The 55,477-nt window shown below is 68.9% G+C and carries 57 protein-coding genes and 1 tRNA gene (2 of these 58 only partly in view); 35 read left to right on the plus strand and 23 right to left on the minus strand.

What is annotated here, in order from left to right; genetic code table 11:
• The 6 genes from HPY32_RS00555 to HPY32_RS00580 all read left to right on the plus strand — a co-directional run.
• A protein-coding gene (locus tag HPY32_RS00555) for a DEAD/DEAH box helicase (protein WP_171982680.1) crosses the window boundary here: on the plus strand, positions 1–2,413 show its 3' portion. The gene continues 560 nt to the left of window position 1, outside the view; 2,413 of the gene's 2,973 nt are visible here — the last part of the coding sequence; its start codon lies beyond the left edge, outside the window; the stop codon is at positions 2,411–2,413.
• Entirely contained in the window at positions 2,410–3,174 is a 765-nt protein-coding gene (locus tag HPY32_RS00560; RefSeq protein ID WP_067581951.1) for an SWIM zinc finger family protein, read from the plus strand. The genes HPY32_RS00555 and HPY32_RS00560 overlap by 4 nt, the downstream gene beginning before the upstream one ends.
• Before the next feature lie 21 nt (positions 3,175–3,195).
• Positions 3,196–4,005, plus strand: a complete 810-nt coding sequence (locus HPY32_RS00565; RefSeq protein ID WP_067581954.1) for a helical backbone metal receptor — start codon at positions 3,196–3,198, stop codon at positions 4,003–4,005.
• Between the two features lie 23 nt (positions 4,006–4,028).
• Positions 4,029–4,256, plus strand: coding sequence for a type II toxin-antitoxin system VapB family antitoxin (locus HPY32_RS00570; RefSeq protein ID WP_067581955.1), 228 nt, complete (start codon positions 4,029–4,031; stop codon positions 4,254–4,256).
• Between the two features lie 146 nt (positions 4,257–4,402).
• The gene (locus HPY32_RS00575; protein ID WP_197696388.1) at positions 4,403–4,657 is read left to right on the plus strand and encodes a PIN domain-containing protein; all 255 of its coding nucleotides are present in this window, start codon (positions 4,403–4,405) and stop codon (positions 4,655–4,657) included.
• Positions 4,658–4,780: 123 nt separating this feature from the next.
• On the plus strand, positions 4,781–5,182 hold the full coding sequence (locus tag HPY32_RS00580) for a hypothetical protein (protein ID WP_067581957.1): 402 nt from the start codon (positions 4,781–4,783) through the stop codon (positions 5,180–5,182).
• A 139-nt stretch (positions 5,183–5,321) separates the two neighbouring features.
• Here the strand turns inward: HPY32_RS00580 and HPY32_RS00585 are convergent, their stop codons facing one another.
• Together HPY32_RS00585 and icmF are read right to left on the minus strand one after the other, a co-directional pair.
• Positions 5,322–6,407, minus strand: a complete 1,086-nt coding sequence (locus HPY32_RS00585) for an amidohydrolase family protein (RefSeq protein WP_067581960.1) — start codon at positions 6,405–6,407, stop codon at positions 5,322–5,324.
• Between the two features lie 65 nt (positions 6,408–6,472).
• On the minus strand, positions 6,473–9,682 hold the full coding sequence (icmF, locus tag HPY32_RS00590) for a fused isobutyryl-CoA mutase/GTPase IcmF (RefSeq protein ID WP_067581963.1): 3,210 nt from the start codon (positions 9,680–9,682) through the stop codon (positions 6,473–6,475).
• 202 nt (positions 9,683–9,884) lie between these two features.
• Here icmF and HPY32_RS00595 point away from each other — a divergent pair, with 202 nt between their 5' ends.
• The 11 genes from HPY32_RS00595 (at position 9,885) to HPY32_RS00645 (ending at position 20,584) form a co-directional block, all read left to right on the plus strand.
• Entirely contained in the window at positions 9,885–10,931 is a 1,047-nt protein-coding gene (locus tag HPY32_RS00595) for a hypothetical protein (protein WP_067581966.1), read from the plus strand.
• Positions 10,931–11,944, plus strand: a complete 1,014-nt coding sequence (locus tag HPY32_RS00600) for a hypothetical protein (RefSeq protein WP_082870880.1) — start codon at positions 10,931–10,933, stop codon at positions 11,942–11,944. Before HPY32_RS00595 ends, HPY32_RS00600 begins: the two co-directional genes overlap by 1 nt.
• Positions 11,941–12,777 (plus strand): hypothetical protein, encoded by an 837-nt coding sequence (locus tag HPY32_RS00605; protein WP_228785974.1) that lies wholly within the window; start codon positions 11,941–11,943, stop codon positions 12,775–12,777. The genes HPY32_RS00600 and HPY32_RS00605 overlap by 4 nt, the downstream gene beginning before the upstream one ends.
• 24 nt (positions 12,778–12,801) lie before the next feature.
• Positions 12,802–13,818: a hypothetical protein gene (locus HPY32_RS00610; RefSeq protein WP_067581968.1), complete on the plus strand. Its 1,017-nt coding sequence runs from the start codon at positions 12,802–12,804 to the stop codon at positions 13,816–13,818.
• Positions 13,819–13,956: 138 nt separating this feature from the next.
• Positions 13,957–15,456: a CoA-acylating methylmalonate-semialdehyde dehydrogenase gene (locus HPY32_RS00615; protein ID WP_067585464.1), complete on the plus strand. Its 1,500-nt coding sequence runs from the start codon at positions 13,957–13,959 to the stop codon at positions 15,454–15,456.
• A gap of 2 nt (positions 15,457–15,458) precedes the next feature.
• A complete protein-coding gene (locus HPY32_RS00620; RefSeq protein ID WP_067581971.1) occupies positions 15,459–16,598 on the plus strand; it encodes an acyl-CoA dehydrogenase family protein in 1,140 nt (379 codons plus the stop codon).
• A complete protein-coding gene (locus HPY32_RS00625; RefSeq protein WP_067581974.1) occupies positions 16,595–17,677 on the plus strand; it encodes an enoyl-CoA hydratase/isomerase family protein in 1,083 nt (360 codons plus the stop codon). Before HPY32_RS00620 ends, HPY32_RS00625 begins: the two co-directional genes overlap by 4 nt.
• Positions 17,677–18,573 carry a 3-hydroxyisobutyrate dehydrogenase gene (gene mmsB, locus HPY32_RS00630; RefSeq protein WP_067581977.1) on the plus strand — a complete coding sequence of 299 codons (897 nt, stop codon included), beginning with the start codon at positions 17,677–17,679 and terminating at the stop codon, positions 18,571–18,573. Before HPY32_RS00625 ends, mmsB begins: the two co-directional genes overlap by 1 nt.
• On the plus strand, positions 18,570–19,349 hold the full coding sequence (locus HPY32_RS00635) for an enoyl-CoA hydratase (RefSeq protein ID WP_067581980.1): 780 nt from the start codon (positions 18,570–18,572) through the stop codon (positions 19,347–19,349). The genes mmsB and HPY32_RS00635 overlap by 4 nt, the downstream gene beginning before the upstream one ends.
• A gap of 204 nt (positions 19,350–19,553) precedes the next feature.
• Positions 19,554–20,063, plus strand: coding sequence for a DUF3558 family protein (locus HPY32_RS00640; RefSeq protein WP_067581984.1), 510 nt, complete (start codon positions 19,554–19,556; stop codon positions 20,061–20,063).
• 2 nt (positions 20,064–20,065) lie between these two features.
• A complete protein-coding gene (locus HPY32_RS00645; RefSeq protein WP_082870882.1) occupies positions 20,066–20,584 on the plus strand; it encodes a DUF3558 family protein in 519 nt (172 codons plus the stop codon).
• Positions 20,585–20,586: 2 nt separating this feature from the next.
• On the opposite strand, the gene HPY32_RS00650 is transcribed toward HPY32_RS00645, so the two are convergent.
• Positions 20,587–21,657 carry an Hsp70 family protein gene (locus HPY32_RS00650; protein ID WP_067581988.1) on the minus strand — a complete coding sequence of 357 codons (1,071 nt, stop codon included), beginning with the start codon at positions 21,655–21,657 and terminating at the stop codon, positions 20,587–20,589.
• An 82-nt stretch (positions 21,658–21,739) separates the two neighbouring features.
• Positions 21,740–22,276, minus strand: a complete 537-nt coding sequence (locus HPY32_RS00655) for a MarR family winged helix-turn-helix transcriptional regulator (protein ID WP_067581991.1) — start codon at positions 22,274–22,276, stop codon at positions 21,740–21,742.
• A 131-nt stretch (positions 22,277–22,407) separates the two neighbouring features.
• On the opposite strand from HPY32_RS00655, the gene HPY32_RS00660 reads away from it, so the two are divergent.
• Positions 22,408–22,478, plus strand: a tRNA-Cys gene (locus HPY32_RS00660).
• A 6-nt stretch (positions 22,479–22,484) separates the two neighbouring features.
• Here HPY32_RS00660 and HPY32_RS00665 read toward each other — a convergent pair.
• Positions 22,485–23,906 carry a metallophosphoesterase gene (locus HPY32_RS00665; RefSeq protein WP_067581994.1) on the minus strand — a complete coding sequence of 474 codons (1,422 nt, stop codon included), beginning with the start codon at positions 23,904–23,906 and terminating at the stop codon, positions 22,485–22,487.
• Positions 23,907–24,041: 135 nt separating this feature from the next.
• Between HPY32_RS00665 and HPY32_RS00670 the strand changes: the two genes are divergently transcribed.
• The 4 genes from HPY32_RS00670 to HPY32_RS00685 all read left to right on the plus strand — a co-directional run bounded on the left by HPY32_RS00670 (position 24,042) and on the right by HPY32_RS00685 (position 28,957).
• Positions 24,042–25,064 (plus strand): iron ABC transporter substrate-binding protein, encoded by a 1,023-nt coding sequence (locus tag HPY32_RS00670; protein WP_067581999.1) that lies wholly within the window; start codon positions 24,042–24,044, stop codon positions 25,062–25,064.
• An 8-nt stretch (positions 25,065–25,072) separates the two neighbouring features.
• Entirely contained in the window at positions 25,073–26,617 is a 1,545-nt protein-coding gene (locus tag HPY32_RS00675; protein WP_231951557.1) for an ABC transporter permease, read from the plus strand.
• A complete protein-coding gene (locus HPY32_RS00680) occupies positions 26,614–27,696 on the plus strand; it encodes an ABC transporter ATP-binding protein (RefSeq protein ID WP_067582005.1) in 1,083 nt (360 codons plus the stop codon). The genes HPY32_RS00675 and HPY32_RS00680 overlap by 4 nt, the downstream gene beginning before the upstream one ends.
• A 124-nt stretch (positions 27,697–27,820) precedes the next feature.
• The gene (locus HPY32_RS00685; RefSeq protein ID WP_082870883.1) at positions 27,821–28,957 is read left to right on the plus strand and encodes an FAD-dependent oxidoreductase; all 1,137 of its coding nucleotides are present in this window, start codon (positions 27,821–27,823) and stop codon (positions 28,955–28,957) included.
• Between the two features lie 52 nt (positions 28,958–29,009).
• Here HPY32_RS00685 and HPY32_RS00690 read toward each other — a convergent pair whose 3' ends face one another.
• Positions 29,010–30,005, minus strand: coding sequence for an AraC family transcriptional regulator (locus tag HPY32_RS00690; protein WP_067582009.1), 996 nt, complete (start codon positions 30,003–30,005; stop codon positions 29,010–29,012).
• Between the two features lie 139 nt (positions 30,006–30,144).
• Between HPY32_RS00690 and HPY32_RS00695 the strand changes: the two genes are divergently transcribed.
• The 5 genes from HPY32_RS00695 to HPY32_RS00715 all read left to right on the plus strand — a co-directional run bounded on the left by HPY32_RS00695 (position 30,145) and on the right by HPY32_RS00715 (position 33,665).
• Positions 30,145–30,894, plus strand: a complete 750-nt coding sequence (locus tag HPY32_RS00695; protein ID WP_197696389.1) for a TetR/AcrR family transcriptional regulator — start codon at positions 30,145–30,147, stop codon at positions 30,892–30,894.
• 97 nt (positions 30,895–30,991) lie between these two features.
• The gene (locus HPY32_RS00700) at positions 30,992–31,564 is read left to right on the plus strand and encodes a TetR/AcrR family transcriptional regulator (RefSeq protein WP_067582013.1); all 573 of its coding nucleotides are present in this window, start codon (positions 30,992–30,994) and stop codon (positions 31,562–31,564) included.
• A gap of 156 nt (positions 31,565–31,720) precedes the next feature.
• Complete coding sequence (locus HPY32_RS00705; RefSeq protein ID WP_067582018.1) at positions 31,721–32,365, plus strand: DUF5819 family protein; 645 nt, start codon at positions 31,721–31,723, stop codon at positions 32,363–32,365.
• Entirely contained in the window at positions 32,362–33,327 is a 966-nt protein-coding gene (locus HPY32_RS00710) for an HTTM domain-containing protein (RefSeq protein ID WP_067582021.1), read from the plus strand. The genes HPY32_RS00705 and HPY32_RS00710 overlap by 4 nt, the downstream gene beginning before the upstream one ends.
• 62 nt (positions 33,328–33,389) lie before the next feature.
• The gene (locus HPY32_RS00715) at positions 33,390–33,665 is read left to right on the plus strand and encodes a hypothetical protein (protein ID WP_156674139.1); all 276 of its coding nucleotides are present in this window, start codon (positions 33,390–33,392) and stop codon (positions 33,663–33,665) included.
• Positions 33,666–34,110: 445 nt separating this feature from the next.
• Here HPY32_RS00715 and HPY32_RS00720 read toward each other — a convergent pair whose 3' ends face one another.
• Together HPY32_RS00720 and HPY32_RS00725 are read right to left on the minus strand one after the other, a co-directional pair.
• Entirely contained in the window at positions 34,111–34,383 is a 273-nt protein-coding gene (locus tag HPY32_RS00720; protein ID WP_197696453.1) for an amidase family protein, read from the minus strand.
• 191 nt (positions 34,384–34,574) lie between these two features.
• Positions 34,575–34,760 carry a hypothetical protein gene (locus HPY32_RS00725; protein ID WP_067582027.1) on the minus strand — a complete coding sequence of 62 codons (186 nt, stop codon included), beginning with the start codon at positions 34,758–34,760 and terminating at the stop codon, positions 34,575–34,577.
• A 206-nt stretch (positions 34,761–34,966) separates the two neighbouring features.
• Between HPY32_RS00725 and HPY32_RS00730 the strand changes: the two genes are divergently transcribed.
• Both HPY32_RS00730 and HPY32_RS00735 read left to right on the plus strand, forming a co-directional pair.
• Complete coding sequence (locus HPY32_RS00730; protein ID WP_067582030.1) at positions 34,967–35,584, plus strand: maleylpyruvate isomerase family mycothiol-dependent enzyme; 618 nt, start codon at positions 34,967–34,969, stop codon at positions 35,582–35,584.
• A 112-nt stretch (positions 35,585–35,696) separates the two neighbouring features.
• A complete protein-coding gene (locus HPY32_RS00735) occupies positions 35,697–36,164 on the plus strand; it encodes a nuclear transport factor 2 family protein (protein ID WP_082871164.1) in 468 nt (155 codons plus the stop codon).
• Here the strand turns inward: HPY32_RS00735 and HPY32_RS00740 are convergent.
• Positions 36,116–36,745, minus strand: coding sequence for a TetR/AcrR family transcriptional regulator (locus HPY32_RS00740; RefSeq protein ID WP_082870885.1), 630 nt, complete (start codon positions 36,743–36,745; stop codon positions 36,116–36,118). The genes HPY32_RS00735 and HPY32_RS00740 overlap by 49 nt on opposite strands.
• A 113-nt stretch (positions 36,746–36,858) precedes the next feature.
• Here HPY32_RS00740 and HPY32_RS00745 point away from each other — a divergent pair, with 113 nt between their 5' ends.
• A complete protein-coding gene (locus HPY32_RS00745) occupies positions 36,859–38,292 on the plus strand; it encodes an ABC1 kinase family protein (RefSeq protein ID WP_067582032.1) in 1,434 nt (477 codons plus the stop codon).
• Here the strand turns inward: HPY32_RS00745 and HPY32_RS00750 are convergent.
• From HPY32_RS00750 to HPY32_RS00790, 9 genes are read right to left on the minus strand one after another with little or no spacing between them, the layout of a single operon-like run.
• The gene (locus HPY32_RS00750; RefSeq protein ID WP_067582035.1) at positions 38,214–38,792 is read right to left on the minus strand and encodes a hypothetical protein; all 579 of its coding nucleotides are present in this window, start codon (positions 38,790–38,792) and stop codon (positions 38,214–38,216) included. The genes HPY32_RS00745 and HPY32_RS00750 overlap by 79 nt on opposite strands.
• Before the next feature lie 22 nt (positions 38,793–38,814).
• Positions 38,815–39,756 (minus strand): MlaD family protein, encoded by a 942-nt coding sequence (locus HPY32_RS00755; protein WP_171982681.1) that lies wholly within the window; start codon positions 39,754–39,756, stop codon positions 38,815–38,817.
• A gap of 11 nt (positions 39,757–39,767) precedes the next feature.
• Complete coding sequence (locus HPY32_RS00760; RefSeq protein ID WP_067582040.1) at positions 39,768–40,808, minus strand: MlaD family protein; 1,041 nt, start codon at positions 40,806–40,808, stop codon at positions 39,768–39,770.
• Complete coding sequence (locus tag HPY32_RS00765) at positions 40,805–41,887, minus strand: MlaD family protein (protein ID WP_067585473.1); 1,083 nt, start codon at positions 41,885–41,887, stop codon at positions 40,805–40,807. The genes HPY32_RS00760 and HPY32_RS00765 overlap by 4 nt, the downstream gene beginning before the upstream one ends.
• Positions 41,888–41,889: 2 nt before the next feature.
• Complete coding sequence (locus tag HPY32_RS00770; RefSeq protein ID WP_067582041.1) at positions 41,890–42,825, minus strand: MlaD family protein; 936 nt, start codon at positions 42,823–42,825, stop codon at positions 41,890–41,892.
• Positions 42,819–43,826, minus strand: a complete 1,008-nt coding sequence (locus HPY32_RS00775; RefSeq protein ID WP_067582042.1) for an MlaD family protein — start codon at positions 43,824–43,826, stop codon at positions 42,819–42,821. The genes HPY32_RS00770 and HPY32_RS00775 overlap by 7 nt, the downstream gene beginning before the upstream one ends.
• Entirely contained in the window at positions 43,823–44,851 is a 1,029-nt protein-coding gene (locus HPY32_RS00780; RefSeq protein WP_067582043.1) for an MlaD family protein, read from the minus strand. Before HPY32_RS00780 ends, HPY32_RS00775 begins: the two co-directional genes overlap by 4 nt.
• A 2-nt stretch (positions 44,852–44,853) precedes the next feature.
• A complete protein-coding gene (locus HPY32_RS00785; protein WP_067582046.1) occupies positions 44,854–45,708 on the minus strand; it encodes an ABC transporter permease in 855 nt (284 codons plus the stop codon).
• On the minus strand, positions 45,705–46,544 hold the full coding sequence (locus HPY32_RS00790; RefSeq protein ID WP_067582049.1) for an MlaE family ABC transporter permease: 840 nt from the start codon (positions 46,542–46,544) through the stop codon (positions 45,705–45,707). Before HPY32_RS00790 ends, HPY32_RS00785 begins: the two co-directional genes overlap by 4 nt.
• A 235-nt stretch (positions 46,545–46,779) precedes the next feature.
• Here HPY32_RS00790 and HPY32_RS00795 point away from each other — a divergent pair, with 235 nt between their 5' ends.
• Genes HPY32_RS00795 through HPY32_RS00810 form a run of 4 tightly spaced genes read left to right on the plus strand, consistent with a single transcriptional unit; the run spans position 46,780 to position 50,016 of the window.
• Positions 46,780–47,505, plus strand: coding sequence for a nuclear transport factor 2 family protein (locus HPY32_RS00795; protein WP_067582051.1), 726 nt, complete (start codon positions 46,780–46,782; stop codon positions 47,503–47,505).
• Positions 47,502–48,935 (plus strand): cytochrome P450, encoded by a 1,434-nt coding sequence (locus tag HPY32_RS00800; RefSeq protein ID WP_231951455.1) that lies wholly within the window; start codon positions 47,502–47,504, stop codon positions 48,933–48,935. The genes HPY32_RS00795 and HPY32_RS00800 overlap by 4 nt, the downstream gene beginning before the upstream one ends.
• Positions 48,932–49,153, plus strand: coding sequence for a ferredoxin (locus tag HPY32_RS00805; protein WP_067582054.1), 222 nt, complete (start codon positions 48,932–48,934; stop codon positions 49,151–49,153). Before HPY32_RS00800 ends, HPY32_RS00805 begins: the two co-directional genes overlap by 4 nt.
• A 26-nt stretch (positions 49,154–49,179) precedes the next feature.
• Positions 49,180–50,016: a hypothetical protein gene (locus HPY32_RS00810; protein ID WP_067582057.1), complete on the plus strand. Its 837-nt coding sequence runs from the start codon at positions 49,180–49,182 to the stop codon at positions 50,014–50,016.
• 224 nt (positions 50,017–50,240) lie between these two features.
• On the opposite strand, the gene HPY32_RS00815 is transcribed toward HPY32_RS00810, so the two are convergent.
• Genes HPY32_RS00815 through HPY32_RS00825 form a run of 3 tightly spaced genes read right to left on the minus strand, consistent with a single transcriptional unit; the run spans position 50,241 to position 52,848 of the window.
• Positions 50,241–51,308, minus strand: a complete 1,068-nt coding sequence (locus HPY32_RS00815) for a hypothetical protein (protein ID WP_156674141.1) — start codon at positions 51,306–51,308, stop codon at positions 50,241–50,243.
• Entirely contained in the window at positions 51,305–51,955 is a 651-nt protein-coding gene (locus HPY32_RS00820; RefSeq protein ID WP_231951456.1) for a CPBP family intramembrane glutamic endopeptidase, read from the minus strand. Before HPY32_RS00820 ends, HPY32_RS00815 begins: the two co-directional genes overlap by 4 nt.
• The gene (locus HPY32_RS00825) at positions 51,952–52,848 is read right to left on the minus strand and encodes an NAD-dependent epimerase/dehydratase family protein (protein ID WP_067582061.1); all 897 of its coding nucleotides are present in this window, start codon (positions 52,846–52,848) and stop codon (positions 51,952–51,954) included. The genes HPY32_RS00820 and HPY32_RS00825 overlap by 4 nt, the downstream gene beginning before the upstream one ends.
• Before the next feature lie 143 nt (positions 52,849–52,991).
• Here HPY32_RS00825 and HPY32_RS43710 point away from each other — a divergent pair, with 143 nt between their 5' ends.
• Positions 52,992–53,336, plus strand: coding sequence for a transposase (locus HPY32_RS43710; RefSeq protein ID WP_197696390.1), 345 nt, complete (start codon positions 52,992–52,994; stop codon positions 53,334–53,336).
• On the opposite strand, the gene HPY32_RS00835 is transcribed toward HPY32_RS43710, so the two are convergent.
• Both HPY32_RS00835 and HPY32_RS00840 read right to left on the minus strand, forming a co-directional pair.
• Positions 53,282–54,019 carry an SAM-dependent methyltransferase gene (locus HPY32_RS00835; protein WP_067582065.1) on the minus strand — a complete coding sequence of 246 codons (738 nt, stop codon included), beginning with the start codon at positions 54,017–54,019 and terminating at the stop codon, positions 53,282–53,284. The genes HPY32_RS43710 and HPY32_RS00835 overlap by 55 nt on opposite strands.
• A gap of 552 nt (positions 54,020–54,571) precedes the next feature.
• On the minus strand, positions 54,572–55,477 hold the 3' portion of the coding sequence (locus HPY32_RS00840) for an MMPL/RND family transporter (RefSeq protein ID WP_082870888.1). Its footprint extends 2,004 nt past the window's final position; the window shows 906 of its 2,910 coding nt (coding positions 2,005–2,910); its start codon lies off the right edge, out of view; the stop codon is at positions 54,572–54,574.

Here is a 55,477-nt window from a genome sequence, read left to right on the forward strand (position 1 = left end):
CGCGGGGCGGCCGACCGCGGTGCTCGAGAATCTGGTGGCGGAACTGGCGGATCCCATCGTGCGGCGCCACGTCGTGGCCGAGGCCGCGCGGGCGGCGGACCGCCGCGAGCCGGTGCACCCCCTGGTGACCGCGCTCGTCACCGAGGAACCGCTGGAGACGGGCTCGCATCGGGTGGCCGGTGCGCTCGACGAATGGCGCACCAGCCTCACCGTCGGCGAGCCGGAACTCGTGCTGCGCCTGGCCGAACCCGACGACGAGGACCCGGCGCGGGAATCGGCCGCGGTCGACGCGCTGTGGCCGCTCGAGGTCTGCCTGCGCATGGAAGGCGAAGCGCCGCAACCGGTTCCGATCCACGGCGATCCGGCCCTGGTGCGCCTGGCGGGGGAGAAGGTCACCGCGGCGGTGCAGGCGTATCCGCGGCTGCGCGACCTGCCGCGCGACCCCCGCGGCATGGATTTCCTGCTGCCCACCCAGGTCGTGCAGGACCTGGTCGCGCACGGCGCGCAGGCGCTGCGGTCGGCGGGCGTGCACCTGCTGCTGCCGCGGTCGTGGCGCATCGTCGCCCCGACCATGCGGGTGCAGGTCGCCAGCCCCGCCGCGACCGAGACCGCGGTGGGCCTCAGCGGCCTGGTGTCCTACCGCTGGGAGCTGGCGCTGGGCGACACGGTGCTCACCCCCGCCGAGATGTCGCGGCTGGTGCAGGCGAAATCGGATCTGGTGCGGCTGCGCGGCCAGTGGGTGCAGGCCGACCACCGCATGCTGGCCGCGGCCGCCGCCTATCTACAGGGCCGCACCGACGAGACCGTCGGCACCATGGGCCAGCTGCTCACCGAGATCGCGGCCTCCGGCGTGCAGCGGGTGCCGCTGGAGGAGGTGACCGCGACCGGTTGGGCGGCAGAGCTTTTCGCCGCCACCCGCACCCCCGACCGGGTCGACCCGCCCGCGGCGCTGAAGGCCGAGCTGCGCCCGTACCAGCTGCGCGGCCTGGCCTGGCTGGCCACGATGAACCGGCTCGGCTGCGGCGGAATCCTCGCCGACGACATGGGTCTCGGCAAGACCGTGCAGGTGCTGGCCCTGCTGCTGCACGAACGCGAAACCGCCGCAAGCGTTTCCGGGCCCGGCCCGACACTGCTGGTGTGCCCGATGTCGGTGGTCGGCAACTGGCAGCGCGAGGCCGAGCGGTTCGCGCCCGATCTGCGGGTGCTGGTCCATCACGGTCCCGCCCGCCGCACCGGCGCGGAATTCGATGCGGCCGTGGCGGATTCGGATCTGGTCATCACCACCTACGCGCTGCTCGCCCGCGACGCCGAGGAGCACCGGCGCCAGGACTGGCAGCGGATCGTGCTCGACGAGGCCCAGCACATCAAGAACGCCGGAACCCGCCAGGCTCGGGCCGCGCGGCTGCTCCCGGCGCGACATCGGCTGGCGCTCACCGGAACTCCGGTGGAGAACCGGCTCGAGGAGCTGCGCTCGATCCTGGACTTCGCCGCGCGCGGCATCCTCGGCAAGCCCGCGGACTTCCACTCCCGCTTCGCCGTCCCCATCGAACGCGAGCGCGACGAGAACGCCGTCACCCGCCTGCGCGCCATCACCGCGCCGTTCGTGCTGCGCCGGGTCAAGACCGATCCGGCGGTGATCTCGGATCTGCCCGACAAGATCGAGATGACCGTGCGCGCCAACCTCACCGTCGAACAGGCCGCGCTGTATCAGGCGGTGGTCGACGACATGCTTTCCAATCTGAAGAACTCCGAGGGCATCGCCCGCAAGGGCGCGGTGCTGGCCGCGCTGACCCGCCTCAAGCAGGTGTGCAACCATCCCGCGCACTTCCTCGGCGACGGCTCGTCCGTGCTGCGCCGCGGCCGCCATCGCTCCGGCAAGCTGGCGCTGGTGGAGGACGTGCTGGAGTCGGTGCTCGCCGACGGCGAGAAGGCGTTGCTGTTCACCCAATTTCGTGAGTTCGGCGAGCTGATCGCGCCGTATCTGAGCGAGCGCTTCGGCCACCGGATCCCGTTCCTGCACGGCGGGGTGTCCAAGACCGGCCGCGACGCCATGGTGACCGCGTTCCAGGACGATCCCGGCGGCCCGCCGCTGATGCTGTTGTCGCTCAAGGCCGGTGGCACCGGCCTGAACCTCACGGCCGCCAATCACGTGGTGCACCTGGACCGCTGGTGGAATCCGGCGGTGGAGAACCAGGCCACCGACCGCGCCTTCCGCATCGGTCAGCGCCGCGACGTGCAGGTGCGCAAGCTGGTCTGCGTCGACACCATCGAGGAGCGCATCGACGACATGATCGGCGGCAAGCAGGAATTGGCGAATCTGACGGTCGGCGCGGGCGAGAACTGGATCACCGAGCTGAGCACCGACGAGCTGCGCGACCTGTTCGCGCTGGGCGCCGAGGCGGTGGGTGAATGAGCCCGTCCGAGGATTACCGCAAGTACGGCAGGCGCATCCCGGTCCGCGGCGGCGTCGAACCCCGCAGCCGCCGTGGCTCTTTCGCGCGCACCTGGTGGGGCCGCTCGTTCCTGGAGGCGGTCGAGCGGGTCGCCGACGCCGGGAGGTTGGCGCGCGGGCGCACCTACGCCCGCTCCGGGCAGGTGGTCAGCTATCACATCGAATCCGGCGCGGTGACCGCCGAGGTGCAGGGCAGCCAGCCCCGCCCGTTCACCGCGGTGCTCACCCTGCGCACGCTGCGCGACGAACGGCTGGACGAGCTGATCGAACTGGTCCGCGACACCCCGGGCATGCTCGCCCAGCTCGCCTCCGGCACCCTGGCCCGCGACCTGGGCCCGCTGCTGCTGCCGACCACCGCCGCCGAGCTCGATTTCGGCTGCACCTGCCCCGATTCCGGCTGGCCCTGCAAGCACGTGGCCGCGGTCTGCTACATCGTCGGCGAACGCCTGGACGAGGAGCCCACGGTCATGCTCACGCTGCGCGGGCTGGACCTGGACACCCTCATCGGCGGCGTGCAGAGCGGCGGCCCCACGGTCGCCGACGACCTCTACGGCGAGACGATCACGCTGCCCGCCCTGCCCGCCCCCGACTTCCGGGCCGCACTCGACGATCTGGACCCGATCCCGCTGCGACAGGCCCTGCGCATGACCGCCGAGGACGAGCCCACCGCCGAGGCCGGGCTGCGCGCCCTGCGCCGCCTCTACCGGAGCCTGGACCGCTAGGCGGCGATTACAGTGGGGGCCATGGCCGGATCGGAACCGATGGTGGACGATCTCGGGGCCGAGGTCCCGGTGGTGCGTCCGGTGCGGCGCGTGGTGTCGCTGGTTCCCTCGCTGACCGAGGCCATCGCGGCCACCCACCCGGAACTGTTGATCGCGGCCACGGACTGGTGCACCCATCCGCCCGGGCTGGCGGTGCCGCGGGTGCGCGGGACGAAGAATCCGGACCTGCGGCGGATCGCGGAGCTGGCGCCGGATCTGGTGGTGTGCAATCAGGAGGAGAATCGCCGCATCGATGTCGAGCGGCTGCGCGCGGCACGAATCCCGGTGTGGGTCACCAGGATTCGCACCCTGGACGAGGCGTTCGCGGCGCTGACGCGGCTGTTCGTGGTGGCGCTCGGCACCGAGCGGCCATCGTGGTTGCCTGCGGCCGAACAGGTCTGGGCCGCCCCGCCCCCGGAACCGCTGCGGGGCGCGGTGATTCCGGTGTGGCGCAACCCCTGGATGGTGGTAGGTCGCGACACCTTCACCGGAGACCTGGCCCGCCGCTTGGGTTTACGCCTGGTACACGCCGATCGCCCCAACCGCTACCCGAAGGTATCCGAACGAGAACTCGTCGAGGGCGTCGAGATAGCCGTCCTCCCGGACGAGCCGTACGTATTCACCGAATTCGACGGCCCCGCAGCCTTCCCCGGCATCCCGGTGGCACTGGTGTCGGGCCGCGACCTCACCTGGTACGGCCCGTCGCTACTCACCGCCCGCACCACCCTGACCGATCAGCTGACCCGCGCCCGCCACCAACCAGCGGCTCGACCGGGTGAAATTCCGCGGTGATCGATGGAAATGAGGGGTGCGTTATGACTGTCACGCAGATCGACCTCGACGACGAGGCACTGAGGCAGACGATGGCGTTGTCCGGCGTGCGCACCAAGAAGGATGCCGTCAACCTCGCCCTGCGGTACTACGCCGATCAGCAGGAGCGCGCCGCTCGAGTGGCGCGCCACTTCGATCGCGCGCAGAAGTGGGGCGCGGTCGACGATGCCGACAAGCTGCATCGCGTGGAAAAGGCGGCGCGGGAGCGGTGATCTACTGCTCGATACGTCAGGGCTGGTACGTCTGCTGATTCCGCGCGGGTGGAACATTGGCGCGATGCGATCGATGCGAACACCGTGGCGTCCTACCCCACGGGCGGAGTTCCTCTACTGCGCGCGAATTCGACGAGATATCCGAGATGTTCGCCGACCTCTATCCGGAGGTCGGCGTCCCGAAACACGCGGGTCGATGGATTGCCGCGGTGCAGCACCGGATGTCGAGGTCGGGTGAGCACCGTAGTGCCTCGGCGGTGGATCTGATCATCGCCGCGACAGCCGCTCATCACGGCTTGACCGTGTTGCACGACGATGCGGATTTCAGGACCCTGGCTCGGCATGCGACCGACCTAGCGCAGCACAATGTCAAGGATATTCACCCTGGTGCAGCGGAGTAGCCCTCCTCGGGTCGTCTACCACGGCCACGTGCCGGTGGCCATGACCTCCCGGGTTATTGAGAGCGCGATCGCGGGCTGGCAGCGTCGGTAGCGACGTTCCACGCTCGACGAGAGGAGACGGATATGGCCACGGTCACCGCGATCGCCCCCGGCCTCAGCCTGCGCACCGTGCTGCGCACCGACGGAGGGAGCACCGCCGCCTTCGGTGTGGTGCTGCTGGCCGCGGGCCGGATCCTGCGCGACCCGCTCGGCCTGCCCCTCGCCTGGTCGATTCCGTTCGGGATCGCCATGCTCGGCGGCGCCGCCGCCCTACTGCTGATCGCGGGCTACCCCGACATCCCCACCCGCCTGGCCCGCACGGTAGTGGCAGTCAACCTCCTGTCCGCCCTGGCCCTACTGGTCCTCGCATTCACCGGGCTCATCCCCCTGACCGGCTGGGGCATAGCCTTCCTACTCATCGGCGCCCTCGTGGTCACAATCTTCGCCGACCTCGAGTACCTCGCCCTACGCCGCAAGCAACGCTGAAATCCCCTGCCCCACACCGCCAACAACCATCCGTCCTGCCCCCGCACCCGTCCGGTGCCCTCGGCTGCCGCCGTCCCGGCCTGTCGCTCTCATCATCCGGCCTGCCACCCTCGTCATCCCGGCATGCTTTTGGCCGGGATCAGGCGAACAGGGCGGCGTCGAGGGCGTATACGCGCTGGGCGTTGGTGCGGAAGATCTGTTCCAGTTCGGTTGGGCTGCCGTCTCGGTCGGCGAGTACCTCAACGACGGCCTGTGCGCTGTGCTCGATGCTCGTAATCGGTTTGTCCACGGGGAAATTCGAGCCCCAGATCAGGCGTTGCGCGCCGAAGACGTCGAAGGCGTGGTGCAGCAGCGGGGCCATGCGGTCGAGCAGCACCGCCACGGGGGTGGGGTTGCCGCGGGGCGGGACGGGGTGGCCGAGCACCGGCATGGCCAGCCCGCTCGCCTTGGCGACCACATTGGGATGCGTTGCGAGAGTGGCGATGTCGTCGCGCCACTGCACGAACAGCTCGCGGCGGCGGCCAGGGTTCGCGCCGGTGTGCCGACCCACCGGCCCGGCGATGCCCGCGGGCATGCCGAGGTGGTTCAGCACGATGGTCACCTCGGGGTAGCGGCGGGCCAGCGCGGTGACCTCGGGCAGTTGCTGCGAATACACCCACGCCTCGAACGACAGACCGCGCTCGGCCAGCACCGCGAACCCGTCCAGGAACGCCTTGCGGGCGAGCGCCCCCTCGGCCGGGAAGAACGAACGCACCCCCGGATCCGGGTGATGCGCGACCGCGGTGCGAATGCCCCGGAACAGCGGCGAGGCCGCCTGATGGGCGTCGATCAGGTCCGCGAAATTCTCCTCCGCCGGATCGCCGCGGCCGATGATCGCACCGAGCGCGGGCGTGTCGACACCGAGCGGAAGGCTCGCCACCCATCGTGTCTCGTCCGCCGCGCCGGTCGGTCGGCGGCTCGCCCACTCGACCTCCATGTGCACCAGCGCCTCCACCGGAACGCCCGCCGCGTCGTCGCGGTAGTCGGCGGGCAGGTACGGCCGCAGGTAGGCGTCCGGAAGCCCGACGAAGAACCGGTCCCGGCGCGGCATCAGCCGCGTCAGCAGATCCGCCGATATCGGTAGGTACCGCAGCAATCGCGCCTCCCGGCTGAACACCCGTGGCGTCCCGATCGGGTCCCACTGATGCACATGCGCATCCACCACACTGATTCCCGCGAGGTCCATGCTGCCCCTTCCGCGACGATCGCTCGGTGCCGAGGCCGATTGTCACACGGAACGGGGCGCGACCATCAGACGTTGCGGCGGTACTGGCCACCGACGGCGAAGAAGGTGTCGGTGATCTGCTGCAGGGTGCAGACGCGCGCGGCGTCCATGAGCACCTCGAAGACATTGTCGTCGGAGCGGGCGGCGGCCTCCAGGCGGGCCAGGGCGGCGTGCGCCTCGTCGCGATGGCGATGCCGGAAGGCGCGGGTGCGGTCGAGCTGGGACTGCTTCTCGTTCTCGGTGGCGCGGGCCAGCTCCAGCACGTGGTGTGGTTCGCCGTGCGGGTTGCGGAAGGTGTTCACGCCGACGATCGGGAGCGAGCCGTCGTGCTTGCGCCCCTCGTACAGCATCGACTCGTCCTGGATGCGGCCGCGCTGGTAGCCGGTCTCCATGGCGCCGAGCACGCCGCCGCGCTCGGAGATCCGGTCGAACTCGGCGAGCACCGCCTCCTCGACCAGATCGGTGAGCTCGTCGATGATGAAGCTGCCCTGCAGCGGATTCTCGTTCATCGCCAGCCCCCACTCCTTGTTGATGATCAACTGGATGGCCAGGGCGCGGCGCACCGATTCCTCGGTGGGCGTGGTGACCGCCTCGTCGTAGGCGTTGGTGTGCAGGCTGTTGCAGTTGTCGTAGATCGCGATCAGCGCCTGCAGCGTGGTGCGAATGTCGTTGAAGCTCATCTCCTGTGCGTGCAGGGAGCGCCCGGAGGTCTGGATGTGGTACTTGAGCTTCTGCGCGCGCTCGCCTGCGCCGTACTTGTCGCGCAACGTGATCGCCCAGATGCGCCGGGCCACCCGCCCGATCACCGAATACTCCGGATCCATGCCGTTGGAGAAGAAGAACGACAGGTTCGGCGCGAAGTCGTCGATGCGCATTCCGCGCGCGAGATACGCCTCCACATAGGTGAATCCGTTGGCGAGGGTGAACGCCAGCTGGCTGATCGGGTTCGCCCCCGCCTCCGCGATGTGGTAGCCGGAGATGGACACCGAATAGAAGTTGCGAACCCCGTTGCGCACGAACCATTCCTGGATGTCGGACATCATGCGCAGGCTGAATTCGGTGGAGAAGATGCAGGTGTTCTGGCCCTGGTCCTCCTTGAGGATGTCGGCCTGCACGGTGCCGCGCACGGTCGCCAGCGTCGTCGCCCGGATCTCGGCGGCCTCCGCCGGGCTCGGCTCGCGCCCCTCGGCCGCCGAGAAGCGGTGCAGCGCTTGGTCGATCGCGGTGTTGAGGAAGAACGCGAGAATGGTCGGCGCGGGGCCGTTGATGGTCATCGACACCGAGGTGGTGGGCGCGGTGAGGTCGAAACCGTCGTACAGCGCGGTCATATCGTCCAGCGTCGCGATGGACACCCCGGAGGTGCCGACCTTGCCGTAGATGTCGGGCCGCTCGGCCGGGTCGTGGCCGTAGAGCGTCACCGAATCGAAGGCCGTGGACAGGCGTTTCGCGTCGGCGTGCTCGGAGAGCACCTTGAACCGGCGATTGGTGCGGAACGGGTCGCCCTCCCCGGCGAACATGCGCGCCGGATCCTCGTTGTCGCGCTTGAACGCGAAAACCCCGGCCGTGAACGGGAATCGGCCCGGCAGATTCTCCGCACGCAGAAACCGCAGCAGCTCACCGTGATCGGTGTACCGCGGCAGCGCCACGCGCGAAATAGAGCTGCCCGACAACGAGACTCGCCGCAGCGCGGTGCGCAACTCCCGATCGCGCACCCGCACCACCTGCTCCTCGCCCCGATAGGACTCCGCGACGGCGGGCCAATCCGCCAGCAGGGCAGCGCTTTGCGGGCTCAGCTCCTTGCGCGCCCGCGCCAGCAGATCGGCCACCTCGCCGTTTCCGGGCAATTCGTCGAGCACCTGCTCGAAGCGTTGAACGCGTTGCGCGGCAACGATTTCCCGGGCGGTCTCGGCATGGTAGGCGCGGACCGTCTCCGCGATCTCGGCGAGGTAGCGGACCCGGGCGGGCGGAATGACCTGTGCGAACCGGGTCGACGCCCGGGTCTCGACTCGGGGCAGCACGCCGGGTTCCAGCACCAGGCCCCGCTCGCCGAGCCGGGCGGTCAGGTGCTGATACAGCGCGGTCACGCCGTCGTCGTTGAAGGTGGCCGCGCTGGTGCCGAAGACCGGCATGTCCTCGGGCGCGGCCCCGAATGCCTCCCGGTTGCGCACCAGCTGCCGGGACACGTCGCGCAGCGCGTCGGCGGCCCCGCGCCGCTCGAACTTGTTGATCGCCACCACATCCGCGTAATCCAGCATATCGATCTTCTCGAGCTGGGAGGCGGCGCCGAACTCGGGCGTCATCACGTACAGCGACACGTCGACGTGGTCCACGATCGCCGCGTCGCCCTGGCCGATGCCGGGCGTCTCCAGGATGACCAGGTCGTAACCCGCTGCCTTGCAGGCGAGAATCATCGCGTCGATATTGGTCGGCAGCTCGCGGGCGCCCCGGGTGGCCAGAGACCGGAAGTAGATGTGGTCGCCGTCCAGCGAATTCATCCGGATGCGGTCGCCGAGCAGCGCGCCGCCGCCGCGCCGCCGGGTCGGATCCGCCGCGAGGATCGCCACCCGCAGCTTGTCCTGCTGGTCCGAACGCAACCGGCGCACGAGTTCGTCGGTGAGCGAGGACTTTCCGGAACCGCCGGTGCCCGTGATGCCCAGCACCGGCGCGACCCGCCCGGCCGCGGCGGCCGCCAGCGCATCCCGGTCGGCCTGCGGTAGCGTGTCCTGCTGCAGGCAGGTGATGGTGCGCGCCAATGCCTTTCGCTCCCCGGCCAGCACGGCCTCCACCGGCGCGGGTGCGGTCGACAGGTCGACATCGCAGTCGCGGATCAGCTCGTTGATCATGCCCGGCAGCCCGAGCCGCTGGCCGTCCTCGGGGGAGAAGATCCGCACGCCGGATTCGGCCAGCCGCGCGATCTCCTCGGCCACGATCACGCCGCCGCCGCCCCCGAAGATCCGCACGTGCCCGGCTCCCGCCTCGCGCAGCGCCGCCGCCAGATATTCGAAGTACTCGACGTGCCCGCCCTGATACGAGCTCACCGCCACGCCCTGCACGTCCTCGGTGAGCACCGCGTCGACGACCTCGTGCACGGCCCGGTTGTGACCGAGATGGATCACCTCCGCGCCCTGCGACTGCAGAATCCGCCGCATGATATTGATCGCCGCGTCGTGCCCGTCGAACAGCGCGGCCGAGGTCACGAAACGCACCGGATGAACCGGAACATGCAGGTCGGGCATGACAGCCTCCACAACCGAGCAGCTCTTGGCGTCCCGATAGTAGGACGTCAAAGCAACTGTACTGTGATGTCGGCCACCGTGCCATGGCCCCCGGGGTTCGACTCAGGGTGACCGCAACTCGCGACATCGGGGCGGACTCGAGTTGCGATCGATTCGCTGCCGCAAACACCCAAGTCAGCGGCGTGAATCCGGAGGACGAACCATGGGCCCGACTTTTTTCCGGCACAGTGGCGTGGCCGCCGCGCTCGGTGTCGCGCTGCTGGCGGCGCCGGTCGCGCAGGCGGAGCCGACGCCGCTGAACGGCCTGTTCGCGCTGGCGCCCGGCGTGTGCGCCAACGGCGCGGTGACCGGCAGCTTCTTCCGCATGATCCTGCCGACCGGCGATGCCGGTGGACCGTACCTGCAGAACAGCGATTCGCACTGCAGCGACCAGACGGTGACGCCGCTGTCGGCGGGTACCGACGGCGGGTTGGTGAGCGGCAGCTATCAGCCGCAGCCGGACGCCGCCTTCGATGCCGCGGGCAATGCCCGCTCGGGCCGGGTCACCACGCCGGTCCGCTTCTACGGCGTCGACTTCGCCACCGCCACCAATCCGACCGATCCGCAGACCGGCTCGGGGACCGGGCGACCGGAGATCTCCAATTCCGGCGGGCAGTTGTCCGGCGACCTGAGCAGCCTCGGTGTCACCTGGAACAACCAGGTGTTCAACCAGGGCTCGCCGAAGCCCGGCGGCGGACTGCCGGGCAAGACCAGCCCGGTGCACGGAAGTATCGACGGCGCGGGCAATTTCGTCATCGAGTGGACGAGCCAAATTGTCGGGGGCCCGTTCAACAACTTCACCGGGCTGTGGCATCTGGCGGGTCGGTACCGCGGTGGGCCGGTGGCTCCGGCGGCCGCGCCCATCGCCCCGGCCCCGCCCGCCCCGGCGGCCGCCGCACCCGCGCCGCCCGTACCTGCCGCCGCGCAACCCGGTGTTGCTCCGGCGGCTCCCGGCCAGCCCGGCGCTGCCTCGGCCGCCGCCACACAGTCCGGTGGCGCTCCTGCGGCCTCCACTCGGCCCGGTAGCGCTTCCGTGGCCTCCGCCCAGCAGATCGCCCACGGCGACCCCGTTTTGGCGACCCGAACCGTCGATCTGCCCGCGCGCCAGCATGTTCCGGTCTGGGTGATCCCCGCTCTGGTGCTGGTGGCGATCGTGGCGGCGGGCGTTTTCGTGAAGGCCGATGCCATCGCGGGCCGGAAGCGGTCCTGATGGCGACCGGCCAATTGTCCGGTCTCCCGGCGTATTCGGAGTTCGTCTCGACTATCGAGACCGCGCCGCCGCCGAAACCGCGGTGGCCCTTCGTGATCGTGACGGTGCTCGGCCTGGCGCTGATCGTGGCGCCGCTGATCACCGGCATGTTCCCGCGAGCGGCCAAGGGGCAGGCCATGATCGCGGCCTTCGGGCCGTACGTGACCGGTTCGAGCATCGATGCCTACCGTGGCGATCTGCGGGTGCTCGACGACGCGCGCACGAATCTGCTCACCCTGCGGGCGCAGGGCCTCGAGCCGGGCCGATACGAGCGCATCGACCGATTCGTGCACGACTATCCGGACATTCGCTCCGACATCTCCGGCATGGTCGACGCGATCGATGCGAATCGCGGCAACTACCGGCGCCTGGCCGATCTGCCGCCGCTCGGTGCGTTGCCCTGGTTGCTGGCGCTGCCGGGGCTCGTCCTCGTCGCCGCCGGGGTCTTCGGGTACCGGCGGGCGGCATCGGGCCGCGGCGCGGTGGCGTGGGCCTCGGTGGCGGGCCTGGCCGGGGCCGCGCTGATCGCGATTCCCCTTGCGGGCGGCCTGTTCTCGGCGGCGTCGGCCGGGCAGCCGCTGATCGACGGCTTCCGGCCCATCCTCACCCACGACGAGGTCCGCAGGGTGCAGGGCTATTTCGTGACGCTGGTGGCCGCGGACGGCGAGCTGAACAGCCGGTACACCGCCGAGGTCCGCGCGGCCCATCCGCAGGCCGACCTGACCGGCATCACCGCCCTCGAATCTCGCTGGCAGCCGATGACTTCCCGCTTCGCGGCCCTCATCGGGGCGATGAACGACGAGGTTCGCGACTTCGACGCGGTCGTCGCGCTGAACGACATCACCCGGCCGCTCGGCTTCGGAGCCTTCCGGGCACTGGGCTGGTTCTACCTCGTGCCCGGGGCGATCGTGCTGGTTGTAGCGGCGGCCGGTGTGCGTCCTCGTTCGTCCGAGTCGGGAGGCGAAAGGCCATGATCGGCAACAGAATACGGGTGCGCGCGCTCGCGACCGGCATGGTCGTGCTCGCGACGATGGCATCGGCGCTCGCCGGATGCTCTAGTTCCGGATCCGGCTCGCCGTCGGCCGTCGGCCCCGAGCCGCTGATCGGATTGCTCAGGTTCACACCGGGTTCCGTGCGGGGCGACACCGTGTCGGGCACCTGGTTCCGCATGGTGCAACCCGGTGGCACGCCCGATCGCGGGCCGTACATGCCCAATGGCGACTCCCCGGCGCAGGCCGGGGCGACCACCCTGCTGGAGCCGGGCACCGCCGGTGGGCTGCGTACCGGCGGCTTCCAGAGCGAGCCGAATCCCGGCTTCGCCCAGGGGAATTCGCTCGCGGCCTCGATTACCAAGCCGACCAGGTTCTTCGCTGTGGAGTTCGGGATCTCCACGAATCCGGTGGATCCGCAGACCCGGCGCACCGTGCCGCCGCCGACCGTGGTGAACAAGGGCGGCGCCCTGACCGCCGACCTGTCCTCGTGGGCGGCCTCGTGGAACGACCAGGAGTTCAACCAGGGCGCGCCCAAACCGCCGGAGCGGCAGGACGCCCGGGTGGCCGGGGTCGAGCAGGTGCAGAAGGTCTGGGACTGGGTGGCGCAGAAGTGGTTCGACCAACCGAAAGCCGATGCCGCCCAGGGCCCCTCGGCCACCGGGCACTACGACCCGAAGACCCGGAAGTTCACTTTGCAGTGGACCAGCCTGATCGTCGGCGGCCCGTTCAACGGCTTCACCGGCGTCTGGCACCTGGAGGGCGTATTCGAGCCCGCCGACGCCGCCCCGAAAACCCCTGCGGCTCCGGCCAAATAGCGAAAATCGAAGGAGAACCATCCGATGTCCCCTCGCTCGATCAGGCCCGGATTGGCCGGTGCCATCCGCGTGGTGGCCGCGGTCACCGTCGTGGGCAGTGCGGTGGCGATCACCGCCCTCTCCGTACGGGAGCGCGACCAGGTCACCTCCGTGGTGGTAACCCAGGACCAGCCCACCGCCGCGGTGACACCAACCTCCGAAACCCCTTCGGAGACAGGAGCACCCGCCTCCACCGATGCTGCCCCGGCTGATGCTGGACCGGCCCCCGCTGCGGTCGGTTCTGCCTCGGCTGGTGCTGCACCGGCCTCCGCTGCGGTCGGTTCTGCCCCAGCTGGCGCTGCACCCGCCCCGGCTGCCGCCGGTACTGCCCCCGCTGCCGTACCGCTCGGCACCGGACCGGCGGCCTCGGTCCCTCTGAACACCGCACCGGGCGCGAATTCCGGTGCGGTGCCGGGCACGGCCCCCGGCGCAACCGATTCGGTTCCCCTCGCCACGGGCGCGACAGGGGACGCCCCGGCGGCCTCGGTTCCCTTGGCCGACAGCCCCTTTGCCACCGCCCCCGTGAACACCCAACCGGCCTGCCCGCTGGGCTGGCCCGCGCCGAAGCAGCAGGGCGGACTGGCCTCGCTCATCGGGCTGGCGCCGCTGGCGGGTCCCTTCTCCTCGGAGGCGTTCGCGCTCGGCTCGGTGTACCAGCCGATCCTGCGGCTGGCCGGTCCGGTGCTGGCCGAGATCGCCCCGGTGATCGCGCACTATCAGCCGCAGATCGACCCGGTGATCACCCGGGTACAAGGCGTGGAAGCCGTTGTGCTACAGGCGATCCTGCCCTACTACGGCCCCTACCGCAGCCAGCTCATCGCGGCCGAGGGTAAGGTCGCCCGGCAGCTCGCTCCCATCCTGGACCGCGCCTACAACTCCGAGATCGCCTCCTGCTTCGTGGCCTGGCAGGGCCAGCTCATCGATCAGGCCGAGGGCGGCCCGATCCGCGTCCCCTCGCTGGCTCACCCGGGCGCCGTCGTCGAACTCGGCCCGCGGCCCTGACCTGGCGTTACGTCCGGAAGTGAGGAATGCCACACTTCCGGATGGCTCTGGATTTACTTGGACATCCAACTATAGGATGACCGTAAATCGAGCGTGGTCACCACGCCGCCGCAGTCGAGCATCGAGGTCAGCAGCGACATGGTTCGAGAACTCACACACTTCATCGGCGGGCAGCGCGTCGCGGGGGCTTCGGGCGTCTTCGGCGACGTCTACGATCCCAACTCCGGGCGGGTGCAGGCGCGGGTGCCGCTGGCCAGCGGCGCCGAGGTTGCCGAGGTCGTCGCGAATGCCGCTGCGGCGCAGCGGGAGTGGGCCGCGCTCAACCCGCAGAAGCGGGCCCGGGTGCTGATGCGGTTCCTGGCCCTGGTTCAGGACGAGATGGATTCGCTGGCGGCGCTGCTGTCGGCCGAGCACGGCAAGACGATTCCCGATGCCAAGGGCGATATCCAGCGCGGCCTCGAAGTGGTCGAATTCGCCACGGGCATACCGCATCTGCTCAAGGGCGAGTACACCGAGGCGGCCGGTACCGGCATCGACGTGTACTCCATGCGGCAGCCACTGGGCGTGGTCGCGGCCATCACCCCGTTCAACTTCCCGGCCATGATCCCGCTGTGGCAGGCCGGTCCGGCGCTGGCGTGCGGAAACGCGGTGGTGCTCAAGCCGTCCGAGCGCGATCCCTCGGTGCCGCTGCGGCTGGCCGAGTTGTTCCTGGAGGCGGGTCTCCCCCCGGGTGTGTTCAACGTGGTCAACGGCGACAAGGTGGCGGTGGACGCGCTGCTCACCGATCCGCGCGTCCAGGCGGTCGGCTTCGTCGGTTCGACCCCGATCGCCCAGTACATCTACGAGACGGCGACCGCGCACGGCAAGCGCGCCCAGTGCTTCGGCGGCGCCAAGAACCACGCGATCGTCATGCCCGACGCCGACCTCGACGATGTGGCCGACCAATTGGTCGGCGCCGGTTACGGTTCCGCGGGCGAACGCTGCATGGCCATCTCGGTGGCGGTGCCGGTCGGCGAGGAGACCGCGGATCGCCTGGTGGCCAAGCTGACCGAGCGCGTGCACAAGCTCAATGTCGGCCGTTCCGACGCTCCCGGCGTGGATTTCGGCCCGCTGGTCGGCCGCGACGGCGTGGACCGGGTGAACTCCTACATCCAGGTCGGCGTCGACGAGGGCGCTGAGTTGGTGGTCGACGGCCGCGGCCTGCGGGTCGAGGGCGCCGAGGACGGATTCTTCGTCGGCGCAACGCTGTTCGACAGGGTGACCCCCGAGATGCGGATCTACCGGGAGGAGATCTTCGGCCCGGTGCTGACCGTGGTGCGCGCCAAGGACTACGACGAGGCGCTGCGCCTGCCGAACGACCACGAGTACGGCAACGGCGTCGCCATCTTCACCCGCGACGGCGACACCGCCCGCGACTTCGCGGCCCGGGTGCAGGTCGGCATGGTCGGCATCAACGTGCCCATCCCGGTGCCGATCGCGTACCACACCTTCGGCGGCTGGAAGCGGTCCGGCTTCGGCGATCTCAACCAGCACGGCCCGGACTCGATCCGCTTCTACACCAAGACCAAGACGGTGACCCAGCGGTGGCCCTCCGGCGTCAAGGAGAGCAACCACTTCGTCATCCCGACCATGGACTGACCATGTTCGTACTCGACGAGGACGAGAAGGCGATCACCGCCACCGCCCGCTCCTTTGCCGACGAGATGCTCGCCCCGCACGCGCTGGAATGGGATGAGCGCAAGCACTTTCCGATCGACGTGGTGCGCAAGGCGGGCTCGCTCGGCATGGGTGGCATCTACGTGGCCGAGGACGTGGGCGGTTCGGGCCTGCGCCGCCTGGACGCGGTGCGCGTCTTCGAACAGCTCGCCACCGGCTGCCCGGCCATCGCCGCCTACCTGTCCATCCACAACATGGTGGCGTGGATGATCGACCATTACGGCGATGCGGCGCAACGGAATCGGTGGTTGCCCGGGCTCGCCGGAATGGACCTGCTCGGCAGCTACGCGCTGACCGAGCCGGGCGCCGGCTCGGATGCGGCGGCGTTGCGCACCAAGGCCGTTCGCGACGGCGACGACTATCTGCTCACCGGCGTCAAGCAGTTCATCTCCGGCGCGGGCAGCACCGACGTATACGTGGTGATGGCCCGCACCGGCGCGGAGGGGCCGCGCGGCGTCTCGGCGTTCATCGTGCCCGCCGACACCCCGGGAATCTCCTTCGGCGCCAACGAGAAGAAGATGGGCTGGAACGCGCAGCCCACCCGCCAGGTGGTGCTCGACGGGGTCCGGGTGCCCGCCGCCAACCTGCTCGGCAAGGAGGGCAACGGTTTTCGCATCGCCATGAACGGGCTCAACGGCGGGCGGCTCAATATCGCCGCCTGCTCGCTGGGGGGTGCGCAGGCGGCACTGGACAAGACGGTCGCCTACCTGGCGCAGCGCACGGCATTCGGGGCGCGGCTGCTGGACAATCCGGCGCTGCAATTCGAGCTGGCCGACATGCGGACCTCGCTGGAGGCCGCCCGAACCCTGCTGTGGCGGGCGGCCGCGGCGCTGGACGCCGACGCCGCGGACAAGGTCGAGCTGTGCGCGATGGCCAAGCGATTCACCACCGACGCCGGTTTCGAGGTCGCCAACAAGGCGCTGCAATTGCACGGCGGCTACGGCTATCTCGCCGAATACGGCGTGGAGAAGATCGTCCGGGATCTGCGCGTGCATCAGATCCTGGAGGGCGCCAACGAGATCATGCGGGTCGTCGTCGCCCGCTCGATGGTAGGAGCAGCATGACCGATCCGGAAGTCATCGTCTCGGAGCGCGACGGGCTGGGCCTGATCACGCTCAACCGGCCCAGGGCCATCAACGCGCTGAATCATCCGATGGCCCTGGCGATTCTGGACGCGCTGCGCCGGTGGGCCACCGACGACGCGGTGCGCGCGGTCGTGCTCACCGGGGCGGGCGAGCGCGGGCTGTGCGCGGGCGGTGATATCGTCGCCATCCACAACGACGCCAAAGCCCTTGCCGCCGACGCGGATTCGGCAGCCGCCGCGGCGTCGCCGTCCGGCCGGTTCTGGCGTGACGAATACACCCTCAACGCCTACATCGCGCGCTACCCGAAGCCGTACGTGGTGGTCATGGACGGCATCGTGATGGGCGGCGGGGTCGGCCTGTCCGGGCACGGCAGCCACCGCATCGTCACCGAGCGGTCCAAGATCGGCATGCCCGAGACGGGTATCGGCTTCGTCCCGGATGTCGGTGGGACACATCTGCTGTCGCGGGCGCCGGGGGAGATCGGCACCCACGTCGCGCTGACCACGGCCCGCATGACCGCCGGGGACGCCATCGCCGCCGGATTCGCCGACTACTTCGTGCCCGCCGACGAGATTCCGGCGCTGCTGGACGCCCTGCGCACGGCCGAGCCGGAGGTGGCGATCGCCAAATTCGCCCGGCCCGCACCGGTTTCCGGGCTGCTCGGGCAGCGCGACTGGATCGACGCCTGCTACGGCGCCGACACCGTCGAGGAGATCGTCGCCCGGCTGCGGGCGCACGAGTCGCCGGAGGCGAACAAGGCGGCGGCCGATATCGCGGCGAAATCGCCGGTGGCCCTGAAGGTCGCGCTGCGCTCGCTGCGCAACGCCCGCGGCCTCGGGAGCCTCGAGGCGGCGCTGAACGCGGAGTACCGGGTCTCGATCGCCTGCCTGACCAGCCACGATCTGGTCGAGGGCATTCGCGCGCAGGTGGTCGACAAGGACCGCGATCCGCGGTGGCGGCCCGCCACCCTCGACGCGGTCACCGCCGCGCAGGTCGATTCCTACTTCACCGCACTGAGCGACGCCGAGCTGAATCTCGTTGCCCCGGAAGGACACTGATGAGCACAACCGTCGGATTCCTCGGCCTCGGCCACATGGGCGGGCCGATGGCCGCGAACCTGGTGCGGGCGGGCTACCGGGTGCTCGCCTTCGACCCGGTCCCGGCCGCGCGGGAACAGGCCCGCGCCGACGGCGCGGAGGTGGTCGACACCGCGGTCGCCGCTGTCGCCGAGTCGGAGATCGTCCTCACCATGCTGCCCAACGGCCGCGTCGTGCTGGACGTCTACCGTGACATTCTCGACGCCGCCAAGCTCGGCACCCTGTTCGTCGACTGCTCCACCATCGATGTGGCCGACGCGCAGCAGGCCGCGGAACTGGCCGTGGCGGCGGGACATCGGGCCCTGGACGCCCCGGTGTCCGGCGGCGTCGCGGGCGCGGCGGCGGGCACCCTGACCTTCATGGTGGGCGGCGCGGAGACCGATTTCGCCGCCGCGCTGCCGCTGTTCGAGGTGATGGGCGGCAAGGTCGTGCACTGCGGCGGCGCGGGCGTCGGGCAGGCCGCCAAGATCTGCAACAACATGATGCTCGGCATCTCCATGATCGGGCTGTCGGAGGCCATCGTGCTGGGCGAGAAGCTGGGCCTGAGCCACGACAAGTTCTACGACGTGGTCTCCACCGCCTCCGGGCAGTGCTGGTCGCTGACCTCCTACTGTCCGGTGCCCGGCCCGGTCCCGGCCAGCCCCGCCAACAACGACTACCGGCCCGGCTTCGCCACCGCGCTCATGACCAAGGACCTGGGCCTGGCCGCGAACGCCTTGCGCGCCAACGGCGTCGACGGGCGCATCGGGGCCCTCGCCGCAGAGATCTACGACCGCTTCAACCGGACCGATGGCGAAAGGGACTTTTCGGCTATCGTGACCGACGTCCGTAGACGATCGGGAGAGGAACGGCCGTGACAGACTTCGAGACCATTCTTTTGGAGCGCAAGGGCCGCGTCGCGCTGATCACGCTGAACCGCCCGAAGGCGCTCAATGCGCTGAACTTTCAGGTGCTGGCCGATATGACCGCCGCCCTCGACGAGCTCGGGGCCGACGAGAATATCGGGGCGGTCGTGATCACCGGGTCGGAGAGGGCGTTCGCGGCCGGGGCCGACATCAAGGAGATGCAGACCCGGTCCTATATGGACGTCTTCCTCAGCGACCACTTCGCGGGCTGGGATCGGCTGTTCACCGGGTTCCGCAAGCCGACCATCGCCGCGGTCGCCGGGTACGCCCTGGGCGGCGGCTGCGAGCTGGCCATGATGTGCGACATCCTGATCGCCGCCGACACCGCGAAGTTCGGCCAGCCGGAGATCAAGCTGGGCGTCATTCCCGGCATGGGCGGCTCGCAGCGGCTCACCCGCGCCGTCGGCAAGGCCAAGGCGATGGACCTGATCCTCACCGGCCGCAATATGGACGCCGCCGAGGCCGAGCGCGCCGGGCTGGTGGCCCGCGTGGTGCCCGCCGCCGAGCTGGTATCGACCGCCGTCGAGGCCGCCGAGACCATCGCCTCACTCTCGCTGCCCGCGGTAATGATCGCCAAGGAGGCGGTCAACCGCTCCTTCGAGACCACCCTCGCCGAGGGAGTCCGCTTCGAACGCCGCGTCTTCCACTCCCTGTTCGCCACCGAAGACCAGAAGGAAGGCATGACCGCCTTCGTCGACAAGCGCCCGGCCAACTTCCACCACCGCTGATTCCACAGACTCCCATCGGACTCACCATGATCCGGGCGTGCGGCCATCATGATCCCGGCGTGCGGCCATCATGATCCCGGCGTGCTTTTGGCCGGGATCTCGCGGTGGATTCCGGCCAAAAGCACGCCGGAATCATGTGCCGTATTGCAGGAACGGCGGGGCGGTCCCCGGTCCAGTAGCCTGGGCTGCGTGTTCAGGCGGGTGATGACTGCGGTGACTATGGTCGGCGCGGTGCTGGTGGTGGCCGGGTGCGGCCACTCCGGTGGGTCGCCCACGGCCGCCGCGCCGGCGAGTACCGCGCCCGTGCAGGCCGAGCCCGGTGCGAGCGTCGGGCGGTGCGGCTCGGAGAGCGACGCCGATCTGTCCGCGGTGACGGGGCTGGCCGGGCTGCGGCTGGTCGCGCAGAATCCGTTGCGTTGCAGCTGGGAAGCCGACGGCGCGGGCGACTACTCCGTGGTCTTCGAATGGTTCCGCGGCAGCCCGCTGGACCAGCGCCGCACCGAGGTGACCCTCGGCCCGCCCACCGCCGTCCAGGTGGCGGGCCATCCGGGCATCGTCTGGACGGGCGCCCGGGCGTGCGAGATCGCGGTCGGCTCCGGCGGCGCGGACTTCATCGACTGGAAGATCACCGCGAGCTCCGCGAACGACCAACGGCCCCAGCCCTGTTCGGCCCTGGAACAACTGGCCGCCACCACCCTCGCCAAGGCCGAATAGTCATGCGACGGTCGAGCACGACTCCGGTGCAGGCAGTCTGCGCGCTCGTGCTGGCGGTCGCGGCGGCGGGATGTTCGGGCACGCCCGCGCCCGCTCCGAGGCCCGCGGTAGACGATCCGAATGTGCTGGCCGGGTGCGGGCCGCTGGCGGATGCGGCCATCGCGGCCCAGCTGCAGGCGTCGGCGGCGCGGCAGCAGACCTCGCCGACCATCTGCACCTGGAAGGTCGACCACCCCGGCGGCACAGCCGATCTCACCTACGCCTGGCTCGCGAACGACACGCTGATGCGCGACAGCGAGCTCGCCGCCCGACAGGGGTATCGGACCGAGAAGACGGTGATCAAGCGCTTCGGCGCGATGTACTGGCGCGATCCGCGCGACCCCGGCAGCTGCGCGGTGACCGCCTTCGACGGCGGCACCGTCACCTGGTGGGTGCAGAACCGCGACCACGCCGCGCAGCCGGACCCGTGCGCGGCCGCCATGACCCTCATGCAGTCCACCCTGGCCGTGGACGGTATCTGAAACTACTTGGGCGTCAACGGATTCGGCGGCGTCCGCGCGATCTCCATCGGCGTCGGCACGGTATTGCCGTGGGTGGCGGGGCGGGTGGGTTCGTGATCGGCGGCCAGCAGCCCGACCACCGTCGCCCCGAGGGTGGCCGTCACCGCCAGGGCCGCGACCAGCTTGCGCCGCGATACCGGCGTCGCCTTCGGGGGCCGCAGCGCGGGCATCGCCGAGAACCGCACGCCCCGCACCCGGCGCGCCGAGGGCAGCTGCGTCGCCATCAGGACCGCGCCGCGCGCCGAGACGAATTCCGGTTCGGGGTCGTAGATCACCGGCAGATCCAGCAGCTGCGCCAGCGCGTCTCGAATGCCGGGATTGCGGGTGCAGCCGCCCAGCAGCGCCAGCCCCTGCGGAGCGACGCCCGTCTCCTCCAGCAGCTGCCGCACATACGACACCGAGTGATGGATTCCGGCGGCCACCAACTCGCCGAAGTCGCTGCGGGTCACCACCATTCGCGTACCGGTCGCCGGATCGCCCACGGCCAGCACCGGGGTGGCCGACAGCGCCTCCTTGTAGGTGCGGCTGGTGGTCTTGTCGATGGTCACCCCGCCGTGCGCCAGGTGCCAGCGCAGCAGGGTGTCGTGGGCGTCGCCGCCCAGGACGGTGCTGTACCGGGCGGCCAGGATGGCGTCGGTGCGGCAGTCGGCCTCGGTGAGGGTCAGCCCCGCCGCACCCAGGTCGTAGAGCAGCACCGCGCCCTCGTCCGGCAGCTGACCGCTGAAGCGCAGGTAGCGCAGCTGCGCGAGCGGCTCGTCGACGATGGTCAGGCGGCTGCGCCCGGCCTCGGCGCGAATGGCATCGGCGTGCAGGGCGCAGCGGCAGGTGACCGCGATGCCGGTGATGAACTCGTCGCGCCGATCCGCCGACCGGCGCATGAGATCGATGGCCTCGAAGACCGCCTCCTCGACGCCCGCGCCGACCCGGCGCGCGACGGTGCAGCGGTCGATGGGGGGGAGGTGGGGCTGGTCGGAGTGCGTGAGCATGGCGCGTGCGCCTCCGGCGCCCGCCGATACCCCCAGTACCAGCACCATGGGCTCAATGGTGAACCTTTTGTGTCCCGATGCCAAGCGGCTCGGCGGTAAGTCGCTGGCCGGATGCTGAAAGGTTATCGTGTCATGACCAGCGTGTCGGCGTGTCGCCCGTGTCGAAGTCGCCCGCGCCGCGGCGGAATTCGGACAGAAGTTGCAGCAGCAACTCCAACCGTTCGGGTGGTAGCCCCGGCCGCGCGAATACCCGCGCATTCAGCTCCGTTGTTGCCCTAGCGACCAGTTCGCGGCCCGCGTCGGTAATCTCGATCAGCGTTGCTCGGCGATCGCTGGGATGCGGTACTCGCCTGACCAGTTCGGCCGCCTCCAGACGATCGACGGTATTGGTGACACTGGTCGGATGCACCTGCAGGCGGGCGCTGGCCATCGTCATCGGCAGCGCGCCGGTCTTGCTGAACCCGAGCAGCATCAGCAACTCGTAGCGGGAGAAGGTGAGCCCGGTCGGCCGCAGCGCCTCGTCCACCCGCGCCATCACGATCTGCTGCGCCCGCACCAGCGAGGTCACCGTCGCCATCCCGTCCGCGACCTCCTCCCACCCGTGGGCGATCCACTGCCGGTGGGCCTCCTCGATGGGATCCAGCGGAAGCGGTCGGGGTGTGGCCATGTGTCGATTCTATGGGTGGGCGAACATACCGGTCGTCGGCTCGCCCCATTCGGCGGTTCGCCGCGGCAATGCGATCACGCTGACTGCAACTGTTCGCCCCGCGCCGGCCACCGGCCATGATTGATTCCGTTGCGGGCGTGACTGAGTGGCTAGGTACCGGTCTGCAAAACCGTTTACGCGGGTTCGAATCCCGCCGCTCGCTCCGGATTCAGGTCAGGCCCGAAAGGTCGCGCGGGACAACGTGATTGCGGTCGGCGGTGGTGCCGAGGGTGTATTCGGGGAACAGGCCCAGGTATTCGGCGCGGGAGCGGGTGCTCCAGCGGCGGGCGTAGGGGGTGCGGGTCTTGTAGAAATTGGCGGTGTAGCCGCCCTCGTAGAGGCGGAGCAGCGTGTAGCCGCCCGGATATTCCTTGACCGCCGCGACTTCCAGGAATTCCACGTCGAGCGGGAGGTCGGGGCGGGTGCGGCGGTTGCGGTGGGTATGGCCGCTGTGATGCAGGAAGACGCCGGGGGCAGACCGGTACAGCGTCTGCAGTTCGGTGGCATCGGCGCGGTCGAGGACGAAATCGGGTCCGGCGAGGTTGGAGACGCCGGACTCGAAGGTCACCGGGTGATGTCCGAAAACCAGTGTGGGACGGTCGGGATCGGCGCGCAGGATCTCCCGGAGGCGATCCAGTTGGGGCCGGTCGATCATGCCGCCCGCGCCGTCGAGCTCGGTGGTGTCCAGGCCGAGTAGCCGCAGCCCGCCGAGTTCGTGCTCGGTCAATTCGCCTCGGGGCAGGAAGGATTCGCCCCAGCAGTCGTGATGGTCGGCATCGGCCACCGGCGGGCAGGCGGCGTAGTCCGCGCCCACGTGCGGGCGGTCGTGATTGCCGCGCGCCGCGAACCAGTCCCGGTTCATCGCACCCCAGGTATCCAAATGCGCTCGGACGCCGCGGGATTGGCCGGGCGTGGCCTCCGCGGTGAGGTCGCCCGCCACGATCAGGTGGTCCGCGCCGCGGTCCGGCCTGCGCAGGTCGTCGAGCAGGGCCGCCAGCATCACCTCCGGATACGGCGGCAGGCCCGGCTCCTGGCTCACCCCGGGCGGCTGCCCGGCCGCGATGAGCCCGGCCACCTCCTCCCCGAAGTGCACGTCGTTGCTCAGCGCCAGCGTGCGCAGCAGCCGGCCCGGCGGCGGGGTGGCGGTGGTGAACCGCCCGGTGCATTCGGGCGTGCCCGGCATCCGGGTCACGAGATTGGCCGCGGGCGTGGCGCGCACACCGTCGGACCACGCCTCGAAGCGGTAGGCCCGCCCCGGCTCGAGGCCGGTGACCTCGGCGTAGTGGTACGGCGTGCGCTCCGGATCGGCGGCGAAGACCGGATTCGCCGGGAGCGGCGCGTCGGCCGGACCCAGCCGGACCTCGGTGCCCGCGTCCACGGGAACCGGCGCGCCGGAGGCGTCCGGCGCCAGCGTCGTCCAGGTCAGCACGACCGAGGTATCGGTGATCGTGACCACCTCGAGGTCCGTCGCGATCAGCGAATTCGCTTGGGCGCGAGCGGAACCCGGGCGGACGGCGGGCAGTAGCGGTAGGGCGGCGGCCAGGCTCAGGGCGCCCAGCACCCGGCGGCGGTTCGGTCCACAGCAGCTCATGAGGTCCCCTGGTGGCAGGTCGTAGGCCCGTCAGCACCATACCGATTCGGGGCCGCGGCGGCAGCGCGACGTACCACCGGGTACGTTGGTTAGCCAACCCTCATGCTGAGGTATCCGGTTCGGAAAGGAACGGCTATGGCGGCGACCCGTTGGAAATTGGTCACCGGGGCATTCGCCGTGTTCGCCGTGCTCGCGGCGACCACGGCGTGCTCGAACTCGTCGAAGGACGAGAACGAGATCCTGGTCTACAACGCGCAGCACGAATCGCTGACCAAGGAGTGGGCCGACGCGTTCACCAAGGAGACCGGCATCAAGGTCACCCTGCGCAACGGCGGCGACACCGATCTGGCCAATCAGCTGGTGGCCGAGGGCAGCAACTCGCCCGCCGACGTCTTCCTGACCGAGAACTCCCCGGCCATGAGCCTGGTCGAGAACGCGGGCCTGTTCGCCGATCTGGACCCCGACACGCTGGCGCAGGTGCCCGAGCAGTACCGCCCGTCGACGGGCAAGTGGACCGGCATCGCCGCCCGCTCGACGGTGTTCGTCTACAACAAGGCCAAGCTCCCCGCCGACCGGCTGCCCGCCTCGCTGCTGGATCTGGCGCAGCCGCAATGGAAGGGCCGCTGGACCGCGGGCACCTCCGGCGCGGACTTCCAGGCCATCGTGGCCGCGCTGCTGGAGCTGAAGGGCGAGGACGCCACCCGCGCCTGGCTGAAGGGCATGAAGGACAACGCCCCCGCCTCGCAGAACAACACCACCGCCATGAAGGCGGTGAACACCGGCCAGTTCGACGGCGCGGTGATCTATCACTACTACTGGTACCGCGACCAGGCCGCGACCAAGGAGAACAGCGCCAACACCGCGCTGCACTACTTCAAGAACAACGACCCCGGCGCCTTCGTCTCCACTTCCGGTGGCGGCGTGCTGAAGTCGAGCAAGAAGTCGGCCGCGGCACAGAAATTCGTCAAGTTCATCACCGGTAGGGCGGGTCAGCAGGTGCTGCACGACGGCACCTCCATGGAGTATCCGGTCGCGGCCGGTGTGCCCGCGAATCCGGCGCTGCCGCCGCTGGACAGCCTGCAGGCGCCGAAGCTGGATCCGAGCAAGCTGGACGCGAAGAAGGTGCACCAATTGATGACCGAGGCGGGTCTGCTGTAGCCGTGGCCGTGCGCACCGCCGTGGTGGCCCGGGTCGGTCGGCCCGGACCGTTCGTCATCGGCGTCGCCCTGGTGCTGGTGGCGGCGACGTTCGTGCCGCTCGGGTACATCGTCTCCACCCTGTTCGACACCGGGCTGCCCGAGGCCGCGCGGCTGGTGTTCCGGCCCCGGGTCGGCGAATTGCTGCGCAACACCGCGAGTCTGGTGGCGATCACCGTGCCGGTCTGCGTGGTGCTCGGCGTCGGGCTGGCCTGGGTGGTGGAGCGCACGACCCTGCCGGGCGCGAGCTGGTGGGGCCCGGCGCTGGCCGCCCCGCTGGCGGTCCCGGCCTTCGTGAACAGTTACGGCTGGGTGAGCGTGTTCCCCGCGCTGCACGGGTTGTGGGCCGGGGTGCTGATCACCACCATGTCGTATTTCCCGCTGGTGTACCTGCCCGCCGCGGCCACGCTGCGGCGGCTGGATCCGGCGGTGGAGGAGTCCGCCCGCGCGCTGGGTTCGGGGCCGGTCGCGGTGTTCGCGCGAATCGTGCTGCCGCAGTTGCGGTTGGCGATCCTGGGCGGCGGGCTGCTCATCGCGCTGCATCTGCTCGCCGAGTACGGCGCGTTCGTGATGGTGCGCTTCGACACCTTCACCACCGCCATCTTCGAGCAGTATCAATCCAGTTTCGCCGGGGCCGCGGGCAGCATGCTGGCCGGTGTGCTGGTGCTGTGCTGCCTGGTGCTGCTGGCCGTGGAGGCGGGGGTGCGGGGCCGGGCGCGCTACGCCCGGGTGGGCGCGGGCGCGCCGCGGGCCGCGACCCGGGTTCGGCTGGGCTGGTTCGCGATTCCCGTGCTCGCGGTCCCGGCCGCGGTGATCGTGGCCGCGCTCGGGGTGCCGCTGTGGACGATCGTGCGCTGGCTGCGGATCGGCGGCGCGAAGGTGTGGGACGTCGGCGAGGTCGGCCGGTCGCTGGCGCAGACCCTGGGCCTGGCGGCCGCCGCGGCCGTGGTCACCACGCTGTGCGCGTTCCCGGTGGCCTGGATCGCGGTGCGGTCGCGCTCGGCGTTCGCGCGAATCGTGGAGGGCTGCAACTACATCACCAGCTCGCTGCCGGGCATCGTGATCGCGCTGGCCATGGTCACGGTGACCATCCGCTACCTGCCGGGCGTCTATCAGACCGCGGGCATGGTGCTGGCCGCCTACACGCTGATGTTCCTGCCGCGGGCGCTGGTGAGCGTGCGGGCCGGGCTGGCGCAGGTGCCGGTCGGGCTGGAGGAGATGTCGCGGGCGCTGGGGAAATCCGGTGCGGTGACATTCTTCCGGGTGACCGCGCGGCTCACCGCACCGGCCGCGGCCGCCGCGGCGGCGCTGGTGTTCGTCGCGGTGGCCACCGAGCTGACCGCCACACTGTTGCTGGCGCCCAACGGCACGCACACGCTGGCGATGCAATTCTGGTCGCTGTCGGGCGAATTGGACTACGCGGGCGCCGCGCCGTACGCGCTGATCATGATCGTGACCTCGATTCCCGTGACGTATCTGCTGTTCACTCGATCCAGGAAGGCGGCGGGTGTATGAGTCGTCTTGTCGTCAGCGATGTTTCCAAGTCGTTCGGGCCCACCCGCGTGCTGGGCGGCCTCAGCCTGGAGGTGGCCGACGGCGGCACGACGGCGGTGGTCGGCTCCTCCGGATGCGGCAAGACGACGCTGCTGCGGGTGATCGCCGGATTCGAGGCGCCGGACGCGGGATCGGTGGCGATCGGCGGGGAAACCGTTGCCCGCGACCGCTTCTGCAAGCCGCCGCACCGCCGCAATGTCGGCTATGTCGCCCAGGACGGGGCGCTGTTCCCGCACCTGACCGTCGGCCGGAACATCGCCTACGGACTGCCCGGCGTGGGGCGCGGGCGGCACCGGCAGCGGGTGGCCGAACTGCTGGAGATGGTCTCGCTGGACGCCTCCTACGCGGCGCGGCGGCCGCACGAGTTGTCCGGCGGTCAGCAGCAGCGGGTCGCGCTGGCCCGGGCGCTGGCCCGCCGCCCCGACGTGATGCTGCTGGACGAGCCGTTCAGCGCCTTGGACACCGGGCTGCGGGCCGCGACCCGGCAGGCGGTGGCCGCGACCCTGCGCGCGGCCGGGATGACCAGCATCCTGGTCACTCACGACCAGGAGGAGGCGCTGTCGTTCGCCGACCAGGTCGCCGTCATGCGCGACGGCACGTTCACCCAGGTCGGCGCGCCCGACCGGGTCTACGCCGCCCCGGCCGACCTGTTCACCGCCCGCTTCCTCGGCGACTGCGTCCTGCTGGACGGCGTCGTCGAACGGGGCGTCGCCACCAGCGCGCTCGGGCCCGTTCCGGTGCGCCCGGGCGCGCCCGGCGGCCTGGTCACCATGATGCTGCGCCCGGAACAGCTTGTCGCCCACGCCGTTTCCGAGGTCGGCACCGGCACCGGGATCGTGCGCGGGACCGAATTCCGCGGGGCCGACGTCCTGCTCACCATCCACCTCGACAACCAGGCCGCCGACCCGATCCGGGTGCGCCGGGTCAGCGTCGGCGCGCCCGCCGTCGGCGACCGGGTGCGGCTGGAAGTCCTCGGCGCCGCGGTCGCTTTCGCCCCCGAGTCCGGCCCGGACGCGGGCGACGCGGTCCGCGCCGCCTGACGCGTTCACTCGTCGCGTTCTGTCCTCACACCTGTCCGGTGATCCTTGTCACCATGGTGGAGTCCGTTGCGCCGCATCGGACTCCACGGGGACCACCAGTCGAATCGGCTAGCGGAGCGACAGTATGAACGCAGGTTCGACCGTGTGGAAGGAGGGGAGCTCGGCGATGGTGATCGGAGGGGGAGTCGCCGGGACGGTGGCGGCGTTGGCGTTGACTCGGGCGGGAATCCGGGCGCATATCTACGAGGCGCATCCCGCGGTGGCCCATGGGGCGGGGGGCTATCTGAGTCTGGCGCCCAACGGATTCGACGCGCTGAAGGCAATCGGCGCGGACGAGGTCGTGGGGGCATGGGGGTTGCCCGTGCCCACCACGATCATGGTCGACGGCGCGGGCACGATGTTGTCGACCGTCGCCGGGGTCGACGGTGTGCCGCCGACCCTGGTGCTCACCCGGGCGCAATTGCTCGGCAGCCTTGTCGAGCACGTGATGTCGCGCGGCATTCCGTACAGCCTCGGCAAGCGGCTGATCGGCGTCACGGAGACCGAGTCGGGGGTGGTGGCGCACTTCGCCGATGGCACCGTGGCGCACGGCGACGTGCTGATCGGGGCCGACGGCATCCGGTCCACGGTCCGCACGGTGATCGACGCCGCCGCGCCGGGGCCGGTGTACGCGGGTGCGCTGGGTTTCGCGGGGATCGCGGCCAACAGCGGCGCCCATGCCGAACCGGGGGCGATGCACGTCACGCGGGGGAGTGTGGCGCTGGGCTACTGGGGGTTCCCGGACGGGTGCGTCGGCTGGCTCGCGACGCTACCGAGCCCGTCCCCGATGAGTGCGGAGGAGGTGGCCGAAACATCGCCCGCGCGTTGGCTTTCCCGGCTGCGGGCGCACTACGCGGACCACTGTCCGGGCGCGGACCTGATCGCCCGGACCGACCCGGCCGGCCTGATGATGGTCGGCGCCCTGGAACGGCTGCCCGCCGTGCCCCGGTGGTATCGGGGACGGATGGTGCTCCTCGGCGATGCCGCGCACGCGCCGTCGCCGGATTCCGGGCAGGGCGCCGCGCTGGCGATCGAGAGCGCCGTCGAACTCGCCCGCTGCCTTCGAGACCTACCGCCCGCCGCTGCCTTCCCTGCCTATGAGGCATGCCGGCGGGAACGGGTCGAGTCCGTCGCGGACCTCGTGGACGTGACGGATCGCGCCGCTGTGGGACACCACATCGATTGGGAGGCGCCGGTCGCCGCGGTTCAGCGGACCGGGTGATCGTCGACGAAGGGTGCGTTGCGGTGGGGGCCGGCGGTGGTGGACGCCGGACTCACCGCACCGCGTTCCAGCGGTGCCGGGCGCGGCGCAGGGCGCGGGCCTCGGAGTAGCCCAGGCGCTGGGCGACCTCGTCGGAAGTGCCGTGCAGCCGGCGCATTTCGCGGCGCCGGGCGGCGTCCAGTTCGCCGCGCCAGGTGGTGCCGTGCCGGGTCAGCAGGCGCTGGAGGGTCCGCGGACTGATCGCGAAGTGCCGGGCCAGGGTGTCCAGCCGGGTAGCGGCGCCCCGGGCCAGGTGCGTATCGAGCACGATCCGGAACTCGGCGAGCCAGCTGGTTCCGGCAGGGTCTGGTGGGGGTGGGTGATCGGATGGGAGTAGTTGTGTCGCAAAGCGTTTCAAAATCTTCGCCAGGACCGGATCCGAGCCCGGCAGCGGCACCGTGAGGTCGGACTTGCGGACGGTCACGGAATTGGTGTGCGCGTCGAAGTCGACGCTCATGGTGCCGAAGATGTCGTTGAACGCCTCGTGCGAGCGCGGCGGCCGCTGGGTGAGGCCGACATGAACCGGCGCGACCCGCTTGCCCGTGCCCTGCACGATGCGATGGGTGAACACGCCGAGCGCGTACTGGGTCGCCAGGTCCCGGGTGTGCCCGCCGCCCTCGCCCATCGAGAATTCCAGGTCGACGGTGTCGTCGCGCTCGACCACCGTGGCCGTGCACGCGGTGGTGGCGGTGAACAGGTATTCGGCGGTGGCGCTCAGGCCGTCGCCGAGGGTGTCCGAGGTGACGAACAGGTAGTCGTACAGATCCAGCACGCCCATCCGGTACCGGGAGGCGATGGCCAGTGCCGAGTAGGGGTCGTCCAGCGCCCACTCGCACACCTCCCACACCCGCACCGCGAGGGTGGTCGGGATCTGTTGCGCGTCCTCGAGCATGCTGGGGGTCAGGCGGGTCTCGTGCAGCAGCTGGGTGCGGTCCGCGCCCAGCTCCGTCGCCGCCGTGAGCACGAATCGCGGCAACACGACGGTGGTCCGCGGCGCTGGGCTCAGCATCGCCGGAGGGGGTGGGTCGAGCTCTCGAACATCTCGATGCCTCGGTCCGATATGGGGTATCCGGTAGAAACTATCTGCCGGATAGCGTTGACAGTCAAGGGCTGTCGGTGGGGAGTTGGGGTGCGACGAAGGAGGCCCGATGGTCGATGACGACTGTGTGCCCTCGGATCTGGCGCGACTGTGGCGCCTGCCGACCACGCGCCGCAAGGGAAGACCGGCCGGTCTCGATGTCGATCTGGTGGTGAGCACCGCGGTCGACCTGGCCGATCGCGACGGTTTCGCCGCGGTGAGCTTGCAGAAGGTCGCTGCCACGCTGGGTTTCACCAAGATGGCGATGTATCGGCACGTCGGTTCGTGGGACGAGTTGATCGAGCTGATGGCCGACGCGGCGATCGGCCCGGCGCCGGATCTCGGCGACGCCGCGCTCGACGAGTGGCGAGTGGGCTTGACCCGCTGGGCCTCCGAGCTGCGCGCGGTGCTGGCGCTGCATCCGTGGCTGGCGCCGACGCCGGACATCGGCCCGGCCCGCGGCCCCAACACCATCGCCTGGATGGATGTGCTGTTGCGGGTGCTGCGCGACACCGGCCTGGACTGGAGCGAGAAGCTGTCGGTGCTGCTGGCGCTGACCACCCATGTCCGGCAGGCCGGGACGACCACGCCGCGGCTGATCGACATGCTGCTGCCGCACCCCGGCCGCGACGACTCGCCGCGGCGGCGCAAGCCGGTCCCGGCCGCCCTGGTCGGCCCGGACCGCTTCCCCGAGGCGTCGAAGCTGTTCGCCGCCACCGCCTGCACGGCCGATATCCACGATCCGCAGCGCGCGTTCGAGGTGGGCCTGGAACTGATCCTCGACGGGGTCGCGGCCCGGATCGCCGCGGCGCGTCCCTGACATCATGAGGCCAACGCGTGTTGGCCAACGCTTGTTGACCTAAATGTAGGCTTCGTCCGAATCGTGTGTCAACAGCTGTTGGCCTACATTCGTTGGCATGACCGCAGCTCCCGCCCCGCGGCGTTCCGACGCCACCCGCGCCGCGATCCTGTCCGCCGCCCGCCGCCGCTTCGCCGAGGACGGCTTCCGCAAGGCGACGATCCGCGCCATCGCGGCGGACGCGGACATCGATCCGTCGATGGTGATGCGCTACTACGGCAGCAAGGAGGGGCTGTTCGACGCCGCCCTGGACGTCGATCTGGCCCTGCCGGATTTCGGTGCGACGCACCCCGATTCGATGGGTGAGGCAATCGCCCGCCGCTTCCTCGAACTCTGGGAGACCCCGCCCACGGAGGGCACGCTGCTGACCCTGCTCCGCTCCTCGGTCGCCGACGAGGCCGTGGCGCAACGCTTCCGCCGCATCTTCGCCGAACAACTGATGCCGACGGTCCTGCGCGTAGGCGACCCCGCCGACGCCCCCCGCCGCGCGGGCCTGATCGCCACCCAGGTCCTCGGCCTGGCCCTGTGCCGCTACGCCTTACGCCTACCCCCCGTAGCCGCCCTGACCCACGACCAGATCGCCGCCGACATCGGCCCGACCCTGCAACGCTACTTGACAATGGGCAGCTGACGATTTCGCGCGGATATTACTGCGCAGCACGGGATTTGACTCGTCTATCCGACCCATCTACTATCTCCGTACGGAAATAGTAGATGGGTTGAGCGTCGGAGTGGAGAGGACATCGCGCGTGCACCAACGAGCCTGGTTTCGCCCGGGGGTTCACCGGTGAAGGTCACCGGCATACGCAGGCGCACAGTGCTTTCCGGCGCGGCCGTCGCCCTGCTGGTGGCGCATTTCGCGGTGATCATGCTCTCGAATTTGCCTGAGGGGCCGTTGAAGCGGAGTACCGCCACGTTCGTCGGCTGGTACACCGATCCGATCTTCGCTCAGTCATGGCAGCTGTTCTCGCCGGATCCGATCGTGTCCGACATCGGAACCCTACTGCGCGTGCGCTATCCGGACGGGCGGATATCGGACTGGGCGGATCCGCTGTCGCCCTTGATCGATCGAGTGCATCGCAGCCCGCTGACCGCCGATCGGCAGGTGTTCCTGTTCCAGGCGCTGCAGACGATGAGCGTGGGCTGGGAGGATTCCAAGCTGCGCGCGGAACGCGATCGGCTGACCGACGATCCGACGAAACGCTATGTGGTGGTGCCGATTTCCGAATCCGAGCGGCCGCGCAAGGAACGTGCGGACCGGTTCCGCGCGGCGTTGGCCACCCGGTACGCCGATCGGTACCTCGGTGACGGCTGGTCCGCGGTGCAAGTGCGGTTCGTGGCGATCCCTGCGATTCCCCTGCCCGGCAGCGATTCCGGCGATCGATCGACTCCCGACGTGATGGATTTCGACTGGCAGGACCGGATTCGATGATCACCACCGGTAGGCGCCTGCTCGATCGGCTCGCCACGCACCGCTATCACCTCTACGGCTCCGCCCTGGTGCGAATCGGTATCGGGACCACGATTCTCTATATCTGCCTCGCGAATTACGCTGCGCGGCACCTGTTCTGGGGTGCGGACAATCCGTGGTCGCCGGACCTGTTCCGGGCCGATACCTCGCGGCCGATCGGCCTGTACACCCTCGCGTCGTCCGGGGTGTGGTTCGAGGTGCTGTTTCACGGGCAGATTCTGCTGACGTTGCTCTATATCGTCGGCTATCGGGGGCGAATCGTCGCGCCGTTGTTCTGCATCGCGACTTTTGCTCTGCTGCAAAGAAATTCGCTGATCCTCAGCGGTGGTGAGAATCTGTTCATGGCCATCACCCCGTTCCTGGCGGTACTCGATGGCACCCGCAGGCTCTCGCTGGACCGTGTCATCGCACGCCGCCGGGGGCCGCGCCGTGTCGTGCGGGAGTCGCCGCTCGTGGTTCTCGGGACCGTCGCGCACAACGCGGCCGTGCTGGCGATCGCCGTGCAGGTCTGCATCGTCTATTTCATGGCCGGGATGTACAAGGTGGCCGGGCCGTTGTGGCGCAGCGGCGAGGCCGTCTACTACATCATGGGTGTTCCGCTGTTCGGATCGTCCGGGGTCCACGCCTTTCTGGCGGACCATCTGCTGATCCTGTCCGCCGTCACGTATTTCACCGTCGTGCTGCAGGTCGGATTTCCGGTGCTGGTGCTGGTGCGCCGGACCCGGCCGTTCGTGATCGCGGCGGCGATCGCCTTCCACCTGGGCATCGCGGTGGTGATGGCGCTGCCGCAGTTCGCCCTGATCATGATCTCGGCCGAGCTGATCTTCTGCGACGACAAGCACTATCGGGCCCTGTCGCGCTGTCTGCGCCCGCGTTCCGCGGAGCGATCCGAGATGTCGGAAGGAGGAATTCCGGTGAGCTGAGCCGAGAGTCGAGCAGCAACGACATGTAGCGCAATCAGACGATCTATGGAGGTGTCATACTCGTGAATACCCGAGCGTGGAAGTTCGGCCGAGTGGCAACGATTTCCCTTGCGGCAGCGGCGGTCTCGACCGGACTGTACGCGGCCGCGACGCAGACCGCCCAGCAGCCGGAGACCGGCTCGCGTTATATCGCGGGCGCTTCCGCGGCTCAGCAGGCCGGGCTACCGCTCGCGCACACCAGCGGATGGGGTTCGGGCAGCGGCGGATTCAACAATATGGCGCAAACCAGCCGAGACAGAGGCGTAGGCCCGCAGCACCAGGCGGCTCAGCAGCGCTGAGCCGTCGGCCCCCTGGGCCGCGGTGCTGTCCGGCGGCAGCAGCTCACCCACCTGCTGCCGCCACCTCGCACCGCAACGCAAGCTCCACACCGTCCGACTCATCCCTCAGACGGATTTGCTTTTGCCGCTGGTCGTTTGGCCGACCGTCCAGGTCCTCCTGCCGCTTCTGGACCTCGGACACCAGATCCGAAAGGATCCGCCACTGCGGATCCGCGGCGTTCACTCAACGCACTCTCGGTGGCGGCGAATCCCTCGCCGCACCATCTCCGCCGGGAAGGTATGACCGTCGACGGCAACATATGCCGGTGCGGGCAGGCCCTCGATCCGGTCGAGAAGTTGTTGCGCCTCTTCGTTTTGCCTTACCAGCTCTTCGACGGACAGCCATGGCACGCTGGGAAATTCGACCGAGAGTAATGCGAGCGTGCGATTCGAACATCCGGCGTGATCACGCCCGGGCGAGTTCCCGGACGGGCTGGGTCTTCTCATAGGCGTGGCCGACTCGCAGGAGTACGTCTTCGCTGAGGGGCGTGCCGAGCAGTTGCATGCCGATGGGCAGACCCGCCGCGTCGTGACCGACGGGGAGCGACAGTGCCGGTATTCCGGTGATATTGGCGGGCGACGACAGTCGTACATAGGTATCGGAGACCGCTTCGGTGGTGCCGTCGGCCCAGGTGATCGTTTCCTGCCCGGCTTCGACGATAGCGACCGGCCGCGATATCGTTCTCGGCTGCGCGCGCCGCCTGCCGTGCGCGCTCGGCGGTGACGGTGACGTACGCCCGCAGGTCCGGCTCCACCTTTTCGATGCGCTCCAGGACGGAGTCCACCAACTCGACCGGGGACAGTTGCCGGGATCGGATCGCTGCGGCGGCCGCGCCGAGAGTCAATGCACTGGGTTGCACTGCGGTTCTCCTAATCGGCTCGGAACGCGGCGGCCGGTGGCGTGTCCCCGAAGTCGAGTTCCCGCAGGACCGCGACGACCGAGTGAATGTGGTTGGCGGCGGCCGCGACAGCGGCATGCCGGTCCGCGGGCAGCCGAAGCCCCGCACGGGCAGCCCAGCCCGCCGCTTCGGGCGGGGTGAGCTCGTAGTCGACCATGGCTTGTGTTCCCTCCGACTTACAAAAGCTAAGTGTTTGCGTTAATGAGAGTAGACCTCTTGAAGGGTTAACGCAAACTGTTTGCTTTAATGCGGCCAGCGTCTGCCGCGACAGGATGAGCCGTCCATCACCCGATCCGGGTGGTTCGATTCGCGGGTCATGAGGTCTCGGCTCGAGAGTCGGCTCGTGGTCGGATACTGAAATTCATGGCCGCCACCGTTCGAGAGCTCGCCCGGCTGGAGCGGGCGGAGTTCGCCGACATGCTGGACGGGTTGACGCCACAGCAGTGGGGCACGCCCAGCCTGTGCACGGGATGGGCGGTGCGGGATGTGGTCGCGCATACGATCGCCTACCTGGCGCAAAGCAGAATCGGCTTGTTGGCCAACATGACTCGCTCACGATGGGACGTGAACCGGCTGAACGCAACGGCATTGCGGACCTACGTCGAAACCGCGCCGACTCACCTGGTGGGACTGATGCGCCGACACGCCGACCCCTCGGGTGCGGGAGCGCTCTACGGCGGACGTGTGGCCTTGATCGAATGCCTGATCCACCAGCAGGATATCCGCAGGCCGTTGGGAATGCCCCGGATGATCCCGGAGCAGCGACTTCGGGTGTCGCTGAGCTTCGCCCGCATCAGCCCGGTCATCGGGGGCTCGCGCCGCACACGCGGCGTGCGATTGGTGGCGACGGACATATCGTGGTCGACCGGCCGAGGCCCCGAGGTTCACGGATCGGCCGAGGCCCTGTTGCTGGCGATGACGGGCCGGGCCCCGGCGGTCGCCGACGAACTCGAGGGTGATGGCGTCGCACTGCTGCGGTGACCTCGCGATAACGATCGGTTATCGCTGCGTGCGCGGTTCGGCCCTCGATCGCGGCGAGAGCATCGGGTTGACTTTCGGTATCGACAAACAACCAAGAGAGAGAACCGAATTCATGACCACCGATACCACCCCCAAGGATGTCGTCCGCCGCTACTTCGAGGCGCTCGCGAACGGCGACCGGGCCACCATCGTGGATTCGTGGGCCGAGGACGGCAGCTGCTGGTACGGCGGGGATCTGCCCATCTCGGGTACCTGGCAGGGTCGCGACCAGGTGATCGATGGGTTTCTCGCCACGGCGTTCACCTACTTCGACCCCGATCACGAGGTCGGCCTGCGCGTCACCAATATCTTCGGTGAGGGCGATCAGGTCTTCGCCGAATGGGATTCGTGGGGACTCGGCAAGACCGGCCGCGTGTACGACCAGAAGAACAGCGCCGTCTTCGTGGTCCGCGACAACAAGATCGTCACCATGCGCGAATACGCCGACACCCAGAACTGGGAGCGGGCCCTCGTCGATACCGGATCGGGCGCTCAGCTCGGTCCCGCGTCGGTGGAGGCGGCGATGATCGGGGGGAAGTAGGTTCGGGCGAACCAGCGAGCGTGCTCGTCTGTGTCGATGGGCAGGATGTCGGTGGGCAGCATCAGCAGGGATGCGGCCAGGCGGAAGAACATTTCGGCGGCGCGCAGGGCCGCGTCGAGGGGGAGGGAGTCGTCGGAGATGGCCATGGCTATGGCGGCCCGGACCGGTTCGACGGCGCCCGAGTTCTCGACAAGGAACGATGTCAGGGTCTCGGGCTCGTATTGGCGTAGGGCCGCGACCAGGGGATGGCGCCGAGATTCACGGACGCCGAGTACGAATGCCTCGACCGCCTTGTCCGCGGGCGCCGATTTGGCCAGGACCTGCCCGCTGATGCCGACGAAGAACGAGACCACATCGCGGACGACGACCTGGCGCACGATGTCGTCCTTGTCGCCGAGCCGCCGGTAGACGGTCGGGCGGGACACCTTGGCGCGGCGAGCGATATCGCCGACGGAGGTACGCCGGAAACCGTGTTCGACGAACTCGGCGCGCGCCGCATCCAGTAGCCGGCCCTGTTCGGGGTCGGTGGCCAGCGGCCCCGGCCCGAACATCTGCTCGACATTGATGCCTGCATGGGTCATACCTGCGAGGTTATCGTCCGCCGACGTGCGGGTTGTACCGACAATTGCTGACGCACCGAGAGAATTTCGTCTCATCGCCCACGTCCCTGCCGGTGCCGGGCGATACTCGGCCCATGACGGAGATGCCACGGTCCCGGGCGAGGCGCGCCGCGCAATTGGGTGGCTTCGTCGGAACGGAGGCGGTTCGGCGGGCCGCCGCCAAGGCCGCGCCCGGCCGGACGCGACCCGACGAGCAGGTTGCCGCGGCCGAGCAGGCGCGCAATGCACTGCTGGCGGAGCGGCTGGTCGCGGTCCTGGGCACCATGCGCGGGGCGGCGATGAAGCTGGGGCAGATGCTGTCGCTCGTCGATCCGGGGCTGGTGCCCCCCGCGCATCGCGAGCTGTTCCATTCCGCCCTGGCGGCCTTGCAGGACAGCGCGCCCCCGATGGCGTGGGATCGAATGCGTACTCACCTCGAGCGCGAGCTCGGTGCCGAACTGGGTTCGGTCTTCGCGGAATTCGAGCCGGAGCCGGTGGCGGCGGCGTCGATCGGCCAGGTGTATCGGGCACGGCTGGCCGACGGTCGCCGGGTCGCGGTCAAGGTGCAGTACCCCGAGATCGAGGCGGCGGTGCGGGCGGACCTGAAGAACCTGCGAGTGCTGTTGAGCGCGTACCGATTCGTGCATCCCGCGTTGGACGCCCCGGCGCTGGCCGACGAGGTGCAGCTGCGCCTGGAAGAGGAATTGGACTACCGTATCGAGGCATCCAACACCCGGGCGATGGGTGAGATCTTCCGGGGTCACCCGTTCATTCGAATTCCCGATGTGCACCACGCGCTGTCCGGGCAGCGGGTGATCGTCACCGAATGGCTCGACGGCCAGCCGCTGCGCGAGGCGTACACCGCCGCGGAATCCGAACGCAACAGAATCGCGGAGATACTGTTCCGATTCTATTGCGGTACCACGTATCTGGCTGGGTTCTTCAACGGCGACCCGCATCCGGGCAATGTGCTGCTGCTCGAGGACGGATCGATCGGATTCCTGGATTTCGGACTGTGCATGACCGTCGACGCCGAGGCCGCGGCGGGTGAGCTGGCCGCGCTGCGAGCCGCGAAGACCGGCGACGCGGAGCGGCTGCTGCAGCTGATGGAGGTTCGTGGGTTCGCCCGGCGATCGGCGGTGCCGGCGGAGCAGGCGATCGAGGTCTTTGTTCGGGTGTTCGGCTGGTATCTGCGCGACGAACCGATGCGGATCGGCCCGGATATCGCGAACGACGTGGTGGCATTGCTGACCGTGACCGGGCCCGGTGTGTCGGCCCGTTCGTTCAATCTGCCTGCGGCGCATGCCCTGCGGGGCCGCGCGGAGCTGCAGCTGCTCGCGATTCTGGGCCAGCTGGGCCCCCGGCTGAATATGCATGCGGTGGCGAGGGAATGGCTCTTCGGCGCCGAGCCGGTGACCGAACTCGGCCGGGCGCACCGGGATTGGGTCGCTCATCGCACCGGCAACGCACCGTCCATGCCGCCGACATCGGTGATCTTCCAGCCGGAGTCCCGGTCGACGGTGAGGTGATAGGTGACGGTGGTGCGAGCCCCGTCCGGTGTTTGGGCGCTGGTCGAATTCACGTCGAGGAACACGTCGACCTGGTACGCGCCGTGCGTTTCGGACCTCACCTTCGCGGTGATGGGCGTCGCGGTCGAGGTCCAGCGCAGCGGGGTCAGTAGCTGCTGCAGGGCGGGTCCGGTGGCGTCGAATTTGGCGGCCAGCGGTGCGGCGGTGTCGTTTTTGAGCTTGCCCATCCAGGCGGGGAAGTTCTGGAAGTCGATGGTGGACGCGCCGACCGCGTAGTCGGTGGCGATCTGTTCGGCGTGCCGGTCGCCGCTGGCGGCGGCGTCACGATCGCGGAGTTGGCCGTGCGCCGACCACCACAGCACCGCGAGGGCGATGGTGGCGGCGGCGAGCGCCGCGACGAGCGTGCCGTACGCGATGGTGCTCACGCGCAGCGACAGCGTCCGCGGCACGGATCGAACCGTGTCGTCATCGAGCGTGAGATCGTCTGTGTCGGTGGTCATTTCATCTCCTGATGTGGACGGATCAGCGGACGCCGAGCTGTAGTCGCAGCGCACCGTCGCCGGTGGCGTCGAGTGCCTGGGTGATGAGGGCGCTCACGTCGAGGGTCCGCAGGGCGCCGGTGGCGGTCGCGGTGAGCGGTGCGAGCGCCGGAACGAGCGGCCGGAGCCGCGGGCCGAGCTGGTCGAGGCGGGTCGAGAGCTGTTTCAGGAACGGCACCAGCCCGGTGCCGGTCTGGTAGTCGTCGGGAAACCCCTTGCTGCGCATGAGCCTTTCCAGCGCGTCGACGGCGTCGCGCACGCGGGAGCCGAATCGGCCCCACTGCGGCCCGCCCGCCTCCAGCGACGGGCCCACCCAGTCCATGTCGGCGCCGATGGTCTGGAGGTTGGTGAGCATCGTGCGCAGCTGCGGCAGCCTGCTGAGCAGGGTGGCGGCGAGCAGATTCGCCGCCCGGTTCAGTTGTGGCAGTGCCGCTTCGGCGCCGGAGACGCTCTCGTCGACGGTACGGACCAGCTCGTGGAGCGCCTCGGGCCGGAACTGACCGAGCAAATTACTTGCGGTGGTGGCCATTTCGGGGATCGATAGCGGCATCCGGACCTGCCGGGCATCGATCCGCGCGCCGTCGGTGAGGTATGGTCCGCCGGTACCGGTCGGGGTGAACATCAGATACGGTTCGCCGAGTGCGGACAGGTTCTCGATGCGGGCGGTCGCGGCGGCCGGGACCGGATAGGTGTCGTCGAACCGCAGCCGCACCAGGACGGTGCCCCCGGCGGTGTCGACGGCGGTGACCTTCCCGACCGGGACACCCGACAGCAGGATCGGCGAATCAGGTTGCAGTCCACCGGAATCGGGCAGGGTCAGCGTGGCCTCGAGGTGATGCCGGAACCAGTCCACACGCGCCACGCCGAACGTCAGATAGCCCGCGCCGAGCACGAATACCGCGGCGATGGCGCCCAGGGAAAGCACCGAGCGCCCCCTCATCGCACGGCGCCTATCATGCGCAGGATCGCGATCGCGACGGCGATCCGCTGGTCCGGATCCGTGGCGATGTTCACCTTCGGCCCCTGTTCCACGAAGGGCAGCACGCGATCTCGCAGCAGCGCCACGAGCCGGTTCAGGTTCGACGGGGCACTCAGATCGAGGGGCCGGTCGGTCAGCGCGAGCGGCAGCAGCGCCCGGGCGGCGGCGTTGCCGGAGCTGGCCAGCGGAGCGAGCCAGGCCACGGCGTGTGAGAGGTCGCCGATCGCGGTGAAGACGCCGACCAGATGCGTCAGCGAGGCGGTGGCGTCGGTGACCTGGCGTGCGCCCTCGGCCGACAGCAGCCGCCCGATCGCGGCGGCGTTATCGCGGATGGTGTCGATATCGGTGCGGGTGGCGGCCGCGATGTCGTGCATCCGGTTCAGGTGGGCGGCCATATCGGTCAGGTCGTTCGCGACGACCTCGGAGATGTGGGCGGTGGCGCGGGGATCGGCGGGCAGCGCGGCGTTGAGCCGGTCGACGATGTCCTGCATCCGGGTGACCGCCCCGCCGCCGACGAAAGTGGCGATACCCGACATGGTGTCCTCGACCTGCAGCGCGGGCCGGGTCTGCGCCAGCGTGATCGTCGCGCCGTCGGCGAGATCCGGTCCCGTCGCGGCCCGGGGAGTGGTCAGTGCGAGGTAGACGTCACCGAGCAGCGTGCTCTGCCGCAACTGCGCCGTGGTCCCGGTCGGAAGCCGCACCGCCGCAGAGATATCGACGTCGGCGACGACATAGCCGGGCCGGTCGCCCGCGGGGTCGACGAGCGTGAGCCCGGTGAGATTCCCCGCACGGACGCCGTCGGCGACGACGGTGGCCCGCGCCGGCACGTTCAGGGCGTTCGCGAACTGGATGTGCAGGCGGTAGCTCGGCCCGGTCGTGGTGGCACCCGGCACCGGAATCACCGACGGCTCGAAGCCGCACCCCGCGATGCCGACAACGGTGGCGGTAGCGAGCGCCAGGCATCCGCCCTGCCGGACGATGGACCGACGAATCCTCATCTCGCACCTGCCGATCCGAATATCAGGGTCGTCATGTCGGTCGTTGCCGGGTCGCCGGTGCAGCGGCCGGGCACGATCGCGTTCACCGCCGCGCAGACCTGATCGGCGGCCGGGCGCGGCAGCGCGAGTTTCGGGGGCGCCCAGGTCAGTACCGGCTTGCCGTCCGGTGCGGTCGCGCGGGTGAAGGCCGTTGCCAGCGCGGGGAATCGGGCCACGATCTGCTGCAGCGAATCGGCGTCGGCGGCGATGAGCCGCATGTACGGCACGGCCGCGTCGAGGCCGCCGAGGATCGCGCCGCCGTATCGGTGGGTGAGGTCGTCGGCCCAGGGCAGGATGATCCGCAGGCTGTCGACGAGACCGGTGATATTGCTGAAGATCTCGTCGTTGATCTGGTGGAATACGTCCGGGAACCTGGTCAGCACCTGTTGCAGCTCGGCCCAATTCGCCGATATGGTCGCCGCGAGCGAGCCGAGCGCGTCGATGAGCTGGCCGACCTGCGTGACGGCGGTGTCCGGGGTGCGCAGTACCGAGCCCAGCGTGGTGATCAGCCGGTTGGCCTGCGCCCCGGTGCCTGCGGTGGCCGTGCGCAGGCTGTCGATGGTGTCGCGAAGCAATTGCGGGTCGTCGTCGCTGTTCAGCCGTCGCGCCAGAGTGTCGACGGCCCGCAGGGTTTCGGTGATGCTCTTCGGGGTCAGGGTGCGGGTGATGCAGTGCGCCGGGCTCCAGCGGGCGGCGGACGACGGGCCGGGCAGGACGGCGAGATCGCGGTCGGCGGCCAGGGTCGGCGCCACGGTTACCGCCGAAACGTCGCCGTGCAGTGGGTATTTCGCGTCGATATCGAAATCGACTCGGACGGTGGGGCTTTCGGGTCGGATCGCGGTGATGGTGCCGACAGCGACCCCGCGCACGCGGACATGGGTACCCGGATACAGCCCGACCGCATCGGGCATCCGCGCGCAGTAGTGCAGCATCGGCTGCCGCGGGTCGGCGACGATCGCATATCCGCCGAACGCGATCAGGGCCGCGAGCCCGGCCACGACGGCGGACAGCAGGCCGCGGGAGGCGAGCAGGCGATACACGGTCAGCACCCCTTCCCGGGCAGCGGCACGCAGAGGCCCGCCGACCGGCCGGTGAGATCGCCCAGGGTGGTGATGACCTGATTGAGGTGCTCACCCAGCCGCTGCAGGTCCGGCATCGCTCGGGCGAGTTCGTCGGCCAGTGGTTGCAGGGTCGTGCGGTAGGCGGGTTCCAGCGCGGCGATCCGGGAGAGCAACCGAATCGTCAGCGGGAGAGCGGCATTGATCTCGTCACGTTTGCCGATCAAGATGTTCTCCACCCCGTCGATGTGCCGGATCAACCGTCCCAGAGTGGATTTCGCGGAATCGATGGTGCGCAGGTACTCGTCGGCGGTGGCGAGGGCCGTGGCGACGTCGGCGCGTTGTCGGTCGAGCAGGCCGACCAGCGTGTTCAGTGCGTCACCCAGCTGCCGGACGGAATCGGGGTGGTCCGACAGCGATTGCCGCAGTGCGGTGACCGTGCGGCGCAGGGTGTCCCCGTCGATCTGTGCAAGGGGGGTGGCCGCGTCGTCGAAGACCCGCATGAGGCTGTAGGGCAGTGTGACGCGCTCGGCGGGAATAGGCCGTGCGCCCAAGGGTTTCGAACCGCCGGGTAGTAGCGCGATGTAGTGGCCGCCGACGGCGGTGAGCATGCGAACCTCGAGGCGGGAGGCGTCGCCGACGAAGACGTCGCGATCGACGGTGAACCGCATCCGCACCCCATCGGGAAGCAATTCGATTCCCTCGACCGAACCGACCGAGATTCCGGCCACGCGCACGTCGTCGCCGGTCTGCACCGATTCCGCCTCGGCCAATAAGGCGGTATAGGTCGTCTTGCCCAGCGGGATCAGGTAGATCGCGGCGCAGATCGCGAGCACCACCACCACGAACGCGACACCCGCCACGCCCCAGCGCAGCTCGCCTCGCTCCTCGCCGGTGTACTCGAAAGATGGTGTCAGCATTTGCATATCGTGATCCTTTGCCCGGCGATCAACACGGCCAGCGGCGCCGGTGCGGGCGCGGATCCCTTGCTGCACGCGACCGTCACCGCATCCGCCGGGCCGGAGGCGAGCGCGTCCAGCGTCTGCAGCAGCCCGGGGAGCCGGGACAGGACGTCGCGGGCGGCCGCGGGATCGGGCAGTGCCGCGCGCAGGGCCGTGTCGATGTCCCGATTGGTGTCGGGTGTGAGTCCGAGCCGGGCCGCGAGCTCGTCCAGGGGTTGCAGCACCGGCGGAACGGTTTCGGCGAAATCCACCACGCCCTGCAGCTTCTGCTCCAGCGCCTCGAAGACGTCGGCCAATCCGCCGATGAGCGCGACCAGATGCGGGGACCGTCCGGCCAGCACATCCGATATCTGCCGTAGGTTGTGGATGAGGGTGGCGATCACGGCCTGCCGGTCGCTGACGTAGCCGCCGAGTTGGTCGACCGCGTCCAGGGCGCGGCCCAGTCCGGAGCCGTCACCGTCGAGCACGGCCAGCAGGCTCTGAGCCAGGCGGTTCACCGCGTCGGGAGACGCCTGGGCCAGCACGGGCTGTAATCCGTTGAACAGCGCGGTGATATCGAAGGACGGCACGGTGTGATCGGGGCCGATGGTCGCGCCGGGGGCGAGCGTGGCGGTGGCTCGTTCGGGCTGGCGGATATCGACATATCGCTGCCCGGCCAGGCTCTGGTAGCGGATGGCCAGCGTGGCGCCCTGGCGGATGGGATGGTCCCGCCGCACCGTGAACCGGACTCGCGCCGCGCCGTCGTCGAGCCGCAGCGAGACGACCTTGCCGACCTGCATCCCGACCATTCGCACATCGTCACCGGCGCGCAGGCCATCGGCGTCGGTGAACACGGCCGTGTAGGCATCGACCGGACCGGTCACCGGCCGCCGGATCGCCTGCACGATCAACACCAGAAGCACCGCCATCACCGCGCCGAAAAGCGCTACCCGCCAGGCGAATCGGATCGAAGAGCTCATCGGCCGCCACCCCCGCCCAGCAGCGGTACCGCGACGGCCGGGACGCCGCGCAGCACCACCTCGAGATTCAGTACGGGCCCGTTCGCGCTGTCGGTGAACGCGGAGTCGGCGTTGTCGAGCAGTCGGCGTAGCTCGCCGCCGGAGCGCCGCGGGTCGGGCACGGTGGCCGCGACGGCCTGGAGCAGCGGCGCCAGCAGATCGGCGTAGCCGCCGAACTGGTGCTGTGCGGTGCGGCCGGTCCGGGAGGCGGCCGGGAGGATATCGTCGGTGATGACGTCGACCGCGTGGTCGAACAGGGCTCGATCGTTGCGCAGCACCGGAATTCGAGCCAGGTCGTCGAGCAGCGTGACGCTGCCGCCGAGCAGCGATCCGAGGCCGGGCAGCGCCGAGGCGTACTGTTCGAGCAGATACGACGACGGATACCGCTGGGTGTCGGCCACGATCCGGGTCACCTGGACGATCGCCTGCAGTATCGGTGCCAGCGCACCGATTTCGGCCGCGACGCGCCGCAGGGTGTCGGTCAGCTCCGGAGTGAGGGTCTGCCCGGCCGTGAGCGCCAGCCGTTCGAGCAACCGCCCCATGGTCGCGTCGGCTGCCCGCCCGGGCCCGGTCAGCTCCACGGTGCCCCCGTTTCGCAACGCGGTGCCGCCGGTGCCGGGGTGCAGGGCGATCTCGCTGATGCCGAACAGGTTCGCCGGTGCGTAATCGATCGCCAGGGTATCGGTGAGATCCGTTGCGGCCGTGGGCCGTAGCACCACGGTGATGCGCTGGCGCCCGGGGGCGGTGGCCTCGATGCGCTCGACGCTGCCGACGGTCACACCGTGCAGCTCGACCGGTGAGCCGGTGACGACACCCGCGCCGACCCGTGTGGTGACCAGGTGAACGCGGAACCCGTCGCCGGAACGGGTGTGCTGATATCCGATGGCCGCGGCGCACAGGACGGTGGTGGCGATCACCACGGCCGTGCCGCGCCGGAGGGCGGTGCGCCGATCCGTTGTGGCGCCGGGCATTCCGTATCTCGGCATGGTCACCCCGTGAACCGGATCGACGAATGCACGCCCCACAGCGCCAGAGTGAGCGCCATATCGAGGGCGATGATGGTGACGAAGCTGGCCCGCACCGCCCGACCGGAGGCGATGCCGACGCCCTCGGGCCCGCCCGCGGCGTAAAACCCTTGGTAGCAATGGATCAGGATGACCGCGGTGGTGAACACCAGCACCTTGAGCACCGCCGCGATGATGTCCCGGCCGGAGACGAACTGGAAGAAGTAGTGGTAGTAGACGCCGCTGGATTGGCCGTGCACGGCGATCACCACGGCCGCGCAGCTGAGGTAGGCCAGGATGAGAGCCACCAGGAATGTCGGCACGATCGCGACCGCTCCGGCGATGACCCGTGTGGTGACGACGAACGGAATCGACTGCAGCCCCAGCGATTCCAGCGCATCGATCTCCTCGGAGATCCGCATCGCCCCGATCTCCGCGGTCATCCGGCAGCCCGCCTGCGCGGCGAAACCGATTCCGGCCGCGATGGGCGCGAGTTCGCGAGTGTTGGCGAACGAGGAGATGATTCCGGTCAGCGGGCCCATCCCCAGCAGATCGAGCATCGAGAACGCTTCGATCCCGGTGCCCGCGCCCATCACGCCGCCGAGCACCATCAGCATCGGCACCGTGCCGCCGCCGACGATGATCGAGCCCCTGCCCCAGGTCATGTCGGTGATCAGCCGGATGCACTCCGCGTGGTAGCGCCGTAGCGTCAGCGGCACCGACCGGAGCACCTGCCAGCCGAAATCCGCAGCGAAGCCGACGTTCTCGACGGCCGCCGGGAGGGCGCGGGCGATGCGTAGCCACCGCAGCGGCGCCGGACGGTATCGGGTCGCGGTCATGCCAGCCGCACCGGGAGGAACATCGCCGTCAGCTGAGTGATCGCCACATCGACCACCGCGATCGACACCACCGACAGCACGACCGCGGCATTGACGCCGTCGGCCACGCCGCGCGGGCCACCGCGTGCCTCGAGCCCGCGCTGACAGGCGACGATCACGACCAGGAAGCCGAACAGTACCGATTTGCCCAGCGACACCCACACATCGGCGACCACGGCGAACGAGCCGAAGGCCAGCCAGTAGCTGCCCGGCGTGACGTCCTGGGCGAGGACCGCCACCACGTAGCCGGCGGCGATGCCGACGAAGATGATCAGCACATTGACCAGCGGCGCCACGACCAGCATGGCGACAACGCGCGGAACCACCAGGCGCCGAACGGGATCGAGCGCCATCACCCGCAGCGCATCGATCTCGTCGCGGATCGTGCGCGCGCCGAGATCGGCGGCGATCGCCGAGGCGCCGGCCCCGCCCAGCAGCAGTCCGGTCGTCATCGGCGCGCCCTGCTTTATCACTCCGAGCCCGCCCGCCGCGCCGATCAGCGAATCCGCGCCGAGCTGATGGATGAGGTTGCCGACCTGCACCGACACGATCACCCCGAACGGGACGGCCATCAGGATCGCGGGCACCGCGGTGACGGTGACGAGGTACCAGCTCTGCTGCCACATCTCCGCCCACCGGAATCGGCCGCGGGACAGGTCGCTACCGATTCCGCGCACCGAGACCACGGCCAGCCGCACGGTGCGCCCGTAGGTGCGCAAGGCGGCAATCCCGGTGGCGGAGAGGTTGTTTCGGACGATGCGGGCCGCGGATGGGCGCGGCGGTGCGGTGCTTGTCATGGAGCTGTCTCTTCTCGATGCTCGGACAGTGAGACTGTATAGGAAAAGTGTCCGAGCTGTCTTGAAAACCGGTGGGCGAAAAGGCCAAGTTACGTGTACCGGGTTACGCCGATCCGGTTGTGCTCTTGACTCGTCTCGTTACAGAGATCTAAATTTGTCTCACAGTCACATCCGGTGGATGCGCCCGCTGCCTACGGCCCGCGCGTTTCCCCGGATTCTCGAGGAAAGGCGATCGATGAAGACGCTGCATCATCTCGGTCCGTCTCCCGAACATGCGCGGTATCAGGCGCTACTTCCGGAGTTCTGGGCGAAAGTCGAACAGCAGGAACGAGATGCGGTCGAGCGCGGGCTGCCGGTCCGGGGCCTCACCGACTTCGGGAAGGCATGGCTGACCGCCTGGGCGACGCAGAGCCTGGACGGGCTCCGCGCTTGCCTGTCGCCCGACTGCGATTTCATCGACAGCTCGACCTTCCAGAACCTCCGGCGCGGGCGCGAGGAGACGCTGGCCAACTGCGCGGCCTGCTTCGAGGCATTCCCGGATATGGCGTTCTATCCGCAGGACGACAGCCTGCGGGCCCTGCCGTTCGCCGACTACACGCACGAACAGCTGCGGATGCTGATTCCGTGGCGGGGTATCGCCCGCTGGACCGGTCCGCTGCGGCTGCCCGGCACCGATATCGTGATACCTCCGACGGGCCGCTGCCTGAACTTCATCGGCGTCGATCGCTATCTGCTGACCGACGATCTGAAGATCAGCCACATCGACACCGACTGGGACCTGCTCTACATCGTCTATCAGCTCGCACCGCTGGGTGTGCGGGAACCTCGCCTCGGCTGGCTGCGGACCGCCTCGTATGCCGGGCGCGTGCTCGTACCGCTGTTGCGTGGTCTAGGGCGCGGCGGAATGGACGCCCACCGGCGCCTCGACCTACCGCTGCCCGCGATCACGGTGTCGGCATGACCGCCCAGCACGATCTCACGCCGATCCCCGGAATCGAGGTCCGGCCCACCGCGGCGCCCCGGCGCATCCGTCGGCTCAGCACGTTCGGGCGTGCGCTGGACCCGTCGATGCCGGGCCCGACGGGGCGCCCACTGATCGGTCTGCTTCCCGAATTTCGCAGGGACCCTTTCGAATCCGTGCGCGTCTGGGCGCGCGAGCACGGCGATGTGTTCCATGTGCCGCTGCCGCTGTGGAACCTGGTGATGATCAATCATCCGGATCTGGTCACCGAGGTGATGAACAATCGCGAGGGCCGCTACAGCATGATCGGGCCGCTGGAGAAGCCGACCGCGATGACCATCGGCGCGGGGCTGCCGATGATGGAGGGGGACCGGTTCCGCAAGCGCCGCCGCATGCTCACCCCGATGTTCGGGCGCAAACATCTGGCACGCATCGCCGACACGATCGTCGACGAGTTCACCCGGCGGATCGAGCGCTGGGACCGCTTCGCCGACACCGGCGAAACCGTTGACCTGCAACACGAAATCGCGCAGGTGACGCTGCCCGCATTTCTGCGCGCGATGTACACCACCCGGCTGGACGACCGCCGCATCCGGCAGGTCGACGAGGACATCCGGCGGATGATGCGGACGATGGCCTTCGGTGTGTATCTGTCCGGTCCCCCGAATCCGTTCCCGATCGGCTCGAGCAGTCTGCCGCTGACAGTTCTGCGCCTGTACCGCATGGTCGACGGGTTGATCGAGCAGCGGTTGGCCCATCCGATCGAGGGGACCGACCTCATGGGCCTGCTGCTGGACAGCCGCTACGAGGACGGCACCGGGCTCGGCCGCCGGGACCTGCGGGCCGAGTTGATCATCCTGATGGGCGGCGGCTACGAAACCGTGGTCGCCTCGCTGTCGCATACGCTCGGGCATCTGTGCGTGAATCCGGAACCGGCGCAACGGCTCTACGGCGAGATCGATGAACTCGGCGGTGCCACACCGACTTTGGCCGACCTACCGCGTCTGGTCTGGACCAAGGCCTGTTTCGACGAGGGCCAGCGCTTGCAGGGGCATCCGATGAATCCGCGAATCGCCCTGCGCGACAGCGAACTCGGCGGCTTTCACATTCCCCGCGGCACGCTGGTGGGCACCCCGGTCTACACCCTGCACCGCGACGAACGCTGGTGGGCCGAGCCCGACCGCTACGACCCCACGCGGTTCACCGATCCTGCCCATCGGGCCCGCCCGAACAACGCATTCATCCCCTTCGGCGCCGGGCCGCATCACTGTATCGGCTCCGGGTTGGCCTACATGAACGCGCAATTCCTGCTCACCCTGATCTTCCAGCGCTATCGACTGGAGACCCCGCCGGGCTGGCGGCCGCGCCACGCGTCCACGTTCTCCATCACCCTCGACGGCGGACTGCCGGTGACGGTGAGCAGACGATGAGCGAGGTCCACGTCGAGGTCGATCGCGAGGTGTGTCAATCGGCCGGATACTGCGTGCGCACCGCACCGGCGGTCTTCGCGCTCGGCGACGACGCGATCGTGGCGGTCCGCGATGGCGAGCGACTGACCACCGGCCCGGTCGCGGTGCCCGGGGACCAGGCCGCGGCCGTACGGCGGGCGTCCTGGGATTGCCCGTCCGCGGCGATCACCGTCCGCTGAATCACCCACAATACGATGAGGTTCGCATGTCCCAGATCGCTTCGGCCGGTGCGCTTCTCGATCCACCCGTCGACACCGTCGCCCACTATCCGCTAGTCACGCTGATCTGCGCCCTGGTCTTCGTGGTGGTCTCCGCAGTCGTCGGTATCGGCTACACCCTGCTGACGAGAAGTCCGCTGTACTTCTGGACGGCGGTGGCGGGAGCCACGCTCTATCCGTTCCTCGTCGAACCGCTCGGCGATCACCTCATCGCCGTCTGGTATCCGTCCAATCACTACATTGCCGCAACGGTTTTCGATCGCCCGATGCCGTGGTTCGTAGTCCTGTTCTATCTTGCCGGAATCCCGTTGGTGTCCGTGGCGGCGTGGGAGATCGTCAGGCGCGGACTGCCCGCCCGCGTCCTGATCGGACTGCTGATCGCGGTGACGATCCTCGAGATCCCGATCGAGATGATCGCCAATCGCCTCGGCTGGATGCGCTACTACGGCAATCACGCCACGATTGTCGACGTCCCGATCTACTGCCTGGTCCAGAATGCCGGCATGTTCGCCGTCGTCGCCTGGGTGCTCGCCTGGTTGCTGCCGCGCACCCACGGATGGCGCTGGCTCCTCGTGCCTTTCGCGGTGGCGGCCACCCTGCCCGCCCTAGCCCTGGCGGGCACCTTCCCCGCCTACATCGCAATCGCCACCCACGCCGGACCCGCACTCGGATGGGCAGCCGGGCTCTTTTCCACCATCCTGAACGCCACCATCGTCACCGCATGCGTGTACTCGCCACCCCTACAACGATTCCGCTCCACAACCGTGCCGTCCCCCGCCGAAGCACTCGGCCCGGCCGTAAGCAAACCCGCAGAGATCGAATGAGGTGCCGTATGGCGAGGCTCGCGGAACTCCATTATTAGCGCAGCATCACCCCAGATACGCGGCCGACGCCAGCCGCAGCACCAGGAGGACCAGGGTGTCCTGTCTCATTTCCGGGGTGTCATGTGAGGCCAGCGTGAATCGAGGCGCGGTTGCACCTGCGGCCAGGCGATGAAGAACGCCACGCCTGGCCGCGGCTGCTCGGACGAGCACGCGGAAGCGGGCCGCTACGACTTCGGGGTGTTGGTGATCGTGCCTGAGATCTTGCTGTCTTTGCTCGTGCCCTGGAAACCGTCCGGGCTGCACGATTCCAGCTTCAGGCTCGTGATCTGACCGTCGAACGCTATCGTGCTTTTCTTTCCGATCGACAGAGTGCCCTCGACGTCAACTTTTGCGTCACCGCCCTTCGAAGGAACGACTATCGAACCTTTCGTCATCTTGAATATTTCTTCATCGCCGTTGGCGTCCTTGTCGTCGGCCCCCACTTTGGAAAGCGAGATTTCACAATCGTTACCGTTGGAATGGAACTTTAGGGCGTCTTTGTTCACAGGATCATCGATGGGCACCTCGATGCAGCTGGAATCGCTGTCGGAGGTGTATTTGATGTCGGACTTGACAGTGAATTCCTCGTCGCCTTTTTTCCGTGTCACCGAGATCGGGGTGTTCTCGGCGATCGTGCAGGTAGTCTTCTTCGCGTCCGGTTTCTCCGCCATCGCGGCCGGGGCGGCGACCGCGCTGTAGCCGAGTGCACAGACGCTCAGCAGCACTGCGGCGGCCGGGGCGAACCGGCCGGGTCCGGTGTGAGGGGAATGCGGCGAATTCGCCGGTGCCTGTGTTTTCGATCGTTGGATTTCCATGCAAACCTTTCGTCGTTCGTGTGGCGCGTCGGTACGACAATGCCGGGCCGCCAGGACATTTCGGCACGGCCTCGCCACGACCCCGGGCTGAGGTCGGGTAGAACCGATCACCAGCCGGACCTCGCCTCCGCGTGCCGGATCGACGGGGTTGCGCCGGACTCGGGCGGACTGTTCCGTCCGGTAGCCAACCGATTCCGAAACCGCATTCGTTGCGGTACGGGATACGGATGGGTCGAAGTTACGGTTCCGGATCTGCGTTGGGTTCACCGAGATCGGCTCGGCGCGTAGATCTCCGGCCCGCGCGCCGTGCGGCAGGAGCGGATGTTCCCGGAGAGCGCCCGACCGGCTCGGACAACCCGGGGACCGACCGAGCTGGGTGACGGAAAACGACTTGCGCCCATTGACCTTCCGACGGCGCGCGCTGGCCGAATCGGTCACAGCGAAGTCGGTTGGGGTGGTTTGTGGTGGTCGGTGGCGAACAGGTCGGGTAGGTAGCGGACCATCAGGGTCGACCAGGTGAGATGGGTCAGCAGCGGTGCCCACACGGTGTCGGTGGCGCGGCGTTGCAGGGCGAAGACGGTGCCCATCACCGCGGCGGCCAGGAGCAGGGCGGGGTTACGGGTCGGGGTGGTGGCCAGGCAGTAGACGGTGGTGGAGGTGGCGACGGGGTGGTGGCTGGACATGTCGTATACCGGTCCGCGGAAGAAGACTTCTTCGGCCGCACCGCTGAGCAGGGCGACGAGCAGCGTGCGCCGCGACGGGGAGTGTCGGGCGTAGCGGAGCACGTCGTGTATCGCGTGTTCCAGCACCGGGATTCGGCGGGCTATTCGCGCGGCGCCGTAGAATACGGCGAAGGCGGCGGCTCCGGTCGCTGTCGCGCGGACCGCCTGGCTTGCCCGCGGGGGCGTCCATGGCGAGGGGTTGGTGAGGATGGCGCCGATGGTCCAGGTGGCGGCGGTGGCCGAGGTCAGTGTGTAGAACTCGGTGGTACCCGGTTGTGCGCGCAGCGCCTTGCCCAGCAGGCCGGCTCCCAGCAGAGTCGCACCGGTGACGGTCGCGCGTCGGCGCGGCATCGACGCGGTCATGCGGCGCGTCGGGCCTTGGCGCGTTGGCCGAGCGCGCGCAGGACCGCGTCGTCGTAATCCATCGGTTCGAAGGGCAGGATCTGGCGAATACTGTGGTCGCGCACCACTGTTTCGTTGACCATCGACTCGACCAGCGATCGGCTGGTCTGCGCATCGACAGTGGTCACCAGCGACAGCCACAGTGACGACATTCGCAGCGAGAGCAGCGGAACCGGTACCAGCGCCAGGGGTCTGCCCTCGATGGCGGCCAGCCGATGCAGCATGTCACCGTAGGTCAGTATTTCCGAGCCGCCGATGTCGAAAGTGCGCCCGATCGTTTCCGGATGGTCCAGCACACCGGTGAGGTAGCGCACCGCATCGTCGAGCGCGATCGGCTGCGTGCGGGTACGTACCCATTTCGGTGTCACCATGGCGGGCAGGTACTCGACCAGTTGCCGGGTCATCTCCCAGGAAATGCCGCCGTGCCCGACGATGATTCCGGCGCGCAAGGTTGTCACCGGCACCCCACCCACGCCCAGCAGCCGCTCGACTTCGCGGCGGCTGCGCAGATGCGCCGACAGATGGTCGCCGTCGTCGCCCAGCCCACCCAGGTACACGATTCGCGACACTGCCGCGTCGGCGGCGGCCTCACCGAAGCGACGTGCCGCCTCGGCGTCACGCTGTGCGAACCGGGGGTGATCGAGCGAGTGAACGAGGTAGTAGGCGGCGTCGCACTCGGTCAGTACTCGCCGGACCGAGATGCGGTCCCGGACATCACCGCGGACCGCGGTGCCCGCGCCCAGATAGTCCTGCGGCCGTCGCGTCAACGCCAACACGGTATGCCCGGCGTTTTCCAGTTCGGGACACAATCGTCGGCCCACGAAACCCGATCCCCCCGCGACCAGGACCTTCATCTGCGATCCCTTCCCACCCGGCGGATCGAACAGTGTTATTGCTGCAGGGTAGCTTACGTCAGCGCCTGCCTGCCTGACCGGACCATCCGCCAATGCGCATCAGAGCGGGTGGCCTTGCCTGAGCCACCATCGTGCGCTGCGAGGTGATCAACGATCTGGTCGAGGACCTCGAAATCATCTACCGCAAGAGCAATCGAGACCGGTTCGCCTCCTGGAACGGCACCGCGCCGGTCGACGCCTCCTCTGGAGACCGCCGACGCCATCGGCTGTCTCGCTCGGGCAACCGCAAGATCAACCCTGTCCTGCACATCATGGCCGTGGTCCAGCTCCGAGCAGATCTGGAATGTCTTCAAGCTCACCCAGTGGTATGTGCCGGGGTCCAGATGGACGATCCGCTCGGTATGCGGCATGTGGGGATGGTGTCGGGCGCTGTTCAGTCGGGAGTCCGGCGCAGGATGAGGCAGAGGAAGCCGAGCGCGTCTCGGTAGGTTCGGAGCCATTCGTGGCGGTGGCGGGTGGCGGTGGTGAGGGCTTGGGAGCTGCCCGGATCGGCAGGGTGGTCCAGGGCCCATGAGGCCAGCGATCCCGTCCAGGCCCATTCGTAGTCGTCGAGTTCTCGGCGTGTGCTGATGTGCCCGTATACGGGGGTCCAGCCGTCGGCGACGACGCGCTCTACGGTGGTCGGCAGGTCCGCGCGATCCCCGAGCATCTGCACTGCCCTGGTGGACGGCTCGCTCGCCCAGAACCCGTCACCGATCAGTACCCGTCCTCCGGGAGCCAGGTGCTTGCGTGCCGCCGCGAGTGTGGCCGACAGGCCGCCGAAGGCGTGTGCGGCCCCGACGCTGAGCACCAGGTCGAATCCGTGCGAAGCAGCGAGATTCGCGGCGTCTGCGCGGTGGAGGATCAGACGGGCTTCGACGCCGAGGCTGCTCGCGCGGTGATGGGCGTGTGCCAGTGCGTCTTCGGAGACATCGACTCCTTCTGCCCGCAGCCGCGGAAACATTGTCAAGGCTCGTAATAGCCATTCGCCGCCGCCGCAGCCGAGGTCCAGTACGCGTTCATCCCCGCGCGGAATGCCGCGTTGCAGCAGTCGGCTCACCGAGTCGTCGTCGAGCGGGGCGGCAATCGGATGATCCGCATGGGCCAACCTGGAAATTTGATCACGGTTCACCGGGCCGAGCCTGACACGGCCGAAGGAGTGGACGCATCTACATTTCCGACTACGAACGCAGACTCGGCGATACGAGCCCAGAGCGTCGGTGGCCCCGAAATCGGCTCCTTAGCGAGCAGTCCGCAAGATCGTCTGTCGCCCAACGACTGTGGCCTTCGGAACGACCGGAATGCGGCCATTGAGTGTGTTCCGAGCAGCGAGTGGGTCAGTAATAGTGTGCTGATGCGATGCCCCGACCCCGAACCCGATCTGGTTGGTGAGCCCGCCGAGCCCGCCGCCGATCGCGACCCCGGCGTAGACCGACTCGGTCCACGGGATCCACATCATGCCGTGCGATCCAGCGGGACGATCCGCATCCCGTCCACCGAATTCGACCCGGTCGCCTCCTGGGTGCGCAGCGATGTCGCACCATGCCGAGAACTCGCTCCGGCACCGCATCCCGGCCAGTACATCGACGAAGTCCTCACCGCCCTCGGCTATTCCGGCGCCGCCGTCGCCGACCTGCATCGCGACGGCATCGTCGCCGACCGATGGTTCGGCGGCGGCGACTACCTACTCGACTGGGCGGCGGACCGGAAGTGGCCACCAGAACCAGCGTCCGGTGAGTGCGGCGATGGCGGGGATGACGAAGGAGCGGACGATGAGGGTGTCCAGGAACAGGCCGAGGCCGACGGTGGTGCCGATCTGTGCGATGTTGTGCGCGTAGCTGACCAGGGTCGCGAACATGGTGAGCCCGAAGACGAGGCCCGCCGTGGTCACCACGCCGCCGGTATTGGCCATGGATCGTATGATTCCGGTATTTATTCCGGCTTTGATCTCTTCCTTGAAACGGGCGACGAGTAGCAAATTATAGTCCGCCCCTACCGCGACCAAGAATATGAATGACACCGGCGCGACCGACCAGTGCAGCGGATTTCCTACGATGTGCTGCCAGATGAATACACTGAGCCCTAGAGCGGACACGTAGGACAGTGCGACGGTCCCGATCACCGCGATCGCCGAAACCAGACTCCGCAGCACGAGCAGGATAATACAGAAAACGAAGGCGAACGCGGCAACGATGCTGGTGATGAAGTCCTCGTGCGCGAATGCCTGAATATTCAGCAGGGTGCCGCCCGGCCCTCCGATGGTGACGGTACTGCTCGCGAGGGATGTGCCCTTGACGGCCTGCATCGCGGTGGGAATGACCTTCTCGCTGATATTCATGGCCTCGTGGCTGAAGCCCTCGCCCTGTGGTGTGACGACCATGCGGGTGACCTTGCCGTCGGGTGAGAAGAAGTAGGGCATGGCCTGTTTGAACAGGTCGTTGTCGAAGGCTTGGCTCGGGAGGAAGAAGTAGGCGTTCGGGTCACCCATGGAGAAGCCCTGCCGGAGATCGTCGGCGAATTGCGTGATTTCCGATACCTGCGGTGTGAGGAGTTTCAAGACGCTCTGCAGCGGCGTGAGGATTGCCTTGAT

The organism is Nocardia terpenica (assembly GCF_013186535.1).
In the GTDB taxonomy this organism is placed as follows: domain Bacteria; phylum Actinomycetota; class Actinomycetes; order Mycobacteriales; family Mycobacteriaceae; genus Nocardia; species Nocardia terpenica.

Excerpts from the sequence above, each read along its gene's own strand:
- HPY32_RS00760 (WP_067582040.1), bottom strand. The coding sequence starts at position 40,808 with ATGAGGATTCGTCGGTCCATCGTCCGGCAGGGCGGATGCCTGGCGCTC.
- HPY32_RS00610 (WP_067581968.1), top strand. The coding sequence starts at position 12,802 with ATGTCCCCTCGCTCGATCAGGCCCGGATTGGCCGGTGCCATCCGCGTG.
- HPY32_RS00585 (WP_067581960.1), bottom strand. The coding sequence starts at position 6,407 with ATGGACCTCGCGGGAATCAGTGTGGTGGATGCGCATGTGCATCAGTGG.
- HPY32_RS00580 (WP_067581957.1), top strand. The coding sequence starts at position 4,781 with ATGGCCACGGTCACCGCGATCGCCCCCGGCCTCAGCCTGCGCACCGTG.
- HPY32_RS00565 (WP_067581954.1), top strand. The coding sequence starts at position 3,196 with ATGGCCGGATCGGAACCGATGGTGGACGATCTCGGGGCCGAGGTCCCG.
- HPY32_RS00710 (WP_067582021.1), top strand. The coding sequence starts at position 32,362 with ATGATCACCACCGGTAGGCGCCTGCTCGATCGGCTCGCCACGCACCGC.
- icmF (WP_067581963.1), bottom strand. The coding sequence starts at position 9,682 with ATGCCCGACCTGCATGTTCCGGTTCATCCGGTGCGTTTCGTGACCTCG.
- HPY32_RS00650 (WP_067581988.1), bottom strand. The coding sequence starts at position 21,657 with ATGGTGCTGGTACTGGGGGTATCGGCGGGCGCCGGAGGCGCACGCGCC.
- HPY32_RS00575 (WP_197696388.1), top strand. The coding sequence starts at position 4,403 with ATGTTCGCCGACCTCTATCCGGAGGTCGGCGTCCCGAAACACGCGGGT.
- HPY32_RS00800 (WP_231951455.1), top strand. The coding sequence starts at position 47,502 with ATGACCGCCCAGCACGATCTCACGCCGATCCCCGGAATCGAGGTCCGG.
- HPY32_RS00725 (WP_067582027.1), bottom strand. The coding sequence starts at position 34,760 with ATGGTCGACTACGAGCTCACCCCGCCCGAAGCGGCGGGCTGGGCTGCC.
- HPY32_RS00775 (WP_067582042.1), bottom strand. The coding sequence starts at position 43,826 with ATGAGCTCTTCGATCCGATTCGCCTGGCGGGTAGCGCTTTTCGGCGCG.
- HPY32_RS00570 (WP_067581955.1), top strand. The coding sequence starts at position 4,029 with ATGACTGTCACGCAGATCGACCTCGACGACGAGGCACTGAGGCAGACG.
- HPY32_RS00790 (WP_067582049.1), bottom strand. The coding sequence starts at position 46,544 with ATGACAAGCACCGCACCGCCGCGCCCATCCGCGGCCCGCATCGTCCGA.
- HPY32_RS00825 (WP_067582061.1), bottom strand. The coding sequence starts at position 52,848 with ATGAAGGTCCTGGTCGCGGGGGGATCGGGTTTCGTGGGCCGACGATTG.
- HPY32_RS00670 (WP_067581999.1), top strand. The coding sequence starts at position 24,042 with ATGGCGGCGACCCGTTGGAAATTGGTCACCGGGGCATTCGCCGTGTTC.
- HPY32_RS00805 (WP_067582054.1), top strand. The coding sequence starts at position 48,932 with ATGAGCGAGGTCCACGTCGAGGTCGATCGCGAGGTGTGTCAATCGGCC.
- HPY32_RS00740 (WP_082870885.1), bottom strand. The coding sequence starts at position 36,745 with ATGACCCATGCAGGCATCAATGTCGAGCAGATGTTCGGGCCGGGGCCG.
- HPY32_RS00750 (WP_067582035.1), bottom strand. The coding sequence starts at position 38,792 with ATGACCACCGACACAGACGATCTCACGCTCGATGACGACACGGTTCGA.
- HPY32_RS00640 (WP_067581984.1), top strand. The coding sequence starts at position 19,554 with ATGACTGCGGTGACTATGGTCGGCGCGGTGCTGGTGGTGGCCGGGTGC.
- HPY32_RS00795 (WP_067582051.1), top strand. The coding sequence starts at position 46,780 with ATGAAGACGCTGCATCATCTCGGTCCGTCTCCCGAACATGCGCGGTAT.
- HPY32_RS00810 (WP_067582057.1), top strand. The coding sequence starts at position 49,180 with ATGTCCCAGATCGCTTCGGCCGGTGCGCTTCTCGATCCACCCGTCGAC.
- HPY32_RS00615 (WP_067585464.1), top strand. The coding sequence starts at position 13,957 with ATGGTTCGAGAACTCACACACTTCATCGGCGGGCAGCGCGTCGCGGGG.
- HPY32_RS00645 (WP_082870882.1), top strand. The coding sequence starts at position 20,066 with ATGCGACGGTCGAGCACGACTCCGGTGCAGGCAGTCTGCGCGCTCGTG.
- HPY32_RS00620 (WP_067581971.1), top strand. The coding sequence starts at position 15,459 with ATGTTCGTACTCGACGAGGACGAGAAGGCGATCACCGCCACCGCCCGC.
- HPY32_RS00820 (WP_231951456.1), bottom strand. The coding sequence starts at position 51,955 with ATGACCGCGTCGATGCCGCGCCGACGCGCGACCGTCACCGGTGCGACT.
- HPY32_RS00785 (WP_067582046.1), bottom strand. The coding sequence starts at position 45,708 with ATGACCGCGACCCGATACCGTCCGGCGCCGCTGCGGTGGCTACGCATC.
- HPY32_RS00655 (WP_067581991.1), bottom strand. The coding sequence starts at position 22,276 with ATGGCCACACCCCGACCGCTTCCGCTGGATCCCATCGAGGAGGCCCAC.
- HPY32_RS00700 (WP_067582013.1), top strand. The coding sequence starts at position 30,992 with ATGACCGCAGCTCCCGCCCCGCGGCGTTCCGACGCCACCCGCGCCGCG.
- HPY32_RS00770 (WP_067582041.1), bottom strand. The coding sequence starts at position 42,825 with ATGCTGACACCATCTTTCGAGTACACCGGCGAGGAGCGAGGCGAGCTG.
- HPY32_RS00625 (WP_067581974.1), top strand. The coding sequence starts at position 16,595 with ATGACCGATCCGGAAGTCATCGTCTCGGAGCGCGACGGGCTGGGCCTG.
- HPY32_RS00690 (WP_067582009.1), bottom strand. The coding sequence starts at position 30,005 with ATGCTGAGCCCAGCGCCGCGGACCACCGTCGTGTTGCCGCGATTCGTG.
- HPY32_RS00735 (WP_082871164.1), top strand. The coding sequence starts at position 35,697 with ATGACCACCGATACCACCCCCAAGGATGTCGTCCGCCGCTACTTCGAG.
- HPY32_RS00780 (WP_067582043.1), bottom strand. The coding sequence starts at position 44,851 with ATGCCGAGATACGGAATGCCCGGCGCCACAACGGATCGGCGCACCGCC.
- HPY32_RS00600 (WP_082870880.1), top strand. The coding sequence starts at position 10,931 with ATGGCGACCGGCCAATTGTCCGGTCTCCCGGCGTATTCGGAGTTCGTC.
- HPY32_RS00680 (WP_067582005.1), top strand. The coding sequence starts at position 26,614 with ATGAGTCGTCTTGTCGTCAGCGATGTTTCCAAGTCGTTCGGGCCCACC.
- HPY32_RS00730 (WP_067582030.1), top strand. The coding sequence starts at position 34,967 with ATGGCCGCCACCGTTCGAGAGCTCGCCCGGCTGGAGCGGGCGGAGTTC.
- mmsB (WP_067581977.1), top strand. The coding sequence starts at position 17,677 with ATGAGCACAACCGTCGGATTCCTCGGCCTCGGCCACATGGGCGGGCCG.
- HPY32_RS00745 (WP_067582032.1), top strand. The coding sequence starts at position 36,859 with ATGACGGAGATGCCACGGTCCCGGGCGAGGCGCGCCGCGCAATTGGGT.
- HPY32_RS00665 (WP_067581994.1), bottom strand. The coding sequence starts at position 23,906 with ATGAGCTGCTGTGGACCGAACCGCCGCCGGGTGCTGGGCGCCCTGAGC.
- HPY32_RS00595 (WP_067581966.1), top strand. The coding sequence starts at position 9,885 with ATGGGCCCGACTTTTTTCCGGCACAGTGGCGTGGCCGCCGCGCTCGGT.
- HPY32_RS00685 (WP_082870883.1), top strand. The coding sequence starts at position 27,821 with ATGAACGCAGGTTCGACCGTGTGGAAGGAGGGGAGCTCGGCGATGGTG.
- HPY32_RS00605 (WP_228785974.1), top strand. The coding sequence starts at position 11,941 with ATGATCGGCAACAGAATACGGGTGCGCGCGCTCGCGACCGGCATGGTC.
- HPY32_RS00695 (WP_197696389.1), top strand. The coding sequence starts at position 30,145 with ATGGTCGATGACGACTGTGTGCCCTCGGATCTGGCGCGACTGTGGCGC.
- HPY32_RS00560 (WP_067581951.1), top strand. The coding sequence starts at position 2,410 with ATGAGCCCGTCCGAGGATTACCGCAAGTACGGCAGGCGCATCCCGGTC.